The 42,883-nt window shown below is 72.9% G+C and carries 30 protein-coding genes (1 of these 30 cut by a window edge); 7 read left to right on the plus strand and 23 right to left on the minus strand.

Going from position 1 to position 42,883, the window contains the following annotated elements; translation table 11 throughout:
* The 4 genes from ACZ68P_RS20580 to ACZ68P_RS20595 all read right to left on the minus strand — a co-directional run.
* On the minus strand, positions 1-109 hold the 5' end (the start) of the coding sequence (locus ACZ68P_RS20580) for an ABC transporter ATP-binding protein (protein WP_471008072.1). 1,694 nt of this gene lie to the left of the window's left edge; only the first 109 of its 1,803 coding nucleotides appear in the window; it begins with the start codon at positions 107-109; its stop codon lies beyond the left edge, outside the window.
* Between the two features lie 142 nt (positions 110-251).
* Positions 252-1,016 carry an NUDIX hydrolase gene (locus ACZ68P_RS20585; RefSeq protein WP_471008074.1) on the minus strand — a complete coding sequence of 255 codons (765 nt, stop codon included), beginning with the start codon at positions 1,014-1,016 and terminating at the stop codon, positions 252-254.
* 110 nt (positions 1,017-1,126) lie between these two features.
* Complete coding sequence (locus ACZ68P_RS20590) at positions 1,127-3,271, minus strand: glycogen debranching N-terminal domain-containing protein (RefSeq protein WP_471008077.1); 2,145 nt, start codon at positions 3,269-3,271, stop codon at positions 1,127-1,129.
* Between the two features lie 115 nt (positions 3,272-3,386).
* Positions 3,387-4,898, minus strand: coding sequence for a DUF4192 domain-containing protein (locus ACZ68P_RS20595; protein WP_471008080.1), 1,512 nt, complete (start codon positions 4,896-4,898; stop codon positions 3,387-3,389).
* Positions 4,899-5,031: 133 nt separating this feature from the next.
* Here ACZ68P_RS20595 and ACZ68P_RS20600 point away from each other — a divergent pair, with 133 nt between their 5' ends.
* Positions 5,032-7,215 carry a RecQ family ATP-dependent DNA helicase gene (locus tag ACZ68P_RS20600; RefSeq protein WP_471008082.1) on the plus strand — a complete coding sequence of 728 codons (2,184 nt, stop codon included), beginning with the start codon at positions 5,032-5,034 and terminating at the stop codon, positions 7,213-7,215.
* Between the two features lie 215 nt (positions 7,216-7,430).
* A complete protein-coding gene (locus tag ACZ68P_RS20605) occupies positions 7,431-8,060 on the plus strand; it encodes a hypothetical protein (protein WP_471008085.1) in 630 nt (209 codons plus the stop codon).
* Between the two features lie 96 nt (positions 8,061-8,156).
* Here ACZ68P_RS20605 and ACZ68P_RS20610 read toward each other — a convergent pair whose 3' ends face one another.
* The 6 genes from ACZ68P_RS20610 to ACZ68P_RS20635 all read right to left on the minus strand — a co-directional run bounded on the left by ACZ68P_RS20610 (position 8,157) and on the right by ACZ68P_RS20635 (position 15,037).
* On the minus strand, positions 8,157-8,789 hold the full coding sequence (locus ACZ68P_RS20610) for a hypothetical protein (protein WP_471008087.1): 633 nt from the start codon (positions 8,787-8,789) through the stop codon (positions 8,157-8,159).
* Positions 8,790-8,904: 115 nt separating this feature from the next.
* A complete protein-coding gene (locus tag ACZ68P_RS20615) occupies positions 8,905-9,615 on the minus strand; it encodes a ribonuclease HII (RefSeq protein WP_471008090.1) in 711 nt (236 codons plus the stop codon).
* A 186-nt stretch (positions 9,616-9,801) separates the two neighbouring features.
* The gene (locus tag ACZ68P_RS20620; protein WP_471008092.1) at positions 9,802-11,322 is read right to left on the minus strand and encodes a DUF4153 domain-containing protein; all 1,521 of its coding nucleotides are present in this window, start codon (positions 11,320-11,322) and stop codon (positions 9,802-9,804) included.
* 487 nt (positions 11,323-11,809) lie between these two features.
* Positions 11,810-12,721 (minus strand): ADP-ribosylglycohydrolase family protein, encoded by a 912-nt coding sequence (locus ACZ68P_RS20625; protein ID WP_471008095.1) that lies wholly within the window; start codon positions 12,719-12,721, stop codon positions 11,810-11,812.
* Between the two features lie 12 nt (positions 12,722-12,733).
* A complete protein-coding gene (locus ACZ68P_RS20630; RefSeq protein ID WP_365713787.1) occupies positions 12,734-13,393 on the minus strand; it encodes a histidine phosphatase family protein in 660 nt (219 codons plus the stop codon).
* Positions 13,394-13,426: 33 nt separating this feature from the next.
* Positions 13,427-15,037, minus strand: a complete 1,611-nt coding sequence (locus tag ACZ68P_RS20635) for an ABC-F family ATP-binding cassette domain-containing protein (protein ID WP_471008098.1) — start codon at positions 15,035-15,037, stop codon at positions 13,427-13,429.
* 150 nt (positions 15,038-15,187) lie between these two features.
* Here ACZ68P_RS20635 and ACZ68P_RS20640 point away from each other — a divergent pair, with 150 nt between their 5' ends.
* The gene (locus ACZ68P_RS20640) at positions 15,188-15,859 is read left to right on the plus strand and encodes a TetR/AcrR family transcriptional regulator (protein WP_471008100.1); all 672 of its coding nucleotides are present in this window, start codon (positions 15,188-15,190) and stop codon (positions 15,857-15,859) included.
* A gap of 133 nt (positions 15,860-15,992) precedes the next feature.
* Here the strand turns inward: ACZ68P_RS20640 and ACZ68P_RS20645 are convergent, their stop codons facing one another.
* Positions 15,993-16,598 (minus strand): YdbC family protein, encoded by a 606-nt coding sequence (locus ACZ68P_RS20645; protein WP_471008103.1) that lies wholly within the window; start codon positions 16,596-16,598, stop codon positions 15,993-15,995.
* A 210-nt stretch (positions 16,599-16,808) separates the two neighbouring features.
* Here ACZ68P_RS20645 and ACZ68P_RS20650 point away from each other — a divergent pair, with 210 nt between their 5' ends.
* Positions 16,809-17,339 carry a TerD family protein gene (locus ACZ68P_RS20650; protein WP_471008106.1) on the plus strand — a complete coding sequence of 177 codons (531 nt, stop codon included), beginning with the start codon at positions 16,809-16,811 and terminating at the stop codon, positions 17,337-17,339.
* Between the two features lie 139 nt (positions 17,340-17,478).
* On the opposite strand, the gene ACZ68P_RS20655 is transcribed toward ACZ68P_RS20650, so the two are convergent.
* The 3 genes from ACZ68P_RS20655 to nrdR form a co-directional block, all read right to left on the minus strand.
* Entirely contained in the window at positions 17,479-18,975 is a 1,497-nt protein-coding gene (locus ACZ68P_RS20655) for an IMP dehydrogenase (protein WP_471008108.1), read from the minus strand.
* A gap of 526 nt (positions 18,976-19,501) precedes the next feature.
* On the minus strand, positions 19,502-22,405 hold the full coding sequence (locus tag ACZ68P_RS20660; RefSeq protein ID WP_471008111.1) for a vitamin B12-dependent ribonucleotide reductase: 2,904 nt from the start codon (positions 22,403-22,405) through the stop codon (positions 19,502-19,504).
* A gap of 159 nt (positions 22,406-22,564) precedes the next feature.
* Entirely contained in the window at positions 22,565-23,077 is a 513-nt protein-coding gene (gene nrdR / locus ACZ68P_RS20665; RefSeq protein WP_365713774.1) for a transcriptional regulator NrdR, read from the minus strand.
* 488 nt (positions 23,078-23,565) lie between these two features.
* Between nrdR and lexA the strand changes: the two genes are divergently transcribed.
* Positions 23,566-24,357 carry a transcriptional repressor LexA gene (gene lexA, locus ACZ68P_RS20670; protein ID WP_365713772.1) on the plus strand — a complete coding sequence of 264 codons (792 nt, stop codon included), beginning with the start codon at positions 23,566-23,568 and terminating at the stop codon, positions 24,355-24,357.
* A gap of 65 nt (positions 24,358-24,422) precedes the next feature.
* Here the strand turns inward: lexA and ACZ68P_RS20675 are convergent, their stop codons facing one another.
* The 5 genes from ACZ68P_RS20675 to ACZ68P_RS20695 all read right to left on the minus strand — a co-directional run bounded on the left by ACZ68P_RS20675 (position 24,423) and on the right by ACZ68P_RS20695 (position 32,726).
* Positions 24,423-26,396, minus strand: coding sequence for an ATP-dependent DNA helicase (locus ACZ68P_RS20675; protein WP_471008115.1), 1,974 nt, complete (start codon positions 26,394-26,396; stop codon positions 24,423-24,425).
* A gap of 38 nt (positions 26,397-26,434) precedes the next feature.
* Positions 26,435-28,246, minus strand: coding sequence for an IucA/IucC family protein (locus tag ACZ68P_RS20680; protein ID WP_471008118.1), 1,812 nt, complete (start codon positions 28,244-28,246; stop codon positions 26,435-26,437).
* Between the two features lie 61 nt (positions 28,247-28,307).
* Entirely contained in the window at positions 28,308-29,078 is a 771-nt protein-coding gene (locus ACZ68P_RS20685) for a GNAT family N-acetyltransferase (RefSeq protein WP_471008121.1), read from the minus strand.
* Between the two features lie 147 nt (positions 29,079-29,225).
* Positions 29,226-31,187, minus strand: a complete 1,962-nt coding sequence (locus tag ACZ68P_RS20690) for an IucA/IucC family protein (protein ID WP_471008123.1) — start codon at positions 31,185-31,187, stop codon at positions 29,226-29,228.
* Between the two features lie 39 nt (positions 31,188-31,226).
* On the minus strand, positions 31,227-32,726 hold the full coding sequence (locus ACZ68P_RS20695) for a diaminobutyrate--2-oxoglutarate transaminase family protein (protein WP_471008126.1): 1,500 nt from the start codon (positions 32,724-32,726) through the stop codon (positions 31,227-31,229).
* A gap of 331 nt (positions 32,727-33,057) precedes the next feature.
* On the opposite strand from ACZ68P_RS20695, the gene ACZ68P_RS20700 reads away from it, so the two are divergent.
* Both ACZ68P_RS20700 and ACZ68P_RS20705 read left to right on the plus strand, forming a co-directional pair.
* The gene (locus ACZ68P_RS20700) at positions 33,058-34,233 is read left to right on the plus strand and encodes a trypsin-like serine peptidase (protein ID WP_471008129.1); all 1,176 of its coding nucleotides are present in this window, start codon (positions 33,058-33,060) and stop codon (positions 34,231-34,233) included.
* A 136-nt stretch (positions 34,234-34,369) separates the two neighbouring features.
* The gene (locus tag ACZ68P_RS20705) at positions 34,370-35,542 is read left to right on the plus strand and encodes a trypsin-like serine peptidase (RefSeq protein WP_471008131.1); all 1,173 of its coding nucleotides are present in this window, start codon (positions 34,370-34,372) and stop codon (positions 35,540-35,542) included.
* A gap of 214 nt (positions 35,543-35,756) precedes the next feature.
* Here ACZ68P_RS20705 and hflX read toward each other — a convergent pair whose 3' ends face one another.
* The 4 genes from hflX to dapF form a co-directional block, all read right to left on the minus strand.
* Complete coding sequence (gene hflX / locus ACZ68P_RS20710; protein WP_471008134.1) at positions 35,757-37,250, minus strand: GTPase HflX; 1,494 nt, start codon at positions 37,248-37,250, stop codon at positions 35,757-35,759.
* A gap of 118 nt (positions 37,251-37,368) precedes the next feature.
* Positions 37,369-38,859 carry a M1 family metallopeptidase gene (locus tag ACZ68P_RS20715; RefSeq protein ID WP_471008137.1) on the minus strand — a complete coding sequence of 497 codons (1,491 nt, stop codon included), beginning with the start codon at positions 38,857-38,859 and terminating at the stop codon, positions 37,369-37,371.
* A gap of 155 nt (positions 38,860-39,014) precedes the next feature.
* Positions 39,015-41,144: a RelA/SpoT family protein gene (locus ACZ68P_RS20720; RefSeq protein ID WP_471008139.1), complete on the minus strand. Its 2,130-nt coding sequence runs from the start codon at positions 41,142-41,144 to the stop codon at positions 39,015-39,017.
* A 302-nt stretch (positions 41,145-41,446) separates the two neighbouring features.
* Positions 41,447-42,331, minus strand: a complete 885-nt coding sequence (gene dapF / locus ACZ68P_RS20725; RefSeq protein WP_471008141.1) for a diaminopimelate epimerase — start codon at positions 42,329-42,331, stop codon at positions 41,447-41,449.
* Between the last annotated feature and the right edge of the window lie 552 nt (positions 42,332-42,883).

Below are 42,883 nucleotides of genomic sequence, written 5' to 3' on the forward strand. Positions count from 1 at the left end.
GCCCGAGCAGGGCGGTGACGAGGCCCGGCCGGGCCTCGAAGGTGAGGTCGTCCACGGCGGGCGCAAGGTCGCGGCGGGGGCTGCTGGTGAGTCCGATGGCCTGGAGCATCGCTTCTCTCGCGGTAGGTGACACCGCTCCGCGGCAGGGCGGCTACCGAAGCAAGATAACGCTACATTTCGGACTTTCGACGCAGGGTTGGGGTCCCGGGTCGCCCGAAGTGAACCCCGGAGACCTGAAGGCCGCGGTCCGGTCAGACCTCGGGACGCAGCATCGGCGGATTCAGCAGCGTGGCCCCGCCGGCGCGGAACAGCTGCGCGGGGCGGCCCCCCTGACGAGTGGTCGTCCCCCCGGCCGGGACCAGGAAGCCGGGCGTGCCGGTCACCTTCCGGTGGAAGTTGCGCGGGTCCAGGGCGACGCCCCACACCGCCTCGTACACCCTCCGCAGCTCGCCGACGGTGAACTCCGGCGGGCAGAACGCGGTGGCGAGCGAGGAGTACTCGATCTTCGAACGGGCGCGTTCCACCCCGTCGGCGAGGATCCGGGCGTGATCGAAGGCGAGCGGCCCCGCGCCCTCGCCCTCGGCGTCCCCGTCCTGGCTCAGCAGCTCCTCGACCGGGGACCAGCGGGCGCTGTGGGCGTCGCCTCCGGCGCGTGGGGCCGGGAGGTCCGGGGCGAGTGCCAGATGGGCGACGCTGACCACCCTCATCCGGGGGTCGCGCTCCGGGTCGCCGTAGGTCGCCAGCTGTTCGAGATGGGCGCCGTTACCGAGCGCCGGCGGCGGAGCCGCGGGGTCGTGGGCGCAGAGCCCGGTCTCCTCGACCAGCTCGCGCGCGGCGGCCGCGCCGAGGTCCTCGTCGGCCCGGACGAAGCCGCCCGGCAGCGCCCACCGGCCCTGGAACGGCTGTTCTCCCCGGCGTACGACCAGAGCGCACAGCGCGGGACCCCGCACCGTGAGCACGACCAGATCGACGGTGACGGCGAAGGGCGGAAAGGCCGACGGGTCGTAGGGAGACATGCCGTGATCATAGTCGTCTCCCTGACGATAAACACGCCCCTCGGGGGGATCGAGAAGGACTTCTTCTCCCTCCCCGAACGCGTCCGGCACCTGCGCGATCCGCATCCGCCTCAGCCTCCGAGCTGGAGACCTTCGGCGGCCTCCTCGATCATGCCGAGCCCGAGCCTGCTCACCCGGGCCGCGAACGGCTCCCCCGCGACGAGCAGCCCTGACAGCCGCAGGGCGCCCAGCGGGGCCGACCGTACCGGATGGAGGGCGACCGTCCCGCCGGGTGCGTCCGGCCGGATCCCGACGAGCGTCGCCAGGACCAGGACCCCGGTGGCCGCGGCCATCGCCGCGGGCCGGCAGGCTGCCGGATGCGGCACGGGGGCGCCCCCTGCCGTCCGCGACCCGCCGGCGTACATCTCCGGCAGCCGGAAGCCGAAGGCCTCGGCGGCGTCGAGGAGTCCACGCAGCAGGGACACCGCCTCCTTGTCGTAGCCCGCCACGGCGAGACCCGCCACGGCGATCGCCGTCTCATGGACCCGTACGGCACCGGTTCGGTGCCCGAAGGGGTTGTGACCGGGCTCCTTCGTCCCGAGGCCGCGCAGCCCCCAGCCGGAGTCGAGCGCCGGCGCCCCGAGCAGCCTGGCCAGCTGCTCCACGTCCGTCTTGTCCAGCAGCCCCGGAGCGTGCCGCCCGCCGCCGAGCAGACCCGTGTCCAGGAGGTGCGCCGCCCAGCCGCCCATCTGGTTCCACGGCCGTCCGGCGGGCGCACGGGCCACGGCGGGTCTGCCGCCCGCGCGGTCGGGCACCCAGAACTCCTCGCGGAAGCGTCGGCGCAGCGCGCCCGCCCAGTCCCGCCATGCCTCCCCGCCGGGCCGGCCGCAGGCATCGAGCAGGTCCGCGCCGAGGACGGCGGCTCGGTGGGCGTGGGCCTGTGTCTCGGCCCGCCACGGCCCGGCGGGTCCCGGGTCCCGGACGAAACCGTCCGGGTCCGCGGCGCACCGGAGCCATCCCAGACACCGTTCCGCCGTGGGCAGCAGCTCCGCGAGCTCCTGCTCGGGCAGCCCCCAGCGTCTGGCTTCGGCGAGGACCACCGGAAAGGCGAGGGTGGCTTCGATTCCTGTGCAGCGGGGCGGGAGGAAGGGGCCGGCGTCCCGGAGCGGTCCGGGGATCCACCCCGCCTCGGCTCCCGACCCGCCCAGCTGCGTGCGGGCCAGGGCGCGGAGGGTGGAGGAAGCCAGCCGGGTGCCGAGCGGCAGGGCCATCCGCGCCGCCCAGAGGCTTTCGACGCCGACGGGGCCGCAGCGCCAGGGCACTCCTGCGGCGAGATGGACATCGGCGGGGCGGGCGGGATCACGCTGGAGCAGGGCCCTGAGATCGTCGACGGCGGTGCGCAGCAGCTCACCCGCGCGTGCGTCGTCCCCTTCCGCCCGTGCTTCGGAGAGGACGTGTCCCCCGGGTCGGGCGGACGCCCCCGAAGCACCGTTGGTCCGTCCGGCACCCGGGGGCGGGGCGCCGGCCCCGGGCGCGCCGGGCCCCGGGATGCCGCCGGGCCGTGGAGCGCGGTCCGCGCGTACGCGCAGGTCGATGGTGCGGGTGCCTCCGGGAGGCAGCTCGATGTCCCAGCGCAGCAGTCCGGCCGCGGCCAGCGCGTCCATCGGCGGCGGGTCGGCGGTGACGGCCACGCACCGGCCGTCGGCCGCCGCCCAGCGCATCCCCGTGCCGTGGACGCTCGCGGCGAGTTCGGGTCCGGGGCGGCCGGCCGCGATCGCCGCCAGGTCCGCGAGATCCGTTCCCAGAGCGATCTCCACCGGGAGTCGCAGCGGTCTGCCGGTGGAGCTGCGCAGGGTGATCCGCTCGCTTCCGTCCGCGTCGCGCGACCGGTCGACGCTGACGCCGGGATCGGGGCCGGCGTCACCGGGTACGCGCACGACGCCGAGGAATCCGGCACGGTCGGCGGCGGACAGCCGGCCCTGGAGCGCGAGGGGCTCGCGGCCCGCCACCCGGAGGACGCAGCGGGAGAGGAGGCGCCGTCCGGCGAGATAGACCCCTTCGAGTCCGTGGCCGGTGAGCTGTCCGTGTGCGGCGCAGACGACGAGGGCGGGCAGGGCGACGCAGAGGAGGGCGTCGTGGACGGAAGGCAGTTCACCCGGTCGCGCCGGGCCGGAGTGCGAAGGCCCGGCGGGCGGGTGGCCGCTGGGGGCGTGACCGGCGGCGGGGGGCGGGTGGCCGGCCGGGGGTCCGGAGGCCGGGACGGGTCGTGAGGCCATGGGTCGTGTGCTGCGCTCTCTGTGCGATCCGGACGGCCGCTGGGGTCACGGCGGCACGGGCCGTACGGCTCCGCCACAGAGCTGAACGCCGTCGCGGGCGGGCTGGTCACGGGCGTCACCGTCCGCTCCTCGCCGCGGGCCGCCTCCCGCGCCGCACGGCGCCGCCGCTCAGGGGCTTGGCCGGCAGCGGGCCGGGCCGGACGCCGCCGCTCCGTGGTCCCTTCCCGCCGGCCCGCGGGCGGGTCCGCACCCGCGTCCTCGGGCGGACCCTCCCGGTCCGCCCCCGGGTCACCCCCGCGCCGTCGGCAGGGCGGTCGACGGGGCGACGCCGGTCCGCGCCCCCTGCGGGGTCCGCGGCCGTTCGCGCACGGCGTTCCTCGCGCAGGCAGCTGCGCAGGGACTCCGGGTCGAGTCCCTCGTTGCACGCCTGGTGCAGCAGACGGGCGAAGACGTATTCCGGGTCGATGTCCAGCGCCATGCCGAGGGCCACACGGGCGGCGGGCTCGTCGCCCGTCGACCACGCCGTCCAGCCCGCGAGCGTGAGCGGCGCGGCCGCGTGCTCCGTGTAGGGGGCGACGCAGCGCCGGGCCAGGGCCCGCCACAACCGGACGGCGGCGGCCCCTTCGGGCCCTTCCATCCACTCCGCGGCCTGATCCCGGGTCTCCCGGTCCTGCAGCCCCAGAATCAGCGAGGCGGCCTCCTCACTGGTGATCAGGGCGTCGTCGTCCGCGTCCAGCTCCGCCATTCCCCTGGGCCGCGCCCGGCCGGTCAGGGGATCCACCGTCGGCGGGAAGCCTTCCGTGCGCCCCGCCGCGAGGAGAGCGGGGGCCGCATCGGCCGGCCCGTCCTCGGCCGGTGCTCCGAACCGCCGCAGCAGCTGTCGCACGCGTGCGAGCGTGTCCTCCCTCACCTCCTGCCTGCCGCGGGCCGGGCGGTCCTCGAGGAGCTTCGGCACGATCCGCGCGGCGGCGGCGTTCAGCGCCTTGCGCTGCTCCTCGATTCCGGGCGGCTCCTCACCACCGCCCACTCCACGGGGTGCCGTAGGTGGCTTGAGCCGTGCCTGCATCTCCCGCAGCGTGCCCCGGACCTGGATGCCGGCGTAGGCAGCGGCCGCGGCCATCACGGACGTACCGGTCAACGCGAGGGGAGTGCCGTCCGGTGGGCAGCAGCGGGTGTCGGGGCAGCAGTAGGAGAAGTACAGGCCGTCGGAGATGCAGAGGGCCTCGTTCACCGGGATGTCCAGCTCCCCGCAGGCCGTGCGCAGCCGGTGCGCGAACGGCCGGAGCCGCTCCACCACGTGGCGGGCCGTCTCCCCCGGCTCCGGGTCCTGGCACAGGAAGACCACGATGCCGTCGGGCCGCGTGCCGCCGCGGGCGCAGCCCTCGACCAGGCACTCCGCGAGATGTTCGGCCGTCGAGGCCCACTCCGCCGGCGCCTTGGGAATGCCGAGCCTGACCCGGCCGCCGAAGCGTCCGCGCTCGCCGTGCAGCCCGACGAGGACGACCGAATCGGTGGGATGGAAGCCCAGCATGAAAGGCAGCGCGTCGGCCAGTTCGGCCGGGCTGCGCAGCGTGATCTGCTGCGATCCGGAGGGCGTGCTGTCGGATGCGTGTGGGTTCGTGTTCATGGTCACGACGGTCCCGCGCCCGCCGTCGATCGCGAAAGCCCTGTGGATAACTCCCGGGACCGTCGCGCCGAAGTTGTCCACAGGTCTCGCGGCTCGTTCGCGGTTTGTCGTACCCATCGGGTTGCATGGGGGCATGACCAACGCAGATCGTCTCGAAGACCGCGCGGCCCTCAGAGCCACCGCCGACGCCGTACTCGCCCGCCTCGTCGGCGACCCGACGGGTACGGCGAAGCTGCGGGAGGACCAGTGGCGCGCCATCGAGGCACTCGTCGCCGACCGGCGGCGCGCGCTGGTCGTGCAGCGGACCGGCTGGGGCAAGTCCGCGGTGTACTTCGTGGCGACCTCCCTCCTGCGTGCGATGGGGAGCGGGCCCACCGTGATCGTCTCGCCGCTGCTCGCGCTGATGCGCAATCAGGTCGAGGCGGCGGCTCGGGCGGGCATCCGCGCACGCACGATCAACTCGTCGAACACCGAGGAGTGGGAGACGGTGCAGCAGGAGGTGACGGCGGGCGAGGTCGACGTGCTGCTGGTGAGCCCCGAACGGCTCAACAACCCCGACTTCCGTGACGAGGTGCTCCCGCGGCTCTCCGCGGCCACGGGCCTGCTCGTGGTCGACGAGGCGCACTGCATCTCCGACTGGGGCCACGACTTCCGCCCGGACTACCGGCGCCTGCGCACGATGCTGGCCGATCTGCCCTCCGGCGTCCCGGTGCTCGCCACCACGGCGACGGCCAACGCCCGGGTGACGGCCGACGTGGCCGAGCAGCTCGGCACGGGGGCGGGGACGGACGCGCTGGTGCTGCGAGGGCCGCTGGACCGGGAGAGCCTCAGCCTCGGTGTCGTCCGGCTCCCCGACGCGGCCCACCGGCTGGCCTGGCTGGCCGATCACCTCGACGAGCTGCCGGGCTCCGGGATCATCTACACCCTGACGGTCGCGGCCGCCGAGGAGGTGACCGCCCATCTGCGCCAGTGCGGCCACACGGTGTCCTCGTACACGGGCCGTACGGAGAACGCCGACCGTAAGCAGGCGGAGGAGGACCTCCTCGCCAACCGGGTCAAGGCACTGGTGGCGACGTCGGCGCTGGGCATGGGGTTCGACAAGCCCGATCTGGGCTTCGTGGTGCACCTCGGGTCGCCCTCCTCCCCCATCGCGTACTACCAGCAGGTGGGCCGCGCCGGGCGCGGGGTGGAGCATGCGGAGGTGCTGCTGCTGCCCGGCAAGGAGGACGAGGCGATCTGGCAGTACTTCGCGTCGGTCGCCTTCCCGCCCGAGGAGCAGGTCCGCCGCACGCTCGACGTGCTGGCGGGGGCCGAGCGCCCGCTGTCGCTGCCCGCGCTGGAGCCGCTGGTGGAGCTGCGGCGCACCCGGCTGGAGACGATGCTGAAGGTCCTGGACGTGGACGGCGCGGTGCACCGCGTGAAGGGCGGCTGGACGAGCACGGGCCGGCCGTGGGTCTACGACTCCGAGCGGTACGCCTGGGTGGCCCGTCAGCGGTCGGCGGAGCAGCAGGCGATGCGGGAGTACGCGTCGACGACGGGCTGTCGTATGGAGTTCCTGCGGCGCCAGTTGGACGACGAGGAGGCCGCGCCGTGCGGGCGCTGTGACAACTGCGCGGGGTCCCGCTTCGATCCGAAGGTGACCGACGCGGCGCTCGACGCCGCCAAGGGCGAGTTGGGGCGCCCCGGGGTGGACGTCGAGCCCCGGAAGATGTGGCCGACGGGCCTGACGGCGGTCGGGGTCGACCTGAAGGGCCGTATCCCGGCGGGCGAGCAGTCGTTCGGCGGGCGGGCGCTGGGTCGGCTCTCCGACATCGGCTGGGGCAACCGCCTGCGTCCCCTGCTGTCGGAGCGGGCTCCGGACGGCGCCGTGCCGGACGATGTCGTCCAGGCGGTGGTGCGGGTGCTCGCCGACTGGGCGAAGGGGCCGGGAGGTTGGGCGTCGGGCGCGCCTGACGCGCCGTCGCGGCCGGCCGGTGTGGTGACGGTCGCCTCGCGGAGCAGGCCGCATCTCGTGGGTTCCCTCGGGCAGCGCATCTCCGAGATCGGCCGCATGCAGCTGCTCGGTTCGGTCGCGTACACGCCCGAGGCCGAGGACCTCCGGATCTCGCGAACGAACAGCGCGCAGCGGGTGATCGGGCTCCATCAGGCGCTGACGGTTCCGCCGGAGCTGGCCGAGCGGCTCGCCTCGGTGTCCGGTCCGGTACTTCTGGTGGACGACCTCTCGGACAGCGGCTGGACGCTGGCGGTGGCGGCGCGGCTGCTGCGACGGGCGGGAGCGGAGGGAGTCTTCCCGCTGGTGCTCGCCGTTCAGGGGTGAACGTGGAGTGAACACTGAGTGGCTGGGCAGGGATATGAGTGTCATACCGGCCCATTCCAGTCAGCGGTCTCAATTGCTCGTTGCCGCCCGCGCACCGGCCCGCAAGAATTGGAAATACGCCCCGCACAGCACGTACGTGGTCCGGAAGGACTGTGCTGTGGCGCGCCCTCACTCCACTCTGCCCGCTCGACGGGCGCGTATCCGAAGGGAGGACCGTGACCTTCGGATTCGCTCCGTCCGCAGCCACCTCGATCAGCTCGTCGTCCGAGTCCGCCAGCCGCCTCGCTCGGATACTCGAACCGGCCGAGTGGGCGGCGGCCGGGATTCCGCTCCTGCGCAATCCGCGGGAGGTCGTCAGCGGCCTGCACGCCCGCCATCGGCCGACGCCCGCGACGGCCGTCGTCGCCGTCCTCGACCACGAGGAACGGCTCACCGCCAGCGCCTCGTTCGCTCGCCGCGCCATCCACGCCGACGGCTGGGAGTTCCGCAACGCGCTTCTCGCCCATCTGCGCCGGGTCATCCCGCACGACCTCCGGCGCAGGTCTCCGGTGCGCACGGCCGTCCTGCTCTACTGCCGGGACGGTGACGAGCGTTGGACGGAGGAGGACGGCGCCTGGATGTGGGGGCTGCGGGACGCCTGCACGCTGCACGGGCTGCGCTGTGGTGCGTACATCACGCTGACGCGGGGAGGCTGGCAGGTGCTCGGAGAGGGCCGGGGCGGGCGGCAGCCCGGGTCGGAGTCACGCCCGACCGCGCTCGGGGACGTCGGATCCGAACTCGGGGCGCTCTCGCCCCGCACCGCGGGCGGGGCCGCCGAGATGCTGCGCCGTACGGCCGCCCGCTGAGCCACTGCTGGGCCGGGGCGGCGTGACCTGGGCACGGCCACGGCCCGGCCGCCCTCCAGGGGCGACCGGGCCGTGGCCGCGGACGTGGGTTCCGGCTCAGACGACCGCGCCGAGCGCGGCGTTGATACGGCCGGGGTCGCCGCAGACGATGAGCAGCGCGGTCGCGCGCCCCTTCGCCAGGGGCAGGGCGCGGGCGGTGGCCTCCTCGGCTCCGCCGTTGACCGCCACGACCACCACGGGCCGGGCCGAGGCCCGTTCCACGGCGGCTGCGTCGGCGAAGAACACGTCGTCATGGGCGTCCTGCTGGGCCCAGTAGGCGGCATCGCCGAAGGACAGCTCGTGCGCCGCCCACGGGTGCTGCTCGCCGGTGGTGAGGACGAGGACGTCGCCGGGTGCGCGGCCGGTCTCCAGAAGAAGGTCCACGGCCTCTTCGGCGGCGTCGAGCGCACCGTCGGGAGAGGCGGGGACCACCTGGATCTGCGGACCGGGGCGCTGCTCGGAACGATTCTCCGAACGGGACGACGGGGACGGGCCGGCACCGGGGTGCGGGCGCTGTACCGGCGGGCCGGGCCTGGCCGGTCCGGGGCCGGGACGCCCAGGCCGCGGTGAGGCCGCGGAACGCGGGCCGGGTACGGGACGGGGGGTCGGCGCGGGGTGTCCGGCGGCCGTAGCGGCGCGGGGACCCTGGGCACTCTCGTGAATCTGAGGCTCCTCGGAGAAGAGAGGCATGAGTGGATGTCTATCAAACGCCGGTGGTTGAGTCATCGGCGGGTGGGCACACATGTGCGCCCCGGCTGCTGAGGGCGGCTCTGCGAAAGAGTCATGAGAGTCAGGAGCCGGAAGTTCAGAAGTCGAAGCCGAGTTGGCCCCCGCTTTCCAGTGCGGCCGCCTCGGCGGAGATGCGGATCTTCTTCAGGTGCTGCCACCGGGGCAGCGCGTCGAGATACGCCCAGGACAGGCGGTGGTACGGCGTCGGTCCGCGTTCCTCGAGGGCCGCCTTGTGGACCGGCGAGGGGTAGCCCGCGTTGGCGCCGAACCCGAAGGCGGAGCACTCCGCCGCCTTGGTCTCGAGCTCGGCCATCATCGCGTCGCGCCGGACCTTGGCGATGACCGAGGCGGCGGCCACGGCGATGCAGGACTGGTCGCCCTTGATCACCGTGCGGACCTTCCAGGGAGTGCCCAGATAGTCGTGCTTGCCGTCGAGGATCACCGCGTCCGGGCGCACGGGCAGGCCGTCCAGGGCTCGCACGGCGGCGAGCCGGAGCGCGGCGGTCATGCCGAGTTCGTCGATCTCCTCCGGGGAGGCGTGTCCCAGCGCGTACGCGGTGACCCACTTCTCCAGCTCCGCGGCCAGGGCGGTGCGGCGCTTGGGGGTGATCAGCTTGGAGTCGGTGAGCCCTTCGGGGGGACGGCGCAGCCCCGTGACGGCCGCGCACACCGTGACGGGTCCGGCCCACGCCCCGCGTCCGACTTCGTCGACCCCGGCAATGATCTTGGCGCCGGTGGTGGCTCGGAGCGATCGCTCGACGGTGTGGGTGGGTGGTTCATACGGCATGGCGCCAGACAGATTACGCCGATACGGGCCGCCCGCGATACCCGGATTCCCGTCGGATGTGCTGCCGGGCACGAGACGCCCCTCCGTCGCACGGGCGAGGGAGGGGCGAGAGCAGTGATCCGGCCGGTGCGCCGGCCACCGGCGCGAGCGCTTCACCACCGGTCCGGGACAGAGGAGCGCGCCGGATCAGGGGACGTCGTACGGATCGTCCGCGTAGGGGTCGTACTCCTCTTCCCGGCTCGGCTCCCCGCACGGCCCCACCGCCCGGTCGACCGCACGGTCCCGCAGGATGTCGCGGGCCCTCATCTGGGACCAGCTGGTGGCGTACCAACTGCCGTCGTCCTCGCGGAGGCGGGCGTCGATGTCGCGCAGCGCGCAGGAACGCTGGGGTTCGGGAAGCCGGTCGAGCGCGGGCACCGCGTCCGCCGAGAGTCCTTCGAGGTAGCGCAGGTCGATACCGCCGTTCTCGGCGAACCGCTCGACGTTGCGTTCCGCGACGAGCGCGTCGGGCGAGGCCAGGCCGAAGGCGAGGACGGCGGTCGCGGCGCTGGCGGCCAGCGCGCGGGGCAGCAGGCGGGCGCCGAAGATCCCGGCGGCCATGATCAGCAGGATGACCACGCCCAGCCAGATCTCCATCGCGGTGACCGAGACGCGCAGTCGGGTCAGGCCGTAGGCGTCGACGTACAGGTCCATCCTGCGCAGCGCGGAGGCGACCACCACGAGGGTCAGCACGCACAGGGTGCCGAGCACGGCCCGGACGAGCGTCCGGTCGCGGGCGTCCGCACGCGGCGCCCAGCGCAGGGCGAGGCCGATCACGGCGAGGGTGAGGCAGGTGGCGACGAGCAGCTGCCAGAAGCCCTGCCGGGCGTACTCGGAGTAGAAGGCGGGATCGGGTTCGCTGAGCACCTCGTCGTATCCGCCGAGGAGGACCGTGAGTTGGACCGCGTTGAAGGCGGCGAACAGGAGGTCGAGGACGATCAACGGAAGGGCCCACTCCAGGCGCCCTCGGGCCCGTCCGGGCTTGAAGACCACACGGTCCCAGCGCAGGGGCGCGGCGGCGGTACGGGCCAGGGAGATCGCGCCGAACAGGCCGAGCAGCAGGAAGGAGAGCCGCCAGGGCGCCTGGGAGAGCGAGACGTCGGGCATCAGGGAGCCGAGGAGTTCGGCGAAGGCCGCGTCGGCGCCGGCGAACAGGGCGCCGAAGACGACGAGCAGCAAGGCCGCCACCCCGACCGTGCGCAGGACGGGGCCGACCTTCCCCCGCGATCCACCGGCACGCTCGCGCACCCCGTTCCAGACCCAGGTGGTACCCGCGCCCAGGGAGTCGATCAGGCCGACGGGCCCGAAGAGCATGCTCGGCCAGCCCCGGCCGCCGTGCAGCGCGAAGGCGGTGAGGGCGAGGGCGGACCCCATCGCCAGGAAGGTGGGCCAGCCCGCGTCGAGGAGCGCGGGTACGGCGAGGAGGGCGAGCCCTCCGGCGGCCCAGACCAGGGTCCAGGGGCGTGGCCGACGGCCGGCGTGCCGGGCGGCGAAGGAGGCGGCGAGGACCGCGGGCACGGCCACGATCATCAGGTTCAGGCCGATCCCGTCCCCGAGCAGCAGGGCGCTGAGCAGGGCGGTGGCCATGATCGCCCAGAGCGTCGGGGCGGTCACCCGCGCCGGTGCGGCGGGGCGCAGCCGGGCGAGCGGGCTCTCGTGCGGAGGCATCGGCGCTCCCCAGGCGGGGTGCGGCGGCCGTGGGCCGCCCGGTCCGGACGCCGCCCGCGGCTGCGGTGGGACGGACGGCGCGCCGGCGCCGGACGTCGCCCGGGGGCTCTGCGGTACGGACGTCCCGGACGCGGCCGCCCCTGGCGACTCCGGTGCCGGGTTCTGCGGTACGGACGTGCCGGGCGCCGCGGACACGGCGGCGCCCGGCGACTCCGGCGCGACCGGGGCTCTGTTCTGCGGTTCTTGATCGGGCGTGTCGGACACGGGACCCCCTCCCGACCCGGCCCGCTCGCGGCCAGGCGGCGGAAGACGGCGGTCCGGGTGTCTCGTCGGCGCGCGCTCTTGTCATGATCAGCGCTTCGAAGTGGCCGACTTTAACCGTGGCCCGGACGCCCTGACCGGGCCGTACGGCCCTGTGGCAGGACCGTGACACTCTCCTGCGGACAAGCGGGACGTTCCGGCCCGTACTTCTGGGGTGGGCGCCGGGTCAGGGGTGCACGGCGGCGGGGAGCCAGTCCGGCAGCTCCTCGGTCTGCTCCAGCCATGCGGCGGGCGGCGCCCCGGCCGTCCCGGAGGCGACCACCCCGCCGGCGATCGCGCAGGTGGTGTCGACGTCACCGCCGACCTGGGCGGTCGTCCAGAACATCTGCTCGTAGTCCCCCAGGGCCCGGGCGGCCGACCAGAGGGCGAAGGGCACGGTGTCGTGGGCGCTGGTGCGGCGGCCGCTGCCGAGGACGGCCGCCACCGTGCCCGCGTCGCCGTAGTCGAGCATGTCGCGGGCCCGCCGCAGGCCGGCGCCGACGGCGCTGCGCGGCACCAGGGCGATGACTCCGTCGAGCAGGTCCGTGGGGGTCGGCGGACCGGCGGGGTCGGCGGCGAGCGCCGCCGCGGCAGCCACCGCCATGGCACCGACGACGGCTTCCCGGTGCTGGTGGGTGGTGTAGGCGGAGATCTCGGCCTGGTGGGTCGCCTGCTCCGGGTCGTCGGCGTACCAGGCCCCGAGCGGGGCGATCCGCATGGCGGCTCCGTTGCCCCAGGATCCCTGGCCCTTGAACAGCGCGGCGGCGAGCTCGCGCCAGTCGCCGCCCTCCCTGATGAGCCGGAGCATCCGGTTGACCGCGGGGCCGTAGCCGCGGTCGAAGTCGTGGTGGTCGGCGAACGACCGGGCGAGCGCGTCCTGGTCGATCCGGCCGTGCCGGGCGAGCACGGCCAGCACCGAGCAGGCCATCTCGGTGTCATCGGTCCACTGCCAGGGGCCGGCGGGGACCTCGCGTCGTTTCAGCAGCGGGTAGTTGACGGGGACGAAGTACTGGGAGCCCAGGGCGTCCCCCACGGACAGCCCACGGAGGCTGGCCAGGGCGCGGTCGAAGCGCCGGTCGGGAGAGAAGTCAGCGGTCATCGCTTCGCCACTCTATCCGGTGGGGCCGTACGGTTCCGGGGTACGCCAGCGTTCGAAGGGGCGGTCCAGGGTGTACCTCCCGTTCTCGCCGAGGAGCAGCATCCTCGTCTCGCCGTTGCCGGGGTTGGACAGCGACTCGAAGTCGGCGACCGTCCAGTGGAACCAGCGCATGCAGAACAGGCGCATGGTCAGTCCGTGGGTGACCAGCAGCACGTTCGGCGGGTGGTCCGGCGCCTCGAAGCTGCGGTAGAGGCTCTCCAGGAAGGCGCCCACCCGGTCGTACACGTCGGCCCCCGACTCGCCCTGCGCGAAGCGGTAGAAGAAGTGCCCGTACGCGTCGCGGTACGCCTTCTGCAGCCGGACGTCCTCCCGGTCCTGCCAGTTTCCCCAGTCCTGCTCCCTCAGCCGCGGCTCCTCCCGCACCCGGACCCTCCGCGGGTCGAGCCGGAACGCCTGGAACGTGTCGTGCGTGCGACGGTACGGCGAGACGTACACGCTGACGCGTTCCTCCCCGAAGAGGGCCCGCAGCCGTCCCCCGGTCGCCTCCGCCTGCCGCAGACCGGTCTCGGTGAGCCTGAGCGCGTGGTCGGGCTCGCGTTCGTACACGGTGTCATCGGCATTGCCCTCGGACTCTCCGTGTCGTACGAGAACGATGCGCCGCGGTCGTGCCATGCCCCGACCCTAGATCGACCGCTCCGGCGGGGCTCAGTCGGCAAGGCGCCCGGAGTCCATCCGGCGTACGCGCCCCGTGAAGCGGTGGCACAGCCGCCGGTCGTGGGAGACGACGACCAGTGCCCCGGTCCACCGCTCCAGCGCCTCCTCCAGCTCCTCGACGAGCCCGAGGGCCAGGTGGTTGGCCGGCTCGTCGAGGAGGAGCAGGTCGGCGGGCCTGGCGAGCAGACGGGCGAGGGCCAGGCGTCGGCGCTGCCCCGCGGAGAGGCTCCCGACGGGGACGGAGAGATCCGCCGGCCGGAACAGTCCGTACGTGAGCAACAGCTCCTCGCGCTCGTCCTCCCCGAGGGCGAGTCCCCGCCCGAAGGCGTCGATCAGCCGCTCCGCCGGGCGGCCGGCCGGTATCTCCTGGGCCAGGAAGCCGATGCGTCCCGTGCGGCGGACCTCTCCGGCGTCCGGCGTGACCAGTCCCATGGCCACGCGCAGCAGGGTGGACTTGCCCGCGCCGTTGCCTCCGTGGATCAGCAGCTTCTCGCCTGCCCGGATGGTCAGGTCGTCGATCGCGAGCCGGTCCGCGACGCGGACGCCGGTCAGCCTGACCAGGTCTCCCCGCGCGCCGCCCACGACCGGTCGCGCGGCGAAGGCGAGCGGCCGCGGAGGCCGGGGGACGGGCTCGGCGCGCAGCCGGCGCAGCCGCTCCTGGGCGTTGCGGACACGCCCGGCGACCGATGCCTGGACCCGGCCGCCGGCCCGGTCGTAGGCCATCTTGTTGTTGTCCTTGACGGCGCGGCCGGCGGCGACTCCGTGCGCGGTGGTCGCGGCGAAGACCTCCAGGCGCTCGGTCTCCTCCCGCCACGCTTCGTACGCCTGCTCCCAGCGGCGCCGGGCGGCGGCGCGCTCGGCGCGGAATCCGGCGTACCCGTCTCCGTACCGGACGACCGTGCGGCGGTCGGCGTCGACCTCCAGGACGGCGGTGGCCACCCGCTCCAGGAAGGTCCGGTCGTGGGAGACGGCCACGACGGTGCCACGGTGGGCGAGGAGGGCCTCCTCCAGCCAGTCGAGGGACCGGGCGTCGAGGTGGTTGGTCGGCTCGTCCAGGAGGAGGACCTCGGGCGCGGCGGCGACGGCACAGGCGAGGCCGAGGCGGGCCTGCTCCCCGCCCGAGAGGCTGCCGAGCCTCCGCTCCCTCTCCGTTCCCGCGAGGCCGAGCCCGTGCATCGCCTTGTCGACCCGGGCGTCCGCTTCGTACCCCCCGCGCAGCTCGTACGCGGTGAGCAGGTCGCCGTACTCGGTGAGCGCGCCGGCGTCCTCCGTGGCCAGGTCGGCTTCGAGTGCGCGGAGCCTGCGCTCCATGGCACGGAGGTCGGCCAGAGCGTCGTCGATCGCGTCGGCGACGGTGCTCGCGGGAGGCAGCCGGGGGGTCTGCGCGAGCAGGCCCGTACCGCCGTCGGCCAGGGTGACGACCTCCCCCTCGTCGGGTGCGTCGAGCCCGCCGAGGATCCGGAGCAGGGTGGACTTGCCCGCGCCGTTCTCCCCCACCACCCCGATCCGCTCGCCGGGTCGCACCGTCAGCGAGACGCGATCGAGCAGCAACCGGTCGCCTCGGGACACGCAAACATCGCTCAAGGAGAGCTGAGTGGGCAAGGGCGCCTCCGAGGGCTCAAGCGTCGTGCACGCCTCGTACAGGTCGGGACGACGGACAGGAAGGACGCGCACGAGGAGGGCAAATGCAACTCCAGTCGCGTTACCCAGAGTGTGGCACACTCGGACGCACTAACGCAACGGGAGTAGCAATTGACCGACATCGAGGGTGCTCCGACGCCCACGCCGGGCAGCCGCCGGCCCGGGGGGCGCACGGCGAGGACACGTGCCGCGGTCCGGGACGCCGTCCTGACCGGCCTGGCGGAGCACGGCTATCCGGCGCTCACCGTCGAGTACGTGGCGGAGCACTCCGGCGTGCACAAGACCACCCTCTACCGCCGCTGGGGCGGCCTGGAGGGACTGATCGCGGACGCCCTGGACCTGGCGGGCGAGGACGGATGGGCGCCGCCGGACACGGGCAGCCTGGGCGGCGATCTGCGGGCTCTGGCCCGCGAGGTGGCCGACTCGTTCGCCGACCCGGCGGCGGCCGCCGCGCCCACCGCCTTCGTCGCCGCCGCGTTCCAGTCCGAGCGGGCGGCCGACGCGCTGCGCGCCTTCTACGCCGAACGTTTCGGCCGTTGCGAGGTCGTCGTCGCCCGGGCCATCGGCCGGGGGGAGGCACCTGCGGGTACGGACGCCGGCGCGGTCGTCCGGGCGGTCTCGGCGCCGCTCTTCCTGCGCCTGTTCGTCACGCGCGAGCCGGTCGACCGGGGCCTCGCGGACCAGGCGGCCCGGGCGGCCCTCGCGGCGGTCACGGCGGGCGCCTTCGTGACGGACTCCCTCACGGCCGACTCCTGCGGGGGCGACTCCTTCACGGCCGACTGAACGCACCACGGGCCGCACCGAGAACCCCGCCCCACGCGCTCCGCACCATGAGCCGGCCCCCGGGACCGGAGGCCGAGCCCCCGGCCCGGGCCGACCCCCACCCGTCCGGCGCGGTCCGATCGGACCGGACCGATCAGACCGTCCAGGACGCCTCGAGCTGCACCACGTCCCCCGCCAGCGCCGCCACGTCGGCATCCGTCTGGGCGCGCAGCCCGAGCCGCTCGACGCGTTCGGCCCGGTACTTGCCGTGCTCCGCCGCGGACCGCCACATCGAAAGCACGAGGAACTCGTTCCCCGGCGCCTCGCCGAACACCCCGCGCAGCATCCCGGGAGAACCGGCCATCGCCGGATTCCACACCTTCTCCTGCATCAGCGCGAAGTGCTCGACCCGCCCCTCGTGGATGCGGCAGTGGGCGACCCGGGCCACGTCGGCGTCCGAGAAGCGCGGCTCGAAGCCCGTCTTCACGTCGAAGCGATAGTCGAAGAGCTTGACCTGGGCGTTCTTGTACGTGCCGGCCTGCGCGGCCGCGAGACGGTCGTGCGACCGGGCCATGAACGAGTCGTAGAACGCCCGGCTCTCCCAGAAGGCGAAGACATGGGCCACACCGGGCCGCCCCCGGCTCCATCCCCCGCCCTGTCCCCGGAATCCCGGCTCACCCAGCAGCCCCGCCCATTTCCGCTGCCCCCGCTCGAACCCCCGACGGTCCACCACGGTGCAGCGAATCCACTTGACCAGCACCGCGCCATCGTACGGGGCCGGACCGTGCTGCCGTCAGAGTACGGAGGAGTGCACTCTCACCGGTCGCGACGCCGCTTCGTCAGCCGGTTCGATACCGCCCGTCGCGTCCCCGCCCTCCGCGGCGCGCATGACACCATGGGCAAAGTGCCCGCGACCACGGGCAGTTGACCGGGCCGACAAGGCGACGCCCAGGCGGAGAGGGGATTCACGGTGAGCGGTCTCAACAAGGGGGTCGGCAAGGTCGAGGTGACGCTCAAGTGGGATCCCGCCCCGGCCGGCGCCCCGGCGCACGACCTCGATCTGATCGCGGGCGTCTACACGGCGGAGGATCCGTACGGCACCCCCGCCTATCTGGTGCACTTCGACAGCCGCTCCCCCGACGGCACGATCACGCTCAACCGCGACAGCCGTACGGGCCAGGGCTTCGGCTACGACGAGGCGATGACCCTGGAGCTGGAGCGCCTCGCGCCCCGGTACGCGCGCGTGGTGGTGGGCGTGGCCATACAGCAGGGGGGCGGCCGCCTGACCTTCGGCGACATCGCCCACACCGGTGTGCGCGTGCGTGAGGGCTACACGGACCTGGCCGAGCACGATTTCGCGACGGTGGCCGACGCCACCGCGGCGATCGTCGTGGAGTTCAGCCGCGACGGTGGAACGGACTGGTCCTACCACTCGGCCCCTCGCGGCTTCGACGCCGATCCGGAGACGTTCACGGCCCTGATGGGGGCGCGGCACGCCTGAACCACGCCGCCGGGGTGGGTGCGCGACACCTCTGAAACGCGCCCTACCCGCAGCGGCCGGACGGGACCGCTCACCGGCCGGTCCCGTCCGGCGGCCCGTCCGGCCCGTGTGATCGGAACGAGCGGGATGCCTGCGAGAGTCAGGAGACCGTCGCCGGGGTGTCCCGCAGGGTGACGTTGGCGTGGCTCTCCTGGAAGCTCTGGTCCGAGACGAGGGTGAGCCGGGCTGTGGACTGGAACTCGGGCAGGGTGGTGGACCCGCAGGAGACCATCGTGGTCTTGAGCTTGGCGACGGTGAGCGCGAGCCCTTCGTTGAGATCGCCCGCGTAGGGGACGTAACCGTCCACGCCTTCCTCGAAGACGAGCCCCTGGCCTCCCTGGCCGTAGCGCTGCCAGTTGCGGGCCCGGTTCGAGCCCTCGCCCCAGTACTCCTTGACGAAGCCGTCACGCGTGGGCAGCTTCGCGCCGGCCGCCTGGTCGAAGCGCGCGAAGTAGCGTCCCATCATGACGAAGTCGGCCCCCATGGCCAGCGCCAGGGCCACGTGATAGTCGTGCACCAGGCCGCCGTCGGAGCAGACCGGCACGTACTCGCCGGTGCGGTCGCGGTAGGCGTCCCGGGCCGCCGCGACGTCCAGCACGGCGCTGGCCTGGCCCCGGCCGATGCCCTTCTGGTCGCGCGTGATGCAGATCGAGCCGCCACCCACCCCGACCTTGACGAAGTCGGCCCCCGCCTCGGCGAGGAAGGTGAACGCCTCCCCGTCGACCACGTTGCCGCCGCCGACCGGGGTCTCGGGGTAGTGCTTCTTCACCCAGGCCAGGGCCTGCGCCTGCCAGTCGCTGTAGCCGTCGGACGAGTCGAAGCACAGCGCGTCCACGCCCGCCTCCAGCAGGGCTGGGACGCGCTCCTGGTAGTCGTGCGTGTTGATACCGGCGCCCACCCGAAGACGCTTGGCCGCGTCCACCACCTGGTTCGGGAAGCGCTTGTTGTCCGCGTAGTCGGAACGGAACACCAGGTGCTGCAGGTGTCCTTCGGCGTCCAGCACCGGGAGGCAGTCCAGCCGCTCGTCCCACAGCCGCGCGTTGGCCTCGGACAGCGTGACGTCGGGCCCGGCAAGGGCCAGGTCGGCGACGGGGATCATCCGGCCGCTGACCGGTCCGTCCAGATCATGGCGCTGGGGGTGGAAGTCCCGGGAGGTCACGAGGCCGTGCAGGCGGCCGGTGGCGGTCCCGTCGTGGGTGACCGCGGCGGTGCTGTGACCGGTGCGGCGCATGACGTCGACGAGGACGCTCAGGCTGTCGTCGGGCCGGACGTTGGTATCGCTGGTGACGAAGCCGGCTTTGAAGTTCTTCACCTGGCGGACCGCCGCGGCCTGGTCCTCGATCGGCTGATTGTGGTGCAGGAAGCTGAAGCCACCGTTGCGCGCGAGCGCGATCGCGAGATCGGGCGTGCTGACCGCCTGCATGATCGCGGAGGTGAACGGGGACTGCAGCTCGATCGCCGGCGCCTCGCCCACCACATGGCGCACCAAGGGCGTGCGCAGGTCGACCGTCGCGGCCGAGCAGTCGGTCCGCGTGCGGTTCGGCAGGAGCAGGAATTCGTTGAACGTCCGTGAGACTTCGGCGATGATCTGTGCCACTCGTTCCTCCTGGCCCGTCGGCCGGGGCCCGTCTGCCCCGCCGTGAGGATCGCCCCCCGTGTCCCGGGGCCGGGCAGGCAGAGACCGGCACGGCAGCCGTGGAGATGCCACCGGCCGCGGCAGAGCCCTGACCGGCCCGTGATCGAACGGGGTGCGGTCGTGACCTGGCACCCTACCGACGAAGGCGGGCCCCGCACGAATCGCGGACGGGACGGCGGGCGTCAACCCCCGTTGACCGCCCGCGGGTTGCACCGCGCCCGGGCCCCGCCGGCAAGCAGGCCAAGGCCCCCGGAAGCAGGCCGTAGACCCGCCGGAAGGCAGGTCCAGGCCCCCGGGAACAGGCCCGACCCGGCCCCGCCGGACAACAGGAGGCCCCCAGCCCCGGCCCTCAACGCCGGCCGGCCCCCAACGCCGAAGAGGGTGCCGGCCCATGGGCCGGCACCCTCTCTCAAGCGCGGATCAGCGCCCTCGGCACCCGTGACTCAGTGCCGCTTCGGCGTCCCGTCGGACGCGGTTCCGCTCGGTGTCAGCTGCACCCGCTGGTCGAGCCGCAGCCCTCGCAGATGTAGCAGGAACCCGCGCGCTGCATCTTCGTACCGCAGGAGAAGCAGAGCGGCGCGTCGGCGCTGATGCCCAGCTGCATCTCGACGAGCTCCGCCGAGGTGTGCGCCTGCTTGGGGGCGGGAACCTCCGCCGCCACGGCCGGGGCGGCGACAGCCTTCAGGGTCTCCGTCTGGCGCGGGGCGGACTGGGCCAGGCCCTCGACGTCCACCTCGTCGTCGGCGGGCTCGTAAGAGCCCGTCTCCAGGTGACGCTGACGCTCCTCGGCCGAGTGGATGCCGAGCGCGGAGCGGGTCTCGAAGGGCAGGAAGTCCAGCGCCAGGCGGCGGAAGATGTAGTCGACGATCGACTGCGCCATCCGCACGTCCGGGTCGTCCGTCATGCCGGCCGGCTCGAAACGCATGTTGGTGAACTTGGAGACGTAGGTCTCCAGGGGCACGCCGTACTGCAGACCGACGGAGACGGCGATGGAGAAGGCGTCCATCATGCCGGCGAGCGTCGAACCCTGCTTGGACATCTTCAGGAACACCTCGCCGAGACCGTCGTCCGGGTAGGAGTTCGCGGTCATGTAGCCCTCGGCCCCACCGACCGTGAAGGAGGTGGTGATCCCCGGGCGGCCCTTGGGGAGGCGCTTGCGGACCGGGCGGTACTCGACGACCTTCTCGACGGCCTCGCGGATCGTCGCCTCGGTCTTCGCGGTGACCTCGGTCTTCTCCACCTCCTTCTTCTTGGCGGAGAGCGGCTGGCCGACCTTGCAGTTGTCGCGGTAGATCGCGAGCGCCTTGACGCCCATCTTCCACGCCTCGAAGTAGACCTCCTCGACGTCCTCGACCGTGGCCGTCTCCGGCAGGTTCACGGTCTTGGAGAGGGCGCCGGAGATCCACGGCTGGATGGCGGCCATCATGCGGACGTGGCCCATCGCGGAGATGGAACGCTCGCCCATGGCGCAATCGAAGACCTCGTAGTGCTCGGTCTTCAGGCTCGGGGCGTCGATCACGTTGCCGTGCTCGGCGATGTGGGCGACGATCGCCTCGATCTGCTCCTCCTGGTAACCCAGGCGGCGCAGGGCCTGCGGGACGGTGCCGTTGACGATCTGCATCGAGCCGCCGCCGACCAGCTTCTTGAACTTGACCAGGGCGAGGTCGGGCTCGAGGCCGGTGGTGTCGCAGGACATCGCGAGACCGATGGTGCCGGTCGGGGCGATGACCGAGGCCTGGGCGTTGCGGAAGCCGTTCTTGGCGCCGAGGCGGATCACGTCCTGCCAGGCCTCCGTGGCGGCGGCCCAGACCGGCGAGTCCAGGTCGTCCATGCGCACGGCCACCGTGTTGGCGTCGGCGTGCTGCTTCATGACGCGCTGGTGCGGCTCGGCGTTGCGGACGTAGCCGTCGTACGGGCCGACGACCGCGGCCAGCTCGGCGGAGCGCTTGTACGACGTGCCGGTCATCAGCGAGGTGATGGCGCCGGCCAGGGCGCGGCCGCCGTCGGAGTCGTACGCGTGGCCCGTGGCCATCAGCAGGGCGCCGAGGTTGGCGTAGCCGATGCCCAGCTGGCGGAAGGCGCGGGTGTTCTCGCCGATCTTCTGGGTCGGGAAGTCCGCGAAGCAGATGGAGATGTCCATCGCGGTGATGACCAGCTCGACGACCTTGGCGAAGCGCTCGGACTCGAACGACTGGTTGCCCTTGCCGTCGTCCTTGAGGAACTTCATGAGGTTCAGCGAGGCGAGGTTGCAGGACGTGTTGTCCAGGTGCATGTACTCGCTGCAGGGGTTCGAGCCGTTGATGCGGCCGGACTCCGGGCAGGTGTGCCACGCGTTGATGGTGTCGTCGTACTGGATGCCGGGGTCGGCACACGCCCAGGCCGCCTCGGCCATCTTGCGGAAGAGCGACTTGGCGTCGACCTCCTCGATGACCTCGCCCGTCATGCGGGAGGTGAGGCCGAACGTGCCGCCCGCCTCGACCGCCTTCATGAACGTGTCGTTCACACGGACCGAGTTGTTGGCGTTCTGGTACTGGACGGACGTGATGTCGTCGCCGCCCAGGTCCATGTCGAAGCCCGCGTCGCGCAGCGCGCGGATCTTCTCCTCTTCCTTCACCTTGGTCTCGATGAAGTTCTCGATGTCGGGGTGGTCGACGTCGAGGATGACCATCTTGGCGGCGCGGCGGGTGGCGCCGCCCGACTTGATCGTTCCTGCGGAGGCGTCGGCACCGCGCATGAAGGAGACCGGCCCGGAGGCGTTGCCGCCGCTGGACAGGAGCTCCTTGGAGGAGCGGATGCGGGAGAGGTTCAGGCCGGCGCCGGAGCCGCCCTTGAAGATCATGCCCTCTTCCTTGTACCAGTCGAGGATCGACTCCATGGAGTCGTCGACGGACAGGATGAAGCAGGCGGAGACCTGCTGGGGCTGCGGCGTGCCGACGTTGAACCACACCGGCGAGTTGAAGCTGAAGATCTGGTGCAGGAGGGCGTAGGCCAGCTCGTGCTCGAAGATCTCGGCGTCGGCGGGCGAGGAGAAGTAGCCGTGCTCCTCGCCGGCCTTCGTGTACGTCTTCACGATCCGGTCGATGAGCTGCTTGAGACCGGTCTCGCGCTGCGGGGTGCCGACGGCCCCGCGGAAGTACTTGCTGGTGACGATGTTGACCGCGTTCACCGACCAGAAGTCGGGGAACTCGACGCCACGCTGCTCGAAGTTGACCGAGCCGTCGCGCCAGTTGGTCATGACGACGTCACGACGCTCCCAGACCACCTCGTCGTACGGATGCACGCCAGGAGTGGTGTGGATGCGCTCGATACGCAGACCCTGCCGGCCCGCCGCAGCCGCCTTGGTCCCCTTGGCGCGGGAACCTCGTGCCGGACCGCTCGCCGTCTCTGTCATGCCGCCTCCCATATACGGGCAAAACACCCTGAAGTGCCCAGTTAGTCCCAGGGCACCGTCTTCTTGTCTGCTGCCGCGAACGCCGCTCAGGGCCCTCGTGGCACGTCTTTTCGGCCGCTCGGCGACCGGTCTCGCCGGACCTCGGGTCCGGCCCGCCGGTCAGTCGGCGGCGGTGGCGGGAACGGGGACCTCGGGGGTCACTCCGGTCCCGCGCTCCACTGCGCGAGGCCGCTGTCCGCGGAGTTCCGCGATGGCGGCCTCGAAGTCGTCGAGGCTGTCGAAAGCCTTGTACACGGATGCGAAGCGCAGGTACGCGACGAGGTCGAGTTCCTGCAGCGGGCCGAGGATGGCCAGGCCCACGTCATGGGTGGTCAGCTCGGCGCTCCCGGTGGCGCGCACCGCCTCCTCGACCCGCTGGCCGAGCTTGGCGAGGGCGTCCTCGGTCACGGGTCGCCCCTGGCACGCCTTGCGGACGCCGGAGATGACCTTCGTACGACTGAAGGGCTCGGTCACGCCGGACCGCTTGATCACCATCAGCGAGGCGGTCTCCACCGTCGTGAAACGGCGGGAGCAGTCGGGGCACTGGCGGCGGCGTCGGATCGACGTCCCGTCGTCGGTGGTGCGACTGTCGACGACTCGGCTGTCGGGGTGCCTGCAGAAAGGGCAATGCATGGTTCCGACCCTCCCTCACGGCACGACTGAATAGCCCCACCGGGCCCGTCAGGGCCCCTCGAAGCGACCACCAGCATAGGCGATGCGTGCACCCCCGGCAGACCGGGGACCACAACTTCTGGGTGGCTGATGCAATCCAACCACTAGATCTGGTGGCGAAGCGCATTTTCGCCCCTTCGCGCGTGTCGCGCGGCGCGGCCCGTGAAGGGGTGCGCGGGGCCGGGTCAGAGGGTACGGGAAGCGCGCGGTGCCGCCGATTCCGGGGCCTCTGATGCCACACTGGAACAAGGACCCCGCCGCCCTGCGGGCCGGCGGCGAAGGCTACCGTGACCACCGAATTCCGACGGGGCCGAGCCGGCATATACACCCACCTGCGTGAACACGTAAGGCAATCCGCAGTTTTTCACTCGAACGTGTGTTTGGCGCAACCTTTCGAAAGCCACTACCGTTGTGCCAGCCAGGGAGACCATTCGAGAGGGGCCGACGACGTGACCACCACCGCAGACAGTGCCACCATCACCGCCCAGGACCGCTCCCAGGGCCGACTCGAGCCGGTGCATGCCATGAATGACACAGTCATGAACGGGGACGGGGAGCCCGGTCGGCCCGCCCGCTCGCTGCCCGGACGACCTCCAGGGATCAGGGCCGACAGCTCGGGCCTCACCGACCGGCAGCGCAGGGTGATCGAGGTCATCCGGGACTCGGTCCAGCGGCGGGGTTACCCCCCGTCGATGCGCGAGATCGGCCAGGCGGTGGGCCTCTCCAGCACCTCCTCCGTGGCGCACCAGCTGATGGCCCTCGAGCGCAAGGGCTTCCTCCGTCGCGACCCTCACCGCCCCCGGGCGTACGAGGTGCGCGGCTCCGACCAGCCCAGCACCCAGCCCACCGACACCAGCGGCAAGCCCGCCGCGTCGTACGTTCCCCTGGTCGGACGGATCGCCGCCGGTGGCCCCATCCTCGCCGAGGAGTCGGTCGAGGACGTCTTCCCGCTCCCCCGGCAGCTGGTCGGCGACGGCGAGCTGTTCGTCCTGAAGGTCGTGGGTGACTCCATGATCGAGGCGGCCATCTGCGACGGCGACTGGGTGACGGTGCGCCGCCAGCCCGTCGCGGAGAACGGTGACATCGTCGCCGCCATGCTGGACGGCGAGGCCACCGTGAAGCGCTTCAAGCGCGAGGACGGCCACGTCTGGCTGCTGCCGCACAACGCGGCGTACCAGCCGATCCCCGGCGACGAGGCCACCATCCTCGGCAAGGTCGTGGCGGTTCTGCGGCGGGTGTGATCCATCCGCCGGCTCTGACCGGGCCCCGGGACCCACTGCGCCGGTCCCGGGGCCCTGCCGTGTCCTCACACACCCGCCGCCTGGGAAGCCGCGTCGATCGCCGCCAGCGACTTCCGCACCTGATTCCGGTCCGTGGTGTACCAGAAGTCGGGCAGTGACGCCTTGAGGTAGCTGCCGTAGCGAGCGGTGGCCAGCCGTGGATCGAGCACCGCGACCACCCCGCGGTCCCCGGTGGCGCGGACGAGCCGGCCGGCGCCCTGAGCCATGAGCAGCGCCGCGTGCGTGGCCGCGACGGCCATGAAGCCGTTGCCGCCCGCTTCCTCGACGGCCTTCTGGCGCGCGCTCATCAGCGGGTCGTCGGGGCGCGGGAAGGGGATCTTGTCCATGACGACGAGCTGGCAGCTGGCGCCCGGGACGTCCACTCCCTGCCACAGCGAGAGCGTGCCGAAGAGGCAGGTCTTCGGGTCGGCGGAGAAATTCTTGATCAGCTCGCCCAGGGTGTCCTCGCCCTGCAGCAGGATGGGGAACTCGGGGATGCGCGTGCGCAGCTCCTCGGCCGCGAGCTGGGCCGCCCGCATCGAGGAGAACAGTCCGAGCGTGCGGCCGCCCGCCGCCTGCATCAGCTCCGTGAGCTCGTCCAGCATGTCGCCGCGGTCGCCGTCGCGGGCGGGCCGTGACAGGTGCTTCGCGACGTAGAGGATGCCCTGCTTGGGATAGTCGAACGGCGAACCGACGTCGATGCCCTTCCAGACCGGGATGTCGTCGCCCTCGGTGCCTTCCGGAGCGAGCCCCAGCGAGGCCCCGACGCCGTTGAAGTCGCCCCCCAGCTTGAGCGTGGCCGACGTGAGCACCACGGACCGGTCGGCGAAGAGCTTCTCCCGCAGCAGCCCGGAGACCGAGAGCGGGGCGACCCGCACGGAGGCGCCGAACCGGTCGTGGCGTTCGTACCAGACGACGTCGTACTCGGAGCCCTGCGTGATCCGCTCGGCGACGCCGTGGATGCTCTCCACCGACGCCATGGCCTGCTTGCGCACGGCGTCCTCGTCCTGGACCGCCTTGTCCCGGGTGGAGCCCAGGGCCGTGATGACGGCGCGGGCCGCGTCCCGCAGCGCCATCAGCGCGTACGAGAGGTCCTCCGGGAGCTCCTCCAGGCGGCCCGGGAGGGCCAGCTCCATGACCCTCTCGAAGCCCTCGGCCGCCGTCTGCAGCTGGTCGGCGATCTTCTCGTCGACCAGCCTCGCGCTCCGGCGGACGGCGCGGTTGACCTGGCCCGGGGTGAGCTCGCCCGTGGCGACGCCCGTGACCCGGGAGACCAGCTCGTGGGCCTCGTCCACGATCAGCACCTCGTGCTGGGGCAGGACGGGGGCACCCTCGATCGCGTCGATGGCCAGCAGGGCGTGATTGGTGACGACGACGTCGGCGAGCTTGGCCCGCTCGCGGGCGGCCTCGGCGAAGCACTCCGCGCCGTAGGCGCACTTGCTCGCGCCCAGGCATTCACGGGAGGAGACCGAGACCTGGGCCCACGCCCGGTCGGAGACGCCGGGCGTCAGGTTGTCCCGGTCGCCGGTCTCCGTCTCGTCGGACCAGTCCCGCAGCCGCAGCAGGTCCTGGCCGAGCTTGCTCGTGGGCGCCGCGGCCTCGAAGGGGTCGAACAGCCCGTCCTCCTCGTCCTGCGGCACACCCTCGTGGAGGCGGTGGAGGCAGAGGTAGTTCGACCGCCCCTTGAGCATGGCGAACTCGGGACGCCGCCGCAGCTGCGGATGCAGGGCGTCGACCGTGCGCGGAAGGTCACGCTCGACCAGCTGGCGCTGGAGCGCCAGCGTGGCCGTGGCCACCACCACCCGCTCCCCGTGCGCCAGGGCCGGCACCAGATAGCCGAGCGACTTTCCGGTGCCGGTGCCGGCCTGGACGAGAAGGTGGGAGCTGTCGTCGATGGCCTCGGCGACGGCTTCGGCCATGGATACCTGGCCAGGCCGTTCCATACCGCCGACGGCGGAGACTGCGGCATGGAGGAGTTCGGGGAGGGATGGCTTCGTCATAGCGCTTCCACCCTACGGCGCGGCAGTGACAGTCGGGATCACGCGAGCGGATTCGGGACGGTCCCGTGGACGGCGGCGTGCGGCCGCGCGGGGCGGTCGCGGTAGCCGTCCAGGTGCAGACGGTTACGGTTGAGACAGAGCCGCTCGATCCGGGGTCTGAGGAGATCGAACAGCTCGAACCGTTCCTTCAGCTCCGGGAAGCGCGCCTGGTGGCGCAGGATCTCGGCCCGGACCATGGCCCAGAAGTCCTGCTCGGGCACGCCGAGTTGCTCCGCGCACAGCGGTGCCAGATAGCGGAAGACGCCGACGAACAGACCTGAATGGATGAACTGGGTGAGGAAGCCCGGTTCCTCCGTGAGCAGGACGGCACGGACGTCGTCCGGCATCGTCTCGTGCTCGGGAAGGGGCAGGGCGCTGACGTTCACGTCGTCGACGAAGTCCTTGATCGCCAGACGTACGGGGACGTCCCTTTCGTCGTAGACGACGATGGCGTTCTCGCCGTGCGGTGAGAAGACGGTGCCGTACTGGTAGAGGAAGTGCAGCAGCGGCGGCAGCAGGGCGGCGAAGAGGTGCTGGAGCCACACGGCGGGGCGGAGCCCGGAGCGCTCGACCAGCGCGGCGACGAAGGCGCGGCCGTCCGGGTCGGTGTGCAGGAGCGCGGCGAGGGTCCGGGCGCGCTCGTCGGGAGGCAGTCGCAGCGGCTCGCGCCAGATCGCGCCGAGGAGTTCCTTGTACTGGTACGGGACCTCGGGCAGCCTGTCGTAGAGCGGGTGCTCCACGGTGACGGAGGCGACCTCGCCGAGGAGGATCACCCCGCACTCGTCGCGGAGGAAGGGGTCGGCGTCGCGCAGCCCGTGCACCCAGGAGGTGACGGCGGGGGCGGCGAGGGTCCGCTCGGTGGGGAGACCTCGCCAGACGAGCGTGTTGAGGACGGAGAGCGGCAGCTTGACGGTGTGCCGGTCGGGGCGGCTGGTGTTGAGGAACGTACGGACCGACTGCTGCGGCAGGCGCAGGTCGCCGTCGGTGGGGAGCGGGACGATGGCTCCGCCGGCGACGGCGGGGGCGTAGAGGGGCAGCAGGATCTCGTCCCACTGCCAGGGGTGGACGGGCAGCAGGAGGTACGTCTCGGGATCCAGGCCCCGGCCGGTCAGCTCGGCGCGGAAGGCGTCGCGGACCTCGGGGCCGAGCTCGCGGGCGTAGAGCCGGTCGGGGGTGTCGAGCCCGGGGACGCCGCGGTAGGCGGCGAGGTCGGTGCTGACCGCGATCCAGGGGAGGCGGGTGGGGCGGCGGGCCTCGGGGGCCCAGCGGGCGGCGTCGGCGGCGGAGAAGCCGATGCGGCCCTTGTTGAGCACGAGCCAGGGATGACCGGTCTGGTGGCCTTCCAGCTCGGCGTAGCCCAGGTCGGCGAGCCGGTCCGCGGGCAGCGCCGTGTGGTGGAGGCGGGCGTCCGCGACGAGGGTGGTGGTGAGCTCGCGGATGAGGTGGCCGAGGGTCGCGCCGTCGATGCCGAGGAGCCGGTGGGCACGGACCAGGAAGTCGAGCGGGTCCGTCAGCGGCCGGCCGTCGAGGGTGATCGAGTCGGGGGCGACGCGCCAGCTTCCGTACGCGCCACGGCGGGCGCGGAAGGCGAGCGTCGAGCCGTCGTCCAGGCACAGGGTGTGGCGTCCGGGGTCGTCGGGGCCGCCGGGTTCATGGGGATCGTCGGCGGGGATGGGTTCGATGATCTCCTCGTACGCGAACTCGCCGAGGGTCTTGGCGAGGAGGTGGGAGCACACCAGGGTCCAGGCGGAGGTGTTCAGCTCGGGGGGTGAGAGCGGTGCGGAGTCATGGGTGGCAGGGGACGACGGCACGGGGACTCCTCGGGGTGGGAACCGCTGTGGAGCGAGCGGTGTATGGATGACGAAGGGGCGTTCACAGGACGTGGCGGAGGGCGCGGTCGCGGACCATGAGGGCGGCTCGTTTGTCGGGAAGGTCGACTTCGGCGGAGAAGCGGAAGCCGGCGCTCAGGAAGGCGGACACCGACGGTGTGTTGCGCACGTCGGGTTCGGCGATGACACGGGTGCACCGGGGCCGGTGGTCGAGGACGAGGTCGGCGACGGCCCGCAGCAGCGTGGTGCCGATCCCTCGTCCGCGGTCGGCGACGCCGCCGACGAGCAGATGGATCCCGGTGTCGTGGGGGCGTGCCGGGTAGTGCCGGGCGAGCGGGTCGAGATCGGCGCGGTAGATCTCGAAGTAGCTCATGGGGGTGGCGCCGAGGACTCCGAGGCAGGGCACGGTGCGTCCGTCGCCGTCGAGTTGGGCGCGGAGGTGGGCGGCGGTCACGCTCTCGGGTCCTGACAGCTCCCAGAAGGCGGCGACGGCCGGATCGTTCATCCAGCGGCTGACGAGTGCCAGGTCCCGGTCGATCCGTACGGGTACGAGCCGGAAGGGGCCGACGGGGGTGGCGGCCGGGCCCCAGGAGGGAACGTCGTCGAGCAGGTCGCCGTGGGTCGGCGTCGTGGTCTCGCCGGCGGTGAACAGGGCGACGAGCTCGTCGGGCAGTCGCATGTCCAGGGTGTCCTCGCCGCCCGTGTCGACCGGGGGGCGGGCGCTGGTCCCGGCGGCGCCCCGGGGCCCGGGATCGGCGTCGGTGCGGGACCCGGGGCTCGCGTCGGTGTCGGTGCCGGCGTCGGTGTGAGGCACGGTGACGCTCTCCTCTCGGCGGTGCGGCGGTGCGGCGTGGGGTGGTGCGGCGGTCGTGTCGGGAGCGGCTCGTCGGCTGTGGCTCGGGGCTCGTCGGGCGTGCGGCCCGGACCTGGCGCGTTCGGCCAGGCCCGGGGCGCACGGCGCTCAGGAGCGGAGGGGGTTGGTGATGGTGACGTAGACGGACTGGGTGTCGACGGGCCCCACCAGTTCGTCCAGGCCGTGGAGGCGGGTGAGCAGGTTGGCCTTGCAGCGCAGCGTCGCGGCCTCCAGGAGCCGGTGCGGCAGGGGGGAGCCGAGGCCGGTGGCGGAGGTCAGGAACTGCCGGAAGCCGGCGAGCAGGACGCGCTCGTCGGCGAGACACTGGGAGCCGAACGCGCCGATGAGACCGAGGACGTTGTTGATGCCGAGGTAGTAGGCGAAGCGCTCGTCGGTGACCTGGTCGGAGACGAAGGTGTCGCTGGCGGCGCCGATGCCGGGCAGCCGCTTGTCCAGCTCGTCGCGGTGGGATTCGCGGAAGTAGTAGCCCTGGTTGTCGCGGTAGCGGCCGCCGACGGGCCAGCCGTCGGGGTCGAGGAGCACGAGGGTGTTCTGCTGGTGGGCCTCCAGGGCGACTCCGGCGGCGCCGTCGAGCCAGAGCACGGGGCGGACCACCTGGTCGAGGTAGCGCAGGAACCACTCGGCCGCGACCGCCGTGGTGGGGCGGCCGGTACGGGCGGCGAGGCGGGTGACGATCTCGGCGAGGCGTGAGCGCATCCGGCCCGTGCCCGGCCAGGGGCGCGGGGCCGTGAGGGCGGCGATGCAGACGGCGTCGTCGCCGGCGGCGAAGGGGTTGTGGCGGACCATGACGTCGAGGCCGGGAACGGGTGCGCCGTCGAGGGTGTCGACCGCGAGCCAGGCGGGGTCGCGGACGATGTCGAACCCGGGGTGGGCGGCCTGCCACTGGTCCACGAGTCCGGTGCGCAGGAGCCGGTGGACCTCCACGCCGCGGTGAAGTTCCTTGCGGAGGTTCTCGCGCCGGGAGTTGGTGATGCGGACGCCGAGGGAGAGCTTGAGCATGGTCCGGGCGCCGGGCCGGTGGACGGTGCGGACGGAGGAGGTGGGGTGCCAGGCGCCGCCGTGGGGACCGAGGTCGTGCAGGAGTCCGGCGTCGAGGAGGGAGGCGACGGCGGGCCGGTGCAGCAGCTCCCGGGCCTGCCAGGGGTGGAGGGGGAGCGGCACGGTGCCCGGCGGCGGTGCGAGGCCCTCGGCGAGCCCGGTGGCGAGTTGTTCGGCGGTGACCGGGCGGCCCTGTTCGGTCCAGGCGGAGTCGGAGGCGAGGACGGTGCGGTCGACGGCCATCCAGTGCAGGGGGAAGGAGCCGTAGAGCTCCGGGGAGTAGAGACGGGCCTCCGCCTCGGAGAGCCCCTCCCTGCTCTTGGGGGTGGGGTGGAGCGGGTGGCCGAGGAGCAGGGACTGCTCGGCGGTGAGGAAGAGGTCGGCGTCGAGGCCGGGGCGTGGCCGGCGGCGCCGGTCGGCGATGAAGTCGGCGGTGCGGCGGGCGGAGTCGGCGACGCGGCCGACGAGATCGGTGCCCTCGGGGCGGCCCGTCTCGCGGCTGAGGAGCGCGGCGACGGTGACGGCGTCGGCCGCCGGTGCCGAGGCGGGGAGGCCTTCCAGGACGGGTGCCCCGAAGCGGTGCCAGCCGGTGGGCGACCAGTAGAGGACGGGCACGAGCAGTGCGGTGCCGCTGGCGTCGAGGGGGACGCGGAGGGTGGTCGCCTCGGGGGCGCGGAGGTCCTTCTCCCGTACCCAGCAGCGCAGCAGGTTCTCGATGGTCGCCGCGTCCGCGGCGCGCCGCGGGTCCGGGTCGTCGAGAGGCTCCCCACGGTGGTCGTCCCGGTGGCCGTCCCTGACCGGGGGCGCGGGAGCGGGCGCGGTCGGTGCGCCGGAAGCGGGCCCGGGAGCCGTCGCGTGCCCTGCCGCGGGCGCGGACGACGGCTGCGGCGCCGCGGGCTGGGGGTCGTACGGACCGGAGTGCTGGCGGGGGACGGTGGCCTGCTCGACGGTGAGCGGGCCGCGTGCGGCGCTGCCGGAGTCGGACGCTTCGGAGGCGGGAGTGGCGTTCACGGGGGCTTCCTTGTGAGGGTGTCCGGGTTCGGTCCGGGATCAGTGGGACGGTCCGGTGGCGGTCCGGCGGGGCGCGGAGCGGGCGGGTACGGACCCGGGGTGCGAGGACGGGCCCGGGCGGTGGGTGCGTTCGGCGGCGGCCAGGGCGTCGGCGAAACGGTCCAGGACGGCTTCGGCCTGCTCGTCGGTGAGGGTCAGCGGCGGCAGGAGACGGACGACTCCGGCGTGCCGGCCGCCGAGTTCGACGATGAGCCCGCGGTCCAGGCACTCCCGCTGGACGGCCGCGGCGAGCGCCGGAGCGGCCGGCGGGGCGAAGACACCGAAGGCCTGGGCCTCGTCGGCGGACGGGAACGGGGCCTCGTCGGCGTACGGGTCGACCAGCTCGACGCCGATCATGAGGCCCCGGCCGCGGACGTCTCCGACGCAGAGGTGGTCGGCGGCGAGCCCCTGGAGCCGGCCGAGCATCCGGGCGCCGAGCGTGGCCGCGCGGTCGGCGAGCCTGTTCTCCCGTACGTACGCGAGGGTGGCGGCTCCGGCGGCCATGGCGAGCTGGTTGCCGCGGAAGGTGCCGGCGTGGGCGCCGGGCTCCCAGGCGTCGAGCTCGGCGCGGTAGACGATGACGGCGAGCGGGAGGGAGCCTCCGATGGCCTTGGAAAGGACCATCACGTCGGGCACGACGCCGCTGTGCTCGACGCCCCAGAAGGTGCCCGTGCGGCCGACGCCGGTCTGCACCTCGTCGGCGATGAGGGGGATGGACCGGGAGGCGGTGAGGGCGCGCATCCGGCGCATCCAGGCGTCGGGGGCGGGGATGACTCCCCCTTCTCCCTGGACGGGTTCGAGGATCATCCCGGCGGGGGTGGTGACCCCGCTCTTGGGGTCGTCGAGGAGGTTCTCCGTCCAGCGGGCGGCCAGTTCGGCGCCGCGGTCGCCGCCGACGCCGAAGGGGCAGCGGTAGTTCTGCGGGTAGGGCAGCCGGGTGACGCGTACGTCCGTGGCTCCGCCCGAGGCGTCGAGGGCTCCGGCGGTCATGCCGTGGTAGGCGCCGGTGAAGCTGAACAGTCCGCTGCGGCCGGTCGCCGTGCGGACGAGCTTGAGGGCGGCCTCGACCGCGTCCGTGCCGGCAGGCCCGCAGAACTGGATGCGGGCGTCGTCGGCGAGTCCGGCGGGGAGCGTGGCGAACAGCTCGGTGGTGAAGGCGTCCTTGACCGGGGTGGCGAGGTCGAGGACGTGGAGCGGAGCGCCCGAGTCGAGGACCTTCCTGACGGCTTCGAGGACCACCGGGTGGTTGTGCCCGAGGGCCAGCGTCCCCGCCCCCGAGAGGCAGTCGAGGTAACGACGGCCGTCCGCGCCCTCGATGGTGAGCCCTCGGGCGCGCACCGGCACGATCGGCAGCGAGCGGGCGTAGGTGCGCGCCGCCGACTCGCGCAGCGACTGGCGGCGCAGGATGCCCTCGTGGGCGCCCGTCTCGCCCGCGGGCCGCTCCCCCGTCGGTGTCTGCGCTGCCGGTGGTACGGCCGGAGCTGATTCGGTCACGGCCACGGCTCGGTGTCCTCCCGCTGTAACGGTTGCGTTGCACATCAGTACGTTGCTCGACCGTGCGTACGACGGCCGTGAACGCTGCTTGGGGGTCCCCCGTACGTACCAACGACGCGGACTCCCGGGGATCACGGGCCGATACCAAGATCCTTGGGCCGGTCTTGATCACGGCCCGGCAACGGCTGTACGGGGTGCGGAACCGCGGACCTGCCGCACACCGTCCCCACCTGCACCGGCATCATGGGGGCCGCGCTCCGGCGGCGGTCGACGCCGCCGGGACGTTCACCACAGTTCATGCATGCACAAGTTGACGTAGTCCCAGGGGGATCTCGAGATGCGATCGATTCGTCCGCTGCTGGCCTCGGCAGCCGCCGTCGCGGCGTTGACGCTGACGGCGACGGCCTGCGGCCCGACCGAGGAGAACGCGGGCGACAAGCCCAGCGCTCCCGCGAGCCCGTCCGCCGGCGACAAGATCACGATTCCGGACGATCTCAAGGACCGCCTCAAGGAGCGCGGGATCGACCTGGACAAGTGGCGCGACGGCGAGTGGAAGAACTGGGACCGCGAGAAGTGGCTGCGTGAGGCCAAGGACTACGTGAACCCGATCATCGAGGACCTCTGGAACCCGGACCGGATGCGGGAGGCCGAGCGTCCCGACAAGCCGGTCGAGGAGGAGGACATCTCGGGCGACGAGGGTGTCACCGACCCGACCCCCGTTCCGGCCAGGGCGAGGGCCGTGGACACGCCGTACCACTCAGAAGCTCCCGAGGCGGGCAAGGTCTTCTTCGACGGGCCCCAGGGCTCGATGGTCTGCTCGGCCACCGTCGTGAAGGACCCGGCGAACCCGGGGAAGTCCAACATGGTCTGGACGGCGGGCCACTGCGTGCACGCGGGCAAGAAGGGCGGCTGGTACCGCAACATCGCCTTCGTGCCCTCGTACAACGACAGCGGCAAGCCGGCCGCCCAGCTGGAGAACGCGACCCGCGAGGACGTCGCCCCGTACGGCGTGTGGTGGGGTGACTGGGCGCAGACGTCCGAGCAGTGGATCTCGCAGGGCGCGGCGACCGGTGGCCAGGGCGCCCCGTACGACTTCGCGGTGATCCACGTGACGCCGGAGAAGGGCAGCACGGGCAAGTCACTGGAGGAGACGGTCGGTTCGGCACTTCCGGTGGAGTTCAACGCGCCGGCCACGCCGAAGATCGCGAGCATGACGGCGACCGGTTACCCGGCCGGTGCCCCCTTCGACGGCCAGAAGATGTTCCAGTGCCAGGACAAGCCGGGCCGTCTGTCGGTGAAGGCGGACCAGCCGACGATGTACCGCATCGGCTGCACCATGACCGGCGGTTCGTCCGGTGGCGGCTGGGTGGCCCAGGGCAAGGACGGCAAGCCCGCGCTGGTGTCCAACACCTCGATCGGCCCGGTGACGGCCGGCTGGCTGGCCGGTCCCCGTCTGGGCGCCGAGGCCAAGGGCGTCTACGCCGAGGTCAGCAAGAAGTACGCGGGCCGCTAGGGCGTGTGCAGGAGGCGGGCCCTCGCGGGGTCCCGCCTCCTTCGTACGGGCATACTGTGCACCGCTAGTGACGCGTCCATGGCAATCACTGAGGTGGTTGCGGGGCGCGGGAATCATCCCAGGGGGATCTCTACTCATGCGTTCGACAAAACTCCTGCCGGCCTTCGCCGGCCTGGCCGTGGCGCTCTCGCTGACCGCCACCGCCTGCGGTCCGACCGAGACTCCGGCGGCCGACAAGCCCGCCGCCGAGGCGACCGCGGCCACCGCCGACCCCACCACCGGCGGGGGCGACAGCGCCCTCCCGAAGGACCTGGCCGACAAGCTCAAGCAGCACGGCGTCGACCCGGACAAGTGGAAGAACGGCGAGTGGAAGAACTGGGACAAGGACACCTGGCTCCGTGAGGCCGAGGACTTCGTCAACCCGGTGATCGAGGGTCTGTGGAACCCCGAGCGCATGCAGTCGGCGAAGAGCCCCGACCCGGCGATCACCGCCACCGCGGGCGCGGGCGGCAGCGACCCGGTGCCGCGGCCCGTGCGGGCGCAGCGCGAGAAGACGCCGTACCACCGCAACGCGGCGCCCGTCGGGAAGATCTTCTTCGACTCGCCGCAGGGCCACATGGTCTGCTCCGGCACGATCGTGAAGGACCCGCGCCGGCCCGGGAAGTCCAACCTCGTGTGGACCGCGGGTCACTGCGTGCACGCGGGCCAGAAGGGCGGCTGGTACCGCAACATCGCCTTCGTCCCGGCCTACAACGACCTGGGCAAGTCGGCGTCCTCGCTGAACAACGCGCAGGCGCACGAGGTGGCTCCCTACGGCCAGTACTGGGCCGACTGGGTGGTCACCTCCGGTGAGTGGATCAACCGCGGCGGCACGAACCCGGCCTGGCCCTACGACTACGCCGTGATGCACGTGCAGCCGGAGCGGGGCAAGAAGTCCCTGGAGGAGACGGTGGGCGCCGCCCTGCCGATCGACTTCTCCGCGCCCACCGCGGCGCAGGCCGGCACGATGGGCGCCTGGGGCTACCCGGCCGCTCCCCCGTACAACGGTCTGATCATGCACAAGTGCGTCGACCGGCCGAGCCGGCTCACCACGGCCCCCGCCACGCCCACGATGTACCGCATCGGCTGCACGATGACCGGTGGTTCCTCCGGCGGCGGCTGGATCCGCACGATGCCGAACGGCAAGGCGGCGCTGGTCTCCAACACCTCGATCGGCCCGGTCGGCGGCAACGGCTGGCTGGCCGGACCCCAGCTCGGCCGGGGTGCCCAGAACGCGCACGAGATGGTGAGCAAGAAGTTCGCCCGCTGACCCGTCGTGACCGGCGGCCGGCCGAGGAGGCCGGCCGCCCCGCGCCGAGGCCCTGACCACGGCTCGTGGCACGCGTGTGCGTGACGCGGATCGTGGCGAAGGTCCGACGGACGCACACGGATCCGAACTCCCCATGCGGAAGGCCCCGCCCCCCTCGGTCAGGGGGGCGGGGCCTTCCGCATGGACGCGTCCCGGCGTGCGCCGGGCGGGCCGGTCAGTGAGCGGCGGGAACGTACGGCATGAGGAATGCCGCCAGCTCCTCGTGCACCCGCGCCTTGAGCAGCGTGCCCTCCGCCGTGTGCTCCTCGGAGAGCACCTCGCCCTCGGCATGCACCCGCGAGACGAGCCCGCCCTGGGTGTACGGCACGAGCGCCTCGATCTCGACCTGCGGCCGGGGGAGTTCGGCGTCGATGAGCGCCAGCAGCTCCTCGATGCCCTCGCCCGTCCGCGCCGAGACGGCGATGGCGTGGCGCTCGGCCCGCATCAGCCGCTGCAGCACGAGCGGGTCGGCCGCGTCCGCCTTGTTGACGACCACGACCTCGGGCACGTTCACCGCGCCGACGTCACGGAACACCTCGCGCACGGCGGCCAGCTGCTCCTCCGGCGCCGGGTGGGAGCCGTCCACCACGTGGAGGATCAGGTCGGATTCGCCGACCTCCTCCATGGTGGAGCGGAACGCCTCGACCAGGTGGTGCGGAAGGTGCCGCACGAACCCGACGGTGTCGGCCAGGGTGTACACCCGGCCGGTGGGCGTCTCGGCCCGGCGGACGGTCGGGTCGAGGGTGGCGAACAGCGCGTTCTCCACCAGCACACCCGCGCCCGTGAGGCGGTTGAGCAGGGAGGACTTGCCGGCGTTGGTGTATCCGGCGATGGCGACCGACGGCACCTTGTTCCGGCGCCGCTCCTGCCGCTTGATGTCGCGGCCGGTCTTCATCTCCGCGATCTCCCGGCGCATCTTCGCCATCTTCTCGCGGATCCGACGCCGGTCGGTCTCGATCTTGGTCTCACCGGGACCACGGGTGGCCATACCGCCACCGCCGCCGCCACCCATCTGACGGGACAGCGACTGACCCCAGCCGCGCAGTCGCGGCAGCATGTACTGCATCTGCGCGAGCGCGACCTGCGCCTTGCCCTCACGGGACTTGGCGTGCTGGGCGAAGATGTCGAGGATCAGCGCGGTCCGGTCGACCACCTTGACCTTGACGACGTCTTCGAGGGCGATGAGCTGACCGGGGCTGAGCTCGCCGTCGCAGACGACCGTGTCCGCGCCGGACTCGACCACGATGTCGCGCAGCTCGCGTGCCTTGCCCGAGCCGATGAAGGTGGCCGGGTCCGGCTTGTCACGGCGCTGGATCACGCCGTCGAGCACGAGGGCGCCCGCCGTCTCGGCCAGGGCCGCCAGCTCCGCGAGGGAGTTCTCCGCGTCCTGGACGGTCCCCGAGGTCCACACGCCGACCAGCACGACGCGCTCCAGGCGCAGCTGCCGGTACTCGACCTCGGTGACGTCCTCGAGCTCGGTGGAGAGGCCCGCCACGCGCCGCAGAGCCGCGCGCTCGGAGCGGTCGAACTGATCGCCGTCCCGCTCTCCGTCGATCTCGTGGCTCCAGGCGACGTCCTCTTCCATCAGGGCATCGGCCCGAAGGCTCTCGGTGCGGCTCGTCTCGGCGAAGCTCTGCTCGTCCTGGGAAGGGGAAGAAGAGGAGGTCATTTGATCCTTACGTCGATGGAAAGTCGTTGCGTCGATCAGAACACGTGGCGGCACGGAAAGATTCCCGGGCCGGCCGCGTCGCCGACCTGACGATGGTGTCACGCCCGGGTGGTGCGCGTCATCCCGGTTTCACGGCGTTCGGCGGCTGCGGGGCGCGGCTGCTCCAGTCCGGGTGGCCGGGCATGGGCGGGGTCTTCTCGGCGTAGAGCCAGTCGGCGAAGAAGGCGGAGAGGTCACGGTCCGCGACCTGGGACGCCATCTCGGTGAAGTCGGCGGTGCTCGCGGTGGCGTCGCGGTGCTCGCTCACCCAGCGGCGCTGGAGGTGCTGGAAGGCGTCCTCGCCGATCTCCTGGCGCAGGGCGTACAGGACCAGGGCGCTCCCGTCGTACACGACGGGCCGGAAGAGGCTGATCTTCTGGCCGGGCGAGGGCGGTGCGGGGGCGGCCGGAGGGCCGCCGGCCGCCCGCCATCCGTCGGAGGCGCCGTAGGCGGCCTTCATCCGGCGCTCCAGGGACTGCTTGCCCACCTCGTCCGCGTAAAGCGCCTCGTACCAGCTCGCGTGCCCCTCGTTCAGCCACAGGTCGGACCAGGTGCGGGGCGAGACGCTGTTGCCGAACCAGTGGTGGGCCAGCTCGTGGACCATGATCGAGTCGACGTACCAGTCCGGGTAGCCGGGCTCGGCGAAGAGTCGTCGTTCGAAGAGGGAGAGGGTCTGCGTCTCCAGCTCGAAGCCGGTGTCGGCGTCGGCGACGAGCAGTCCGTACGTCTCGAAGGGGTAGCGGCCGACCTGGCGCTCCATCCACTCCAGGTGCCCGGGGGTCCGCTTCAGCCAGGGCTCCATGAGCTCCCGGTCGGCGGTGCGGACGACGTCCCGCAGGGGCAGGCCGTGCGGTCCCTCGCGGTGGACGACGGTGGTGGCGCCGATGGAGACCTGGGCGAGCTCGGTCGCCATGGGGTGGGAGGTGCGGTAGGTCCAGGTGATGGTGGCGCCCTTCTCGCTGCGCCCGGCCGGCAGGCCGTTGGCGACGGCCGTCAGCGCACGGGGGGCGGTGATCCGGAAGGTGAAGTACGCCTTGTCGGCGGGGTGGTCGTTGGAGGGGAAGACCCGGTGGGCGGCGTCGGCCTGGTTGGCCATGGCGAGGCCGTCGCCGGTGCGGACCCAGCCGCCGGTGTCGGCGGGGCCGGACGGGTCGCTGGTGTGGACGACCGCGATCTCCAGCGGCTCGCCCTCCTCGACCGACCGGGACGGGGTGATCACCAGGTCCTCGCCGCTGGTGGCGAAGTCGGCCGGGACGCCGTCGACGGTGACGGCGGAGACCTCGCCGTGGGTGAAGTCGAGGTTGACGCGCTCCAGGTCGGCGGTGGCGAGCGCCTCGATACGGGTCACGGCAGCGAGGGGCTCGGTGTTGCGGCCCCCGTAGGTGAGGTCGATGTCGTACGAGAGGACGTCGTACCCCGGGTTGCCGAGGTGGGGGAAGAGCGGGTCCCCGATGCCGAGCGGCGCGGGCGCGGGCAGCGCGGCGGCGACGAGCCCGGCCGAGGCGGCGACGAGAACGGCGGAGCGGAGCCACCGCGCGCGAGGGGCGGTGTTCCGGGAGGTGAGCGGCATGAGCTACGGCTACCAGGGCGTCGGTCCCGGCCCGGTGCGGCGCGCTCGCCCGCCACCCGAAGGAGTCATCACCGGGCTGACGGGGACCGCCCCTCGCGTGCGGCGGGGGTGCCGCCGAAGGTGACGCGGCGGTGGCGGTGGCCGTGGCGGGCGGCCTACAGGTCCGGTGAGGCGGGTTGGCGGGCGCGGCTCACGTCGTACACGCCGGGGACGTCCCGCATGGCCCGCATGAGGGCGGGCAGCCCGGCGGCGTCGGGGAGTTGGAGCGTGTAGGTGTGACGTACCCGTTGTTCGCTGGGCGGTTCGACGGTGGCGGAGACGACGGCGACGCCGGCGGCGGCGATGGCCTCGGTGAGGTCCGCGAGGAGCCGGGGGCGGCCGAAGGACTCGGCGACGAGGGTGACGCGGCACTCGTCGGTGTCGCCCCAGTGGACGGTGACGGGATCACGGCCGAGGCTCCGCATGGCGTCGGCGGCTGCGCAGCCGGTGCGGTGGACGGTGACGGTCCCGCCGCGGACCAGGAAGCCGGTGATCTCGTCGGGGGGCACGGGCGTACAACAGCCGGCCGGGCGTACGGCGCCGGCCGTGGTGCCCGGCAGGTCGGCGAGGAGCCGGGTGCCGGTGCGGCGGTCGGCGGCGTGGGAGGCGGGCGGGCGCGGGTCGGCGGCCGGGGCCGTCGCGGTCTCGGGATGTGCCTGGAGCCAGCCGGTGATCGCGATGCGCGCGGCGGGGGTACGGGCGTGGTCGAGCCACTCCGGGGAGGGCCCGGAGGCGGCGTCCTGGGCGAGCAGCAGCTGGACGGTGTCGCCGTCGGCGAGGACCGTACCGAGCGTCGCGAGCCGCCCGTTGACACGTGCGCCGAGGCAGGAGTGGGCGGCCTCGCCGTACTGCGCGTAGGCCGCGTCGACGCAACTCGCCCCGGCGGGCAGGCCGAGGGTGCCGCCGTCGGCGCGGAAGACGGTGATCTCCTGGTCCTCGGCGAGGTCGGCGCGCAGCGAGGTCCAGAAGGTGTCCGGGTCCGGGGTCGCCTCCTGCCAGTCGAGGAGCCGGGAGAGCCAGCCGGGCCGGGTGGGGTCGGCGCGCTCCCCGTCCTCGGCCGTCTCGGCTCGGTCGCCGGTCGGCGGGGGCGTGTACGGATTGCCCAGGGCGACGACTCCGGCCTCGGCGACCTTGTGCATCTGGTGGGTGCGGATGAGGACTTCGGCGACGGCCCCGTCGGGGGCGGCGACGGCGGTGTGCAGCGACTGGTACAGGTTGAACTTGGGGGCGGCGATGAAGTCCTTGAACTCGGAGATCACCGGGGTGAAGCAGGTGTGGAGTTCACCGAGGACGGCGTAGCAGTCGGCGTCCTCGCCCACCAGGACGAGGAGTCGGCCGAAGTCGCTGCCGCGCAGGTCGCCGCGCTTGAGGCGGACGCGGTGGACGGAGACGAAGTGCCGTGGCCGGACCAGGACTTCGGCGGGGATGTCCGCCTCGCGCAGGAGGGTGGTGACGTGTTCGGCGATGGCCGCGAGGGCGTCGCCGGCACCGGTGTTCCCGGCGATGAGGGCGCGGGTGTTCTCGTACTCCTCGGGATGGAGGATGGCGAAGACCAGGTCCTCCAGTTCGGACTTGAGGGCCTGGACGCCGAGTCGTTCCGCGAGCGGGATGAGGACGTCACGGGTGACCTTGGCGATGCGGACCTGCTTCTCGGGGCGCATGACGCCGAGGGTCCGCATGTTGTGGAGCCGGTCGGCGAGTTTGATCGACATGACCCGGACGTCGTTGCCGGTGGCGACGAGCATCTTGCGGAAGGTCTCCGGCTCGGCCGCGGCGCCGTAGTCGACCTTCTCCAGCTTGGTCACGCCGTCGACGAGGTAGGCGACCTCGTCGCCGAACTGCTCCTGGACCTGATCGAGCGTCACATCCGTGTCCTCGACGGTGTCGTGGAGGAGGGCCGCGGTCAGGGTCGTGGTCTCGGCGCCGAGTTCGGCGAGGATGAGGGTGACGGCGAGCGGATGCGTGATGTACGGCTCGCCGCTCTTGCGGAACTGCCCGCGGTGCGAGGACTCGGCGAGGACGTAGGCGCGGCGGAGGACGGCGAGGTCGGCGTCGGGGTGGTGGGCGCGGTGCGCCTCGGCGACGTGGCCGATGGCGTCGGGGAGGCGATCCCGGGTGCCCGGCCCGAGCAGGGCGGCGCGGCCCAGCCTGCGGAGGTCGATCCTCGGGCGGGTGCGTCTGCGGCTGGGAGCGTCGGGGCCGGTGGCCTCGGCCGCGCTCAGGGGGTTGGTGGCCTCTGCACTCATGGGCACCTCCGGCGACGTCGACCGGCGGAGGGCGGGCAAGGCGTGCCTGCCGGGCTTGCCGGTGCTTGATGCTACCGAGCCCACCACGCGGTGCAGTCCCGCTCTCGCCCAGCGTGAAACGGATCACCCATTCGAGCGACGGATCAGTCGTTGACTGTTTCGATTCCGGCCCTTTTCGGGGCCGCCCGTCTCCCCTCCGGCCCGCAGGGGCGCCGCCCGGCCGGGAGCGCAGCGGTCAGGGGCACGGGTCAGGGCGTCGCTTCGGGGTACCGCTTCGGGGCGTCGGGCGGGGCCGTCCGGGGTCAGGCCGACCGGGCCGGGGTGAGCCAGGCGGGGTCGATTACGCCCTCGGCGACGATGACGGCCGGGCCGGTCATCTCGATCTCGCCGTCGGGGTGCTCGGTGATGATCAACGTGCCGCCGAGGACGTCGACGGTGTACGTGACGGGCGTGCCGCTCTCGGCGGGGTCGGCGCCGTCCCGGCGGGCGGCGGCCACGGCGACGGCGCACGCGCCCGTGCCGCAGGAGCGGGTCTCGGCGGCGCCGCGCTCGTGCACCCGCATGGCGACGTGGCGCGGCCCGCGGTCGGCGACGAACTCGATGTTCACGCCCTCCGGGTAGACCTCGGCCGGGGCGTAGGGCGGCTCGGTGAAGAGGTGGCCGGCGTGGTCGAGGTTCTCGACGAAGGCGACGGCGTGCGGATTGCCCATGTTCACGTTCCGGGCGGGCCAGCTGCGGCCCTCCACCGTGACGGTGACGCCGTCCTCGGGGAGCAGGGCGCGGCCCATGGAGACGGTGACGGATCCGTCCTTGTCCAGGTGGACCTTCTTGACCCCGCCCCGGGTGGCGACGGCGACCTCACCGGCGGTGACGTGCCCGGCGTGCTCCAGATAGCGGGCGAAGACGCGCACGCCGTTGCCGCACATCTCGGCGACGGAGCCGTCGGCGTTGCGGTAGTCCATGAACCACTCGGCCTCGTCGGCCATCGGCCTGGCCTCGGGGTGGGCGGCGCTGCGGACGACGTGCAGCAGTCCGTCCCCGCCGATCCCGGCTCGCCGGTCGCACAACCGGGCGACGACGTCGGCGGGCAGGTCGACGGCGTTGTCGGCGTCGGGGACGATCACGAAGTCGTTCTCGGTCCCGTGGCCCTTGAGGAAGGAGAGCGGCGAGGTCTGCGTGCTGGTCACGGGATCAACTGTACGGGTCGGGTCCGACAGGGGCCGCCCGGGTGGGGACAGCGCGCGCGGGCCGGAAGCGGCCCTCCCCCCGGGGAGGGCGAGGGCGGGAAGCGGCGAGCGAGGGGCCGGCGAGGCACCGGGCCGCGGGGCCGGGTCAGCACGAGCGGGCGAGGCACCGGGCCGCGGGGGCGGGTCAGCGCAGGCGGGCGACGCGCCAGACCGCCAGGGCCACCAGGAGGGCGCTGACGCACACGTACAGCGCCATCACGCGCCAGTCCGGGCGCTCGCCGGAGCCCCGGGACGGCAGGCCGGGCCAGGTGTCCCGCCCGGGTGGGGACAGCGCGCGCGGGCCGGAAGCGGCCCTCCCCCCGGGGAGGGCGAGGGCGGGAAGCGGCGAGCGAGAGGCCGGCGAGGCACCGGGCCGCGGGGCCGGGTCAGCACGAGCGGGCGAGGCACCGGACCACAGGGGCGGGTCAGCGCAGGCGGGCGACGCGCCAGACCGCCAGGGCCACCAGGAGGGCGCTGACGCACACGTACAGCGCCATCACGCGCCAGTCCGGG

The sequence above is a fragment of the Streptomyces sp. NPDC036822 genome (assembly GCF_055609145.1).

Coding starts and splice junctions, on each gene's coding strand:
- ACZ68P_RS20585 (WP_471008074.1), bottom strand. CDS start 1,016: ATGTCTCCCTACGACCCGTCGGCCTTTCCGCCCTTCGCCGTCACCGTC.
- ACZ68P_RS20590 (WP_471008077.1), bottom strand. CDS start 3,271: ATGGCCTCACGACCCGTCCCGGCCTCCGGACCCCCGGCCGGCCACCCG.
- ACZ68P_RS20595 (WP_471008080.1), bottom strand. CDS start 4,898: ATGAACACGAACCCACACGCATCCGACAGCACGCCCTCCGGATCGCAG.
- ACZ68P_RS20600 (WP_471008082.1), top strand. CDS start 5,032: ATGACCAACGCAGATCGTCTCGAAGACCGCGCGGCCCTCAGAGCCACC.
- ACZ68P_RS20610 (WP_471008087.1), bottom strand. CDS start 8,789: ATGCCTCTCTTCTCCGAGGAGCCTCAGATTCACGAGAGTGCCCAGGGT.
- ACZ68P_RS20615 (WP_471008090.1), bottom strand. CDS start 9,615: ATGCCGTATGAACCACCCACCCACACCGTCGAGCGATCGCTCCGAGCC.
- ACZ68P_RS20620 (WP_471008092.1), bottom strand. CDS start 11,322: ATGCCTCCGCACGAGAGCCCGCTCGCCCGGCTGCGCCCCGCCGCACCG.
- ACZ68P_RS20625 (WP_471008095.1), bottom strand. CDS start 12,721: ATGACCGCTGACTTCTCTCCCGACCGGCGCTTCGACCGCGCCCTGGCC.
- ACZ68P_RS20630 (WP_365713787.1), bottom strand. CDS start 13,393: ATGGCACGACCGCGGCGCATCGTTCTCGTACGACACGGAGAGTCCGAG.
- ACZ68P_RS20660 (WP_471008111.1), bottom strand. CDS start 22,405: ATGACAGAGACGGCGAGCGGTCCGGCACGAGGTTCCCGCGCCAAGGGG.
- nrdR (WP_365713774.1), bottom strand. CDS start 23,077: ATGCATTGCCCTTTCTGCAGGCACCCCGACAGCCGAGTCGTCGACAGT.
- ACZ68P_RS20675 (WP_471008115.1), bottom strand. CDS start 26,396: ATGACGAAGCCATCCCTCCCCGAACTCCTCCATGCCGCAGTCTCCGCC.
- ACZ68P_RS20700 (WP_471008129.1), top strand. CDS start 33,058: ATGCGATCGATTCGTCCGCTGCTGGCCTCGGCAGCCGCCGTCGCGGCG.
- ACZ68P_RS20705 (WP_471008131.1), top strand. CDS start 34,370: ATGCGTTCGACAAAACTCCTGCCGGCCTTCGCCGGCCTGGCCGTGGCG.
- hflX (WP_471008134.1), bottom strand. CDS start 37,250: ATGACCTCCTCTTCTTCCCCTTCCCAGGACGAGCAGAGCTTCGCCGAG.
- ACZ68P_RS20715 (WP_471008137.1), bottom strand. CDS start 38,859: ATGCCGCTCACCTCCCGGAACACCGCCCCTCGCGCGCGGTGGCTCCGC.
- ACZ68P_RS20720 (WP_471008139.1), bottom strand. CDS start 41,144: ATGAGTGCAGAGGCCACCAACCCCCTGAGCGCGGCCGAGGCCACCGGC.